The sequence below is a fragment of the Arthrobacter rhizophilus genome (assembly GCF_026241105.1).
Classification (GTDB): Bacteria; Actinomycetota; Actinomycetes; order Actinomycetales; family Micrococcaceae; genus Arthrobacter.
The window spans coordinates 55,746-111,807 of sequence record NZ_JAPFFT010000010.1; the positions used below are offsets into that span (position 1 = coordinate 55,746).

Annotated in this window: 54 protein-coding genes and 1 riboswitch (2 of these 55 only partly in view); of the genes, 28 read left to right on the forward strand and 26 right to left on the reverse strand. The window is 64.0% G+C overall.

Going from position 1 to position 56,062, the window contains the following annotated elements:
- Positions 1-700, reverse strand: the 5' portion of a protein-coding gene (locus tag OOZ51_RS10545; RefSeq protein WP_265979451.1) for an MFS transporter. 629 nt of this gene lie to the left of the window's left edge; only the first 700 of its 1,329 coding nucleotides appear in the window; it begins with the start codon at positions 698-700; its stop codon lies beyond the left edge, outside the window.
- Between the two features lie 1,207 nt (positions 701-1,907).
- Between OOZ51_RS10545 and OOZ51_RS10550 the strand changes: the two genes are divergently transcribed.
- The 10 genes from OOZ51_RS10550 to OOZ51_RS10595 all read left to right on the forward strand — a co-directional run bounded on the left by OOZ51_RS10550 (position 1,908) and on the right by OOZ51_RS10595 (position 13,930).
- Positions 1,908-4,082, forward strand: coding sequence for a glycoside hydrolase family 36 protein (locus OOZ51_RS10550; RefSeq protein ID WP_265979452.1), 2,175 nt, complete (start codon positions 1,908-1,910; stop codon positions 4,080-4,082).
- A 57-nt stretch (positions 4,083-4,139) separates the two neighbouring features.
- Positions 4,140-5,456 (forward strand): ABC transporter substrate-binding protein, encoded by a 1,317-nt coding sequence (locus OOZ51_RS10555; protein ID WP_265979453.1) that lies wholly within the window; start codon positions 4,140-4,142, stop codon positions 5,454-5,456.
- A gap of 88 nt (positions 5,457-5,544) precedes the next feature.
- Positions 5,545-6,486 (forward strand): carbohydrate ABC transporter permease, encoded by a 942-nt coding sequence (locus OOZ51_RS10560; protein WP_265979455.1) that lies wholly within the window; start codon positions 5,545-5,547, stop codon positions 6,484-6,486.
- On the forward strand, positions 6,483-7,373 hold the full coding sequence (locus tag OOZ51_RS10565; protein WP_265979456.1) for a carbohydrate ABC transporter permease: 891 nt from the start codon (positions 6,483-6,485) through the stop codon (positions 7,371-7,373). Before OOZ51_RS10560 ends, OOZ51_RS10565 begins: the two co-directional genes overlap by 4 nt.
- A gap of 32 nt (positions 7,374-7,405) precedes the next feature.
- Positions 7,406-8,431 carry a LacI family DNA-binding transcriptional regulator gene (locus OOZ51_RS10570; RefSeq protein WP_265979457.1) on the forward strand — a complete coding sequence of 342 codons (1,026 nt, stop codon included), beginning with the start codon at positions 7,406-7,408 and terminating at the stop codon, positions 8,429-8,431.
- 156 nt (positions 8,432-8,587) lie between these two features.
- Positions 8,588-8,806, forward strand: coding sequence for a hypothetical protein (locus tag OOZ51_RS10575; protein ID WP_265979458.1), 219 nt, complete (start codon positions 8,588-8,590; stop codon positions 8,804-8,806).
- A 324-nt stretch (positions 8,807-9,130) separates the two neighbouring features.
- A complete protein-coding gene (locus OOZ51_RS10580; protein ID WP_265979459.1) occupies positions 9,131-9,688 on the forward strand; it encodes a carbohydrate-binding protein in 558 nt (185 codons plus the stop codon).
- 260 nt (positions 9,689-9,948) lie between these two features.
- On the forward strand, positions 9,949-10,425 hold the full coding sequence (gene rraA / locus OOZ51_RS10585) for a ribonuclease E activity regulator RraA (protein ID WP_265979460.1): 477 nt from the start codon (positions 9,949-9,951) through the stop codon (positions 10,423-10,425).
- Between the two features lie 109 nt (positions 10,426-10,534).
- Positions 10,535-12,187 carry an MDR family MFS transporter gene (locus OOZ51_RS10590; RefSeq protein WP_265979461.1) on the forward strand — a complete coding sequence of 551 codons (1,653 nt, stop codon included), beginning with the start codon at positions 10,535-10,537 and terminating at the stop codon, positions 12,185-12,187.
- 300 nt (positions 12,188-12,487) lie between these two features.
- On the forward strand, positions 12,488-13,930 hold the full coding sequence (locus OOZ51_RS10595) for a sugar porter family MFS transporter (RefSeq protein ID WP_265979462.1): 1,443 nt from the start codon (positions 12,488-12,490) through the stop codon (positions 13,928-13,930).
- A gap of 16 nt (positions 13,931-13,946) precedes the next feature.
- Here OOZ51_RS10595 and OOZ51_RS10600 read toward each other — a convergent pair whose 3' ends face one another.
- The 3 genes from OOZ51_RS10600 to OOZ51_RS10610 all read right to left on the reverse strand — a co-directional run bounded on the left by OOZ51_RS10600 (position 13,947) and on the right by OOZ51_RS10610 (position 16,232).
- Positions 13,947-15,173 carry an MFS transporter gene (locus tag OOZ51_RS10600; RefSeq protein WP_265979463.1) on the reverse strand — a complete coding sequence of 409 codons (1,227 nt, stop codon included), beginning with the start codon at positions 15,171-15,173 and terminating at the stop codon, positions 13,947-13,949.
- A gap of 27 nt (positions 15,174-15,200) precedes the next feature.
- Positions 15,201-15,647 (reverse strand): MarR family winged helix-turn-helix transcriptional regulator, encoded by a 447-nt coding sequence (locus OOZ51_RS10605; protein WP_265979464.1) that lies wholly within the window; start codon positions 15,645-15,647, stop codon positions 15,201-15,203.
- Between the two features lie 81 nt (positions 15,648-15,728).
- On the reverse strand, positions 15,729-16,232 hold the full coding sequence (locus tag OOZ51_RS10610) for a GNAT family N-acetyltransferase (RefSeq protein WP_265979465.1): 504 nt from the start codon (positions 16,230-16,232) through the stop codon (positions 15,729-15,731).
- Between the two features lie 176 nt (positions 16,233-16,408).
- On the opposite strand from OOZ51_RS10610, the gene OOZ51_RS10615 reads away from it, so the two are divergent.
- Positions 16,409-16,843 carry a MarR family winged helix-turn-helix transcriptional regulator gene (locus OOZ51_RS10615; RefSeq protein WP_265979466.1) on the forward strand — a complete coding sequence of 145 codons (435 nt, stop codon included), beginning with the start codon at positions 16,409-16,411 and terminating at the stop codon, positions 16,841-16,843.
- Positions 16,844-17,041: 198 nt separating this feature from the next.
- Here OOZ51_RS10615 and OOZ51_RS10620 read toward each other — a convergent pair whose 3' ends face one another.
- From OOZ51_RS10620 to OOZ51_RS10630, 3 genes are all read right to left on the reverse strand, one after another.
- Positions 17,042-18,190, reverse strand: coding sequence for a mannitol-1-phosphate 5-dehydrogenase (locus OOZ51_RS10620; RefSeq protein ID WP_265979467.1), 1,149 nt, complete (start codon positions 18,188-18,190; stop codon positions 17,042-17,044).
- Positions 18,190-20,148 carry a PTS mannitol transporter subunit IICBA gene (locus OOZ51_RS10625; protein ID WP_265979468.1) on the reverse strand — a complete coding sequence of 653 codons (1,959 nt, stop codon included), beginning with the start codon at positions 20,146-20,148 and terminating at the stop codon, positions 18,190-18,192. Before OOZ51_RS10625 ends, OOZ51_RS10620 begins: the two co-directional genes overlap by 1 nt.
- A 69-nt stretch (positions 20,149-20,217) precedes the next feature.
- Positions 20,218-20,940, reverse strand: a complete 723-nt coding sequence (locus OOZ51_RS10630; protein WP_265979469.1) for a TetR/AcrR family transcriptional regulator — start codon at positions 20,938-20,940, stop codon at positions 20,218-20,220.
- Positions 20,941-21,057: 117 nt separating this feature from the next.
- Between OOZ51_RS10630 and ptsP the strand changes: the two genes are divergently transcribed.
- Positions 21,058-22,746 carry a phosphoenolpyruvate--protein phosphotransferase gene (gene ptsP / locus OOZ51_RS10635; RefSeq protein WP_265979470.1) on the forward strand — a complete coding sequence of 563 codons (1,689 nt, stop codon included), beginning with the start codon at positions 21,058-21,060 and terminating at the stop codon, positions 22,744-22,746.
- 560 nt (positions 22,747-23,306) lie between these two features.
- Positions 23,307-24,071 carry a class I SAM-dependent methyltransferase gene (locus OOZ51_RS10640; protein ID WP_265979471.1) on the forward strand — a complete coding sequence of 255 codons (765 nt, stop codon included), beginning with the start codon at positions 23,307-23,309 and terminating at the stop codon, positions 24,069-24,071.
- 175 nt (positions 24,072-24,246) lie between these two features.
- On the opposite strand, the gene OOZ51_RS10645 is transcribed toward OOZ51_RS10640, so the two are convergent.
- A complete protein-coding gene (locus OOZ51_RS10645; RefSeq protein ID WP_416346370.1) occupies positions 24,247-25,527 on the reverse strand; it encodes an acyl-CoA dehydrogenase family protein in 1,281 nt (426 codons plus the stop codon).
- A 205-nt stretch (positions 25,528-25,732) separates the two neighbouring features.
- Positions 25,733-26,482: a TetR/AcrR family transcriptional regulator gene (locus OOZ51_RS10650; protein WP_265979473.1), complete on the reverse strand. Its 750-nt coding sequence runs from the start codon at positions 26,480-26,482 to the stop codon at positions 25,733-25,735.
- A 55-nt stretch (positions 26,483-26,537) separates the two neighbouring features.
- Here OOZ51_RS10650 and OOZ51_RS10655 point away from each other — a divergent pair, with 55 nt between their 5' ends.
- Entirely contained in the window at positions 26,538-26,930 is a 393-nt protein-coding gene (locus OOZ51_RS10655) for a helix-turn-helix domain-containing protein (protein WP_265979474.1), read from the forward strand.
- A 7-nt stretch (positions 26,931-26,937) separates the two neighbouring features.
- Here OOZ51_RS10655 and OOZ51_RS10660 read toward each other — a convergent pair whose 3' ends face one another.
- On the reverse strand, positions 26,938-27,531 hold the full coding sequence (locus OOZ51_RS10660) for a TetR/AcrR family transcriptional regulator (protein ID WP_265979475.1): 594 nt from the start codon (positions 27,529-27,531) through the stop codon (positions 26,938-26,940).
- 98 nt (positions 27,532-27,629) lie between these two features.
- Here OOZ51_RS10660 and OOZ51_RS10665 point away from each other — a divergent pair, with 98 nt between their 5' ends.
- Both OOZ51_RS10665 and OOZ51_RS10670 read left to right on the forward strand, forming a co-directional pair.
- Positions 27,630-28,706 (forward strand): flavin-containing monooxygenase, encoded by a 1,077-nt coding sequence (locus OOZ51_RS10665; RefSeq protein WP_265979476.1) that lies wholly within the window; start codon positions 27,630-27,632, stop codon positions 28,704-28,706.
- 143 nt (positions 28,707-28,849) lie between these two features.
- A riboswitch (cyclic di-AMP (ydaO/yuaA leader) is annotated at positions 28,850-28,999 on the forward strand.
- A 2-nt stretch (positions 29,000-29,001) separates the two neighbouring features.
- A complete protein-coding gene (locus tag OOZ51_RS10670; RefSeq protein WP_265979477.1) occupies positions 29,002-30,099 on the forward strand; it encodes a RodZ family helix-turn-helix domain-containing protein in 1,098 nt (365 codons plus the stop codon).
- A 161-nt stretch (positions 30,100-30,260) separates the two neighbouring features.
- Here OOZ51_RS10670 and OOZ51_RS10675 read toward each other — a convergent pair whose 3' ends face one another.
- Positions 30,261-31,475 (reverse strand): PucR family transcriptional regulator, encoded by a 1,215-nt coding sequence (locus tag OOZ51_RS10675; protein ID WP_265979479.1) that lies wholly within the window; start codon positions 31,473-31,475, stop codon positions 30,261-30,263.
- A 220-nt stretch (positions 31,476-31,695) separates the two neighbouring features.
- Here OOZ51_RS10675 and ald point away from each other — a divergent pair, with 220 nt between their 5' ends.
- Positions 31,696-32,814 (forward strand): alanine dehydrogenase, encoded by a 1,119-nt coding sequence (ald, locus tag OOZ51_RS10680; RefSeq protein WP_265979480.1) that lies wholly within the window; start codon positions 31,696-31,698, stop codon positions 32,812-32,814.
- Positions 32,815-32,915: 101 nt separating this feature from the next.
- On the opposite strand, the gene OOZ51_RS10685 is transcribed toward ald, so the two are convergent.
- The 5 genes from OOZ51_RS10685 to OOZ51_RS10705 form a co-directional block, all read right to left on the reverse strand.
- The gene (locus tag OOZ51_RS10685) at positions 32,916-33,611 is read right to left on the reverse strand and encodes a superantigen-like protein SSL4 (protein WP_265979481.1); all 696 of its coding nucleotides are present in this window, start codon (positions 33,609-33,611) and stop codon (positions 32,916-32,918) included.
- Entirely contained in the window at positions 33,608-34,159 is a 552-nt protein-coding gene (locus tag OOZ51_RS10690) for an RNA polymerase sigma factor (protein WP_265979482.1), read from the reverse strand. Before OOZ51_RS10690 ends, OOZ51_RS10685 begins: the two co-directional genes overlap by 4 nt.
- A 133-nt stretch (positions 34,160-34,292) precedes the next feature.
- On the reverse strand, positions 34,293-34,949 hold the full coding sequence (locus OOZ51_RS10695) for a hypothetical protein (protein WP_265979483.1): 657 nt from the start codon (positions 34,947-34,949) through the stop codon (positions 34,293-34,295).
- Positions 34,950-35,084: 135 nt separating this feature from the next.
- Complete coding sequence (locus tag OOZ51_RS10700; RefSeq protein WP_265979485.1) at positions 35,085-36,131, reverse strand: Gfo/Idh/MocA family protein; 1,047 nt, start codon at positions 36,129-36,131, stop codon at positions 35,085-35,087.
- A gap of 42 nt (positions 36,132-36,173) precedes the next feature.
- Complete coding sequence (locus tag OOZ51_RS10705; protein WP_265979486.1) at positions 36,174-36,785, reverse strand: TetR/AcrR family transcriptional regulator; 612 nt, start codon at positions 36,783-36,785, stop codon at positions 36,174-36,176.
- A gap of 124 nt (positions 36,786-36,909) precedes the next feature.
- Between OOZ51_RS10705 and OOZ51_RS10710 the strand changes: the two genes are divergently transcribed.
- From OOZ51_RS10710 to OOZ51_RS10720, 3 genes are all read left to right on the forward strand, one after another.
- Positions 36,910-37,473: an NAD(P)H-dependent oxidoreductase gene (locus tag OOZ51_RS10710; protein ID WP_265979487.1), complete on the forward strand. Its 564-nt coding sequence runs from the start codon at positions 36,910-36,912 to the stop codon at positions 37,471-37,473.
- Between the two features lie 71 nt (positions 37,474-37,544).
- Positions 37,545-37,943, forward strand: coding sequence for a DUF1801 domain-containing protein (locus tag OOZ51_RS10715; RefSeq protein ID WP_265979489.1), 399 nt, complete (start codon positions 37,545-37,547; stop codon positions 37,941-37,943).
- Between the two features lie 103 nt (positions 37,944-38,046).
- The gene (locus tag OOZ51_RS10720; protein WP_265979490.1) at positions 38,047-38,874 is read left to right on the forward strand and encodes a GerMN domain-containing protein; all 828 of its coding nucleotides are present in this window, start codon (positions 38,047-38,049) and stop codon (positions 38,872-38,874) included.
- Positions 38,875-38,882: 8 nt separating this feature from the next.
- On the opposite strand, the gene OOZ51_RS10725 is transcribed toward OOZ51_RS10720, so the two are convergent.
- A complete protein-coding gene (locus OOZ51_RS10725; protein ID WP_265979491.1) occupies positions 38,883-39,716 on the reverse strand; it encodes an isocitrate lyase/PEP mutase family protein in 834 nt (277 codons plus the stop codon).
- Positions 39,717-39,830: 114 nt separating this feature from the next.
- On the opposite strand from OOZ51_RS10725, the gene OOZ51_RS10730 reads away from it, so the two are divergent.
- The 3 genes from OOZ51_RS10730 to OOZ51_RS10740 all read left to right on the forward strand — a co-directional run bounded on the left by OOZ51_RS10730 (position 39,831) and on the right by OOZ51_RS10740 (position 42,049).
- Positions 39,831-41,138 (forward strand): aminotransferase-like domain-containing protein, encoded by a 1,308-nt coding sequence (locus tag OOZ51_RS10730; protein ID WP_265979493.1) that lies wholly within the window; start codon positions 39,831-39,833, stop codon positions 41,136-41,138.
- Positions 41,135-41,563, forward strand: a complete 429-nt coding sequence (locus tag OOZ51_RS10735; RefSeq protein WP_265979494.1) for a universal stress protein — start codon at positions 41,135-41,137, stop codon at positions 41,561-41,563. Before OOZ51_RS10730 ends, OOZ51_RS10735 begins: the two co-directional genes overlap by 4 nt.
- A gap of 147 nt (positions 41,564-41,710) precedes the next feature.
- A complete protein-coding gene (locus OOZ51_RS10740) occupies positions 41,711-42,049 on the forward strand; it encodes a hypothetical protein (RefSeq protein WP_265979495.1) in 339 nt (112 codons plus the stop codon).
- Here the strand turns inward: OOZ51_RS10740 and OOZ51_RS10745 are convergent.
- The 5 genes from OOZ51_RS10745 to OOZ51_RS10765 all read right to left on the reverse strand — a co-directional run bounded on the left by OOZ51_RS10745 (position 42,046) and on the right by OOZ51_RS10765 (position 47,813).
- Positions 42,046-42,612, reverse strand: coding sequence for a phosphatase PAP2 family protein (locus tag OOZ51_RS10745; protein WP_265979557.1), 567 nt, complete (start codon positions 42,610-42,612; stop codon positions 42,046-42,048). The two genes, OOZ51_RS10740 and OOZ51_RS10745, sit on opposite strands and share 4 nt — an antisense overlap.
- A gap of 124 nt (positions 42,613-42,736) precedes the next feature.
- Positions 42,737-44,299 (reverse strand): dihydrolipoamide acetyltransferase family protein, encoded by a 1,563-nt coding sequence (locus OOZ51_RS10750; protein WP_265979496.1) that lies wholly within the window; start codon positions 44,297-44,299, stop codon positions 42,737-42,739.
- Positions 44,300-44,357: 58 nt separating this feature from the next.
- The gene (locus OOZ51_RS10755; protein WP_265979497.1) at positions 44,358-45,338 is read right to left on the reverse strand and encodes an alpha-ketoacid dehydrogenase subunit beta; all 981 of its coding nucleotides are present in this window, start codon (positions 45,336-45,338) and stop codon (positions 44,358-44,360) included.
- Between the two features lie 3 nt (positions 45,339-45,341).
- Positions 45,342-46,547 (reverse strand): pyruvate dehydrogenase (acetyl-transferring) E1 component subunit alpha, encoded by a 1,206-nt coding sequence (pdhA, locus tag OOZ51_RS10760; RefSeq protein WP_265979498.1) that lies wholly within the window; start codon positions 46,545-46,547, stop codon positions 45,342-45,344.
- Positions 46,548-46,694: 147 nt separating this feature from the next.
- Entirely contained in the window at positions 46,695-47,813 is a 1,119-nt protein-coding gene (locus OOZ51_RS10765) for a histidinol-phosphate transaminase (protein ID WP_265979499.1), read from the reverse strand.
- 74 nt (positions 47,814-47,887) lie between these two features.
- On the opposite strand from OOZ51_RS10765, the gene OOZ51_RS10770 reads away from it, so the two are divergent.
- Positions 47,888-48,316, forward strand: a complete 429-nt coding sequence (locus tag OOZ51_RS10770; protein WP_265979500.1) for a phage holin family protein — start codon at positions 47,888-47,890, stop codon at positions 48,314-48,316.
- A gap of 33 nt (positions 48,317-48,349) precedes the next feature.
- Here the strand turns inward: OOZ51_RS10770 and OOZ51_RS10775 are convergent, their stop codons facing one another.
- Positions 48,350-49,813, reverse strand: a complete 1,464-nt coding sequence (locus OOZ51_RS10775) for an alpha/beta hydrolase family protein (RefSeq protein WP_265979502.1) — start codon at positions 49,811-49,813, stop codon at positions 48,350-48,352.
- Positions 49,813-50,121, reverse strand: coding sequence for a hypothetical protein (locus tag OOZ51_RS10780; RefSeq protein WP_265979503.1), 309 nt, complete (start codon positions 50,119-50,121; stop codon positions 49,813-49,815). The genes OOZ51_RS10775 and OOZ51_RS10780 overlap by 1 nt, the downstream gene beginning before the upstream one ends.
- A 195-nt stretch (positions 50,122-50,316) precedes the next feature.
- Between OOZ51_RS10780 and purB the strand changes: the two genes are divergently transcribed.
- The 3 genes from purB (at position 50,317) to OOZ51_RS10795 (ending at position 53,317) form a co-directional block, all read left to right on the forward strand.
- On the forward strand, positions 50,317-51,759 hold the full coding sequence (gene purB / locus OOZ51_RS10785) for an adenylosuccinate lyase (RefSeq protein ID WP_265979505.1): 1,443 nt from the start codon (positions 50,317-50,319) through the stop codon (positions 51,757-51,759).
- A 271-nt stretch (positions 51,760-52,030) separates the two neighbouring features.
- The gene (locus tag OOZ51_RS10790) at positions 52,031-52,690 is read left to right on the forward strand and encodes a histidine phosphatase family protein (RefSeq protein WP_265979507.1); all 660 of its coding nucleotides are present in this window, start codon (positions 52,031-52,033) and stop codon (positions 52,688-52,690) included.
- 123 nt (positions 52,691-52,813) lie between these two features.
- Positions 52,814-53,317 carry a GNAT family N-acetyltransferase gene (locus tag OOZ51_RS10795; protein WP_265979508.1) on the forward strand — a complete coding sequence of 168 codons (504 nt, stop codon included), beginning with the start codon at positions 52,814-52,816 and terminating at the stop codon, positions 53,315-53,317.
- Positions 53,318-53,330: 13 nt separating this feature from the next.
- On the opposite strand, the gene OOZ51_RS10800 is transcribed toward OOZ51_RS10795, so the two are convergent.
- Positions 53,331-54,224: a cytochrome c oxidase assembly protein gene (locus tag OOZ51_RS10800; RefSeq protein ID WP_265979510.1), complete on the reverse strand. Its 894-nt coding sequence runs from the start codon at positions 54,222-54,224 to the stop codon at positions 53,331-53,333.
- Between the two features lie 226 nt (positions 54,225-54,450).
- Here OOZ51_RS10800 and OOZ51_RS10805 point away from each other — a divergent pair, with 226 nt between their 5' ends.
- Positions 54,451-54,885 carry an acyl-CoA thioesterase gene (locus tag OOZ51_RS10805; RefSeq protein ID WP_265979511.1) on the forward strand — a complete coding sequence of 145 codons (435 nt, stop codon included), beginning with the start codon at positions 54,451-54,453 and terminating at the stop codon, positions 54,883-54,885.
- A 907-nt stretch (positions 54,886-55,792) separates the two neighbouring features.
- On the opposite strand, the gene OOZ51_RS10810 is transcribed toward OOZ51_RS10805, so the two are convergent.
- A protein-coding gene (locus OOZ51_RS10810) for an HpcH/HpaI aldolase family protein (protein WP_265979512.1) crosses the window boundary here: on the reverse strand, positions 55,793-56,062 show its 3' end. It continues 567 nt past the right edge of the window; 270 of the gene's 837 nt are visible here — the last part of the coding sequence; its start codon lies beyond the right edge, outside the window — the gene reads right to left on this strand; the stop codon is at positions 55,793-55,795.

Here is a 56,062-nt window from a genome sequence, read left to right on the forward strand (position 1 = left end):
AGCGGTCCCCCGCCGGGAGCCGGACGTCGTCGTTCTTGAAAAGATAGAGCACGACGCCGGCCAGCAGCGCAGCGGCACACACGATGTAACCGAGGGCAAAGTTCCCCGAAACCACCGAGGCGATCACCGCGCCCGCCAGGATCCCCACGGTCTGGCCCATGGCAGCAAGGCCTCCGACCCCGCCTCGCTGTTGCACCGGCACCCGGTCCGGAATAGCCGCCGTGATGGCCGCATAGGCTCCATTGCAGCCAGCCTGGACGAGGCACCACAGAATAGTCATGACTGCCACGTTCGGAGCACCTGCGAGGGCCACCAGGGCTGCCGCGCCGAGGATGGCACCGAAGAGCACCCACGGTACGCGCCGTCCGAAGCGTGACGTGGTGCGGTCGCTGAAGGCACCGAACAGGGGGTTCGCCACCAGGGACACCGCGGCGCCGCATCCCGTAACAAGCGCAAGGATTGCTTGCTTCTGGTCTTCGTCAAAATGGATGGCCTGCTGCCCAAGCAGCACCTGGATGGGGCCGAAGAAGGCAGCGTTGATGCCCACATTGACCAGCACCACTCCCGTGACCCACAAGGAGCGGACGCGCTCAACAGGCTCGGCGAGCGCCGTCGTCGAACCTTGTGTTTGGGCAGGATCGTGGGCAGGATCCGTCACGGGTCTTTCGGGCAATGAACCGGGCAGATCGGACAGGCTCATGGCGGTGCTCCCCTAGCGGCTTGATGTGTGGATTTCAGCGTAGCGCTGTGGGGGTCCGTCAGACGGCCCTGGCCCGGGCAAGTGTCGAGGAGCGGGCGATTCTCTTCGCTGAAGGGCCGGAGGGTCCGGAACCGCTGTGGCTGTGGCTCAACGAGTCCGGCCTGCCTTTTAGGCCGGCGTCCTGGGAGGGCGTGTTCCGGACGGCCACGGAACGGTGCGCGATAGCGCTGTCGGGAGAAATGGGTGATGCTCCGTTCTGCACCCCGCATGTGTGCTGGCATTCTTTCTCGCTCTATATGCTGGTCGCCCTCCACCACGCGATGGATGTCCGGTTTGGCCTGACATCGAAGGAGCGCCGGGACTTCCGCCTCCTCTATGGGGATCCCTGGCGGATGGTCCAGGACCTTCTCGGCCACGCGGACGTCGAAACCACCCGCAGGATCTATCTGGCCCCGGTCTCCGACCTCCAGCTCCATTCGCTGATTTCCTCGCCTGCACCTGGCTCGGGTGACCCGGAGGACGGGGCAGCCGATGATGTCTCCTGGATTCTGACCCGGCTCGCAGCCCTCGCAAAAGGTACGGGCACGCGGCGGGATACCCGACAGCGAAAGACGGCTCCGGAAGGAAACAACCAGACTCAAACGGTTGCGGGAAAACGACGGAAAAGTCATCCAGCAACTGAAAGCGGACAACGAAGCCCTTATCGGAGCCCTCCACCTCGCACAGCTCCAAAACGAGGAGCTCCGACAGCGAGTGGCAGAGTCCGGAAGCAAAGTCCATACCATCGGCAGATCGTGACACACCCGGGTGGCGTCGAGGGAATAACCTCCGCCACCCAGGTGCATCACGAGCTCGTTGATCAGCGGTCCAAATGCCAAAATTCCAGAACGAACTGGGCCATGAAGGACGGCGGCAACGGGTTTGCCTGTTGAGGCCTGGTTGACCACGGCACCTGACTGTAGTTCGGGCTGACAAGCAACTGCAACTCAGTCGAAGACAACGACCCTGAACCTCGGAAGGACACCCGGACGCTACGGTCAATGGACCCGGTGCGGACCGCATACTTCTCCATTCACAAGAAAACACTTGCCAAAAGGGTTTCCAGGTACAAGAATGATAGCGGTTTCAAAAGTGCCGCAGATCACACTCTCTCCGGCGAAACCATCCGCCCACCCCTGGAACACGCGACACATGAAGGACGCCGACCTTGCTTGAAAGCGCTATCATCCTCCCTGACTCCCTCACGTCGCTCTGCCAGGCGCCGACGGGGGCCCCTGCTGTGGAGCGCATCAGCTGGTCCACCGTCGGCCTCAGCCTGAGCTTCGGCCACTCCTCCGACTCCCCACTGCACCTGCTCGCCCTGGAATCGGGATCTCTCTCGGTCGACTTCACCTCGCCGCTGGCCCTGGTGGAGGTTCTCACTGCGGGCCGGGGACATGTCCTCGCGAACAGCCGTCTGGTCCAGACTTCGATCGGCGCGGACCTGCGCTACGTTGCCTACGAGGTGGAACCGGACGGTTCTTCGATCCGCTTCTTCCTGGCTACGCCCGACGGTATCCGCGTTGAGCTGTCCATTGCCGGGAAGGACGGTGCATTCCGCGCCGACGTCAGAGTGGAGAACGCCAGCGAGCAAGATGTGCTCCTCACAGCAGTGACGAGCTGGGTCTCGGCGCTTGGCGCGACTGCAGGAGGGCCGGCTGCAGACCCGGCAGGTGATTGGCGCCTCGTGGAGGGCTCCAGCGACTGGCTCGGCGAGGGCCGGTGGACGGAGGCGGTGCTGCGTGCCGGAGGCTTCCTGCCTGGACTGGGGCAGGGCCTGACCGGGCACACTCCCCGTTCGGCGGTTGTCCGAACGGCGAACGGAACGTGGTCCACTGGAGGGCACCTTCCGGTTGCCGGGACCGTTTCGGAAAAGCAAGGTCTGGCGTGGCTGTGGGAGGTCGCCCATAACGGCCCGTGGCGCTGGGAGGTCGGCGAGCATAAAGGTGACTGCTATTTCGCGGTTTCCGGGCCGACGGACCGGGACCACCAGTGGTCGCAGCCCCTTGCGCCCGGGGAATCGTTCACCGCGGTCCCCGCAGTTGTCGCCGTCGGCAGGGACCTGAGCGGGGCAGCAGCCGCACTCACTTTCGCCCGCCGGCGGGCGCGCCGGGCCCACCCGGACAACCTCAAGCCAACCATGGTGTTCAACGACTATATGAACACGCTCAACGGTGACCCCTCGACGGCGAAGTTGCTGCCCCTCGTGGACGCGGCCGCATCGGTCGGCGTGGAGACCTTCTGCATCGATGCGGGCTGGTACTCGAACTCCGCCGACTGGTGGGACAGCGTGGGCGAATGGAAACCCTCCAGCACCCGTTTCCCCAAGGGGCTGGGCGAGGTCATCACGGCGATCCGCTCCCGTGGCATGGTCCCTGGGCTCTGGCTTGAGCCGGAGGTGGTCGGCGTCAACAGCCCGATGGCACAGTCCCTGCCCAAGGAGGCATTCCTGCTCCGCGGGGGCTTCCGGGTCGAGGAGCAGGGGCGCTACCACCTGGACCTGAGGCACCCCGCGGCACGGACACACCTGGACGGTGTCATCGACCGGCTCGTCGCCGAGTTCGGCATCGGATACTTCAAGTTCGACTACAACATCGACGGCGGCCCCGGCACCGACCATCAGTCCCCCAGCGTCGGCGCCGGGCTGCTGGGCCACAACCGGGCACATCTGGCGTGGATCGACGGCGTCCTCGACCGGCATCCCACCCTGGTGCTGGAAAACTGCTCCTCGGGCGGCATGCGCACGGACGCGGCATTGCTGTCGCGGATGCAGGTGCAGTCCACCTCCGACCAGCAGGACCCGATGCTGTATCCGCCGATCGCGGCCTCGGCCACGCTGTCGATGCTCCCCGAAACGGCCGCGAGCTGGGCCTACCCGCAGCCGGATATGACCCCGGAGGAGAGCGCGTTCACCCTCGTCACCGGCCTCTCGGGCCGCTTCTACCTTTCCGGCAACCTCCACCGAATGGATGCTGCCCAGCTCACTTTGGTCCGGGAGGCCGTCCACGCGGCACGCTCCCTGAGACCGAACCTCGTGCGGACGACCCCGGCGTGGCCGCTGGGCCTGCCCGGCTGGAACGACCGGTGGATCGCTTCCGCCCTTCACACGCCCGAGCGGGTGGTCCTCTCGATCTGGGACCGCGGCGAAGGCGCCGACGAGGCTGTCCTGCACCTGCCCACCCTCGCGGGCCGCGACGTCGACGTCGCCACAGTTTTCCCCCGGTCGCTCCCGGCCTGGGAGACCCGGTGGAATGCCGTTACCGGCACCCTTACCGTCCGGTCCACTGTCAAGACACCGACAGCCCGGGTATTCATACTTACACCGTCAGCCCCGACGGCGTAGGCACCAGCACCAACCTCCGTATCCCCACCATCCCCCTTCCGAAGGAAAATAGGAATCATGAAGCATGCATGGAAAGGCGCCATCGCCGCCGCCGTCGTGACCGGCGCGCTGCTCACCGGCTGCAGCAGCCCGGCCGCACCCGGCGCAGCCTCCGGGCCGGCGGCGTGGCCGGCGCAGTCGACAAAGCTCGACGGCGTCACCCTCACCATCTGGGCCGCCCAGAACTCGAACAAGACCCCGCAGTCCGTCATCGACGGATTCCAGAAAGCCACCGGCGCCAAGGTCAATGTCGTCACCATCCCGGACCCGTACGAACAAGGTGTCCAGACAAAAGTCGCCACGGGCGACAAGCCCGATCTGGCGTTCTGGCAACCGACAGCTTCGGAACTGACATCCCTCAACGCGACCCAGAACCTGCAATCACTTGACGGTGCTCCATGGGTGTCCAAGTACGACGCGAACCTCGGTGACATCACCGGACAGCTGAACGGAACCCGGTACGCCGCGCTCATCAGCAGCCCCGCCGTCGAGGGCGTCTACTACAACAAGGAAGTCTTCGCCAAGGCCGGCATCACCAGTACCCCGAAGAACTGGGACGAGTTCCTCGCCGACGCCCGGCTCATCAAGGGCAAGGGCACCACCCCGTTCTATGACTTCGGCGGCGGGGTCCCGTGGGCCACGCAGTGGTGGGTCCAGGTCCAGCTTGCCGACGCCGCCAAGGGCGGGCTCTGGGACCGGGTCAACAGCGCCAAGGAGAAGTTCACCGATACCACCATCCAGAAGGCCGTCGACAACTACAACGGCCTGATCAAGGAAGGCCTGTTCAACAGCAACCTCAAGACCGCAACCTTCGAAGACCAGGGCAAGGCCCTCCTCGCCGGCGACGCTGCCATGACGGTCCAGGTGAACTCCTTCTTCGGCCAGCTCCAGGCCATGTCCGACACGAGCACGCTCAACCAGAAGATCGGCTTCTTCCCGATCTCCCCGAGCGGCAACGTCGGCACATTCATCCCCGACCAAAGCAACGCCCTGGTGGCCTTCAAGACCGGCGATGCCACGCGCGAAGCGGCCGCCCGCCAGTTCCTCTCCTACTGGCTCGGCGACGGCTATGCCGGCTTCGTCAAGGCCCAGTCGACCGTCTCGATCGTGAAGGGCGTCGACACCCCGTCCATCGTCCCGGACGCCCTCAAGGCTGCCGCGGCCTCGATTCCCACCTCGGTCGGATCGATGCAGGCACTCGCCACCGCCAACGCTGACCTGTACCTGAACCTGGGCGATATGATCCAGGGAACCAAGACCCCGCAACAGGTGACGGAAGCGACCCAGCAGCAGTTCGCCAGCCTGGCCAAGGCCCAAGGCGCCAAGGGCTTCTGACAAGCCGGTGCCGGGCCGGACAACCGGCCCGGCACCAGCCGGCAAGCTCATTCAGCGCCAAGCCGACGTAACCACCCAGGAAAGTCTCATGACCGCACAACTCTCCCGACCGCGCCCGGGCACCGCCGCCCGGTCCAGCGCCCCCCGGCCCAAAACCGGCCGCCGCCGGCAGGACCACCCCGCGTGGTTCCTGATCCCGGCCGTGGCGGTCCTGATCGTGTTCTTCTTCATCCCGACCCTGTTCAACTTCTTCTACGCCTTCACCGACTGGTCAAGCTTCAAGACGAAAATCAACTTCGCCGGCCTGGACAACGTCGCTTCCCTCCTCCAGAACGGCAGCCTGCTCGCAGACCTGCGCACCACGCTCGTCTACGCCGTCCTGGTGGCCGTCTTCCAGAACCTGTTCGGCCTCATCCTCGCCCTGGTCCTCGAAGCCGACACCCGTATCAACCGCGCCGCCCGCGTGGCCTTCTTCGTCCCGGTCGTCATGTCCGCCCTGGCCGTCGGCTACATCTTCCGGGCCGTGCTCAAGCCCGACGGTGTCTTCAACGCGATCCTCGGGACCATCACCGGCCAGCACGTCGACATCGCCTGGCTCGGCAGCACCACATGGACCATCGTCGTCGTCTCCCTCATCCACGCCTGGAAATGGATGGGCCTGTCCATGCTCATCTACCTCGCCGGACTCAAAACCATCTCCACGGACGTCCTCGAAGCCGCCCGCATCGACGGAGCGTCCTGGTGGAGGACACTCAGGGCCATCCGCTTCCCCCTCCTTGCCCCAGCCATCACCTTCAACGTGGCCACGGCCCTGCTGGGATCCATGAACGGCTTCGACATCGTGCAGGCCACCACCGGCGGCGGCCCGGGCGGAAGCACCGAACTGCTGAACATCTTCATATTCCGCACCTTCGGCCAGGGACTCTTCGCCCAGGCGACCACCATGAGCCTGGCACTGTTCCTTATGGTCACGATCCTGGCCTTCCCCGTCATCACCTTCCTCAGGAAACGAGAGGACGTTCTCTCATGACCGTCACCGGCGTACCGTTGCCCACCACCAAAAACAGCCCGGGCCGATCCGCCCAGCGTGGAAACACCTCGAAGCGCCGCAGGCTCCTCCAACCTGCCCTGGCAATCGCCCTGGTAGCACTGCTCCTGGGGATCCCGTTCTGGCTCGTGATCGCCACCGCCGGGAAAAACCAGGCAGAAGCCCTCAACCCCAACCTCGCACCACCCAGCCAATGGCAGCTGCTCGAGAACTTCGCCACCGTCTTCCAGCAAGGCCGGATGATACCGGCCTTCTTCGGCAGCCTCCTGATCATGGTCGCCTCCGTCGCCGCAGTCCTCGCCCTCGGTTCGATGGCCGCCTGGATCCTCGCACGCCGGCGCGGCAAGGGCATTGCCATTGTCTACGCCCTGGCCATCAGCGGCATCGTCCTGCCACCGGCCGTCGTCACCATCGTCATGCTGCTGCGCCAGCTGGGACTCGCCGGCACCGCGGCCGGGATCATCGGGGTCTACGTGGGCATGTACATGTCGACGGTCATCTTCTTCGTCACCGGTTTCGTCCGGACGATCCCCGCCGAGCTCGAGGAAGCCGCCCGGGTCGACGGCGCGAAGCCGATCCACATCTTCGTCCGCATCATCCTGCCGCTTCTTGGCCCGACGATCGCCACCGCAACCATCCTGATCTGCCTTTACGTCTGGAACGACGTCTTCTATGCGCTGTTCGTGATTGGCGGCCGGCTCGACACGCTTCCCCTGAACCTGTACCAAGTGGCAAGCAGCGGCCTGTACCTGCAGAACTGGCACCTGATCTTCGCGTACATCATCCTGATGAGCCTTCCGCTGCTCCTGACGTTCGTCTTCATGCAGCGCAAGATCATTTCCGGTATCACGAGCGGCGCCGTCAAATGAGCCAGACCACATCTTCCCCCTATGATGAGCCCATGCCCCACTCCGCGCCCCTCGACCGGACCGCCACCATCTCCGACGTCGCGCGGCTGGCCGGAGTGTCGGTGCCGACCGTCTCCAGGGTCCTCACCGGCGCGGCACGGGTCAGCGAGGACAGAAGGCGGCGCGTTGACAAGGCAATCGCCGCCCTGGGATACCGGCCCAGCGCCGCCGCCCAGGTCCTCGCCTCCGGGCGTTCCACCACCATCGCGATCCTCGCCGCCAACACCTCCCGCTACGGCTACGCGGAAGCGATCCGCGGCGTCGAGGAATCCGCCCGCGCCGCCGGGTTCGCGGTCATCATCGTCGTCGTCGAAAGCGAACGGGACGACGAGGTGCGCGCCGCCGCCGACGCGGTCCTTCGCCAATCGGTCGCCGGCGTCGTCGTACTCAAATTCGACCCGCCAGGAGTCGCGGCCCTCAAAGCCCTGCAGTCCGCCATTCCCGCGGTGGCGCTCTCCGGCGTCCCCGAGGCGGGCGTCCCCCAGGCAGTCCTCGACGAATCCGAAGCCGCCGCCGCACTCACCGAGCACCTGCTCAGCCTCGGCCACTCCACCGTGCACCACGTCCGGATCCCGCCCTCGGGCAAGGAAGACGGCCGCACCACCGGATGGCGCCTTGCCCTCCAACGCCACGGCATCCCGACGCCCCCGATCGAAGACGTCTCCTGGGACGTCTCCACCGCCCACGAAATCGGAGTCCGCCTCGCCAGCGACCCCGCCGTGACCGCGATCTTCTGCGGAAACGACGAAACCGCCATGGGCGTCATCCGCGGCATCCACGACACCGGCCTGAACGTGCCCGACGACATCAGCGTGGTCGGCTTCGATGACCACCCGCTGGCCCCGATGTTCATCCCCGCACTCACCACGGCACGCCAGGACTTCGCCGAGCTCGGCCGCCACGGCACGGCCCAACTCCTCGCCCTGCTCAAAGGCGAATCTCCGCTTGCGCTTGAGACCGTGGAACCTCCTCTGGTCTTCCGGGAAAGCACCGCGCTCCCGTCCTCGCGCCGGCGTTGAGGCACATCCGCCCGTCCGGCGCTCTCTAACCGAGTCAATTGCCCCCTCCGAGCTGCCCCCACAAGGCTCCTGAAAGCGCTTTCAGTGGCCTTGTGGGAGCCGCCCTTCCGCGCGTTCCGCATCCAGATACTCACGCATAATACAAAGGAGTACATCTTGCACACCGACCCAAGAAACCGCCGGCGGATCGCCACCCGCAGTGCGGCCGCGGCAGCGGCGACGCTTGCCCTGGGCGTGGGCTGCCTCATCGGCAGCCCCGCGGAAGCGGCCACGACGGACACACTCAATGTCGACCTATCCCAGACCACCGGGACATTCCGCGGAGGCGCCAGCGGAGCACTGTACGGACTCAGCGACGACGGCGTGCCCACGTAGGCAGTACTCGACGGCGCCCGCGTCACGAACATCTCGCAGAAACCGCCGGGAGGGGCACAACACCCCAACGGCGACGCGCTCGACGTCGAGAAGGAATTCTTCGCCTCCGGCCAGAAGGACATCTACGTCTACGTCCAGGACGAGTACCCCGACTGGGCCTACAACAAGGGCGTACGCCCGGGCTCCACCAACGGCGTCTGGGACTATCTGCCCATCCTCCAGGCCGCCGTCGACAAGATCGCAACCACGTCCGCGCACCCGGAAAACTACATCTTCATCCCGTTCAACGAGCCCGACGCCGGCAACTGGACCGCCACCGCCCGCGTGTACCTGCCCCAAGGCCTCAACGAGCTAAACGTCACCGCACCCAACGGTGCCACCGTCAACGGCATCACCACACTCCGCGGCGCCTCCCAGAAGGCATCGGACACCGACGCCGCCAACGTATACCGCTCAGAGGCCGAAGCCCTCCCCTTGGCCGGCACCGCACGAGTGCAGACCGTCGCCTCCGGGACCGTCCGCGATGTCGGATACATCGGGAACGGCGCGGGCAACACCCTGAGCATCCCGCGCCCGAGCGGGTTCGGCGCCGGCGACTACCAGCTCGTTCTCGGAGCCGCCAACGCAGACAAGTCCACGTCAATCAACTACAACCCCCAACTGATCAGCCGCTTCCTCAACATCACCGAGACCGGGGCCGCAACCACCCGAACCGTATTCCGCCACAACTACGCCTGGAACAGCTACTGGGACAAAACCGTCCCCCTCAGCCTCACCACCGCCGGCGGAACCCTCGTGCTCGGAAACCCCACCGCCTACGGACCCGACATCGACACCGTGACCCTCGCGAAACTCGTCGCCGGAACACCCACGATCCAATAGGTCCATCAACCACGAAGAAGCCCGCCCGGGACCAAATTCCCAGGCGGGCTTCGACGTTTTGCGAATCCACTTACAGTCAGAAAACGCTCAATGACGGGCGAACGTTGGAGATCGTAAAGGCGCTACAGGGCGCCGAAGCGCCCAGGTAACCGTGAAGCTTGAAGACACCTATGTGGACAAGTGCACCGACCCGGACGCGCTAGGGTGAGCCCGCACCCGTTAGGGTAACTCCAACGGACCGAGGAGGATCAACGATAAACATGCCAGCAAACTCCATCAACACCGCCGATCTTTACGACGAGCGCGCGGAAGATCTTGAGTCGATATCACTGCAGTTCCAGGACCTCGGCGGCGTCTCCCACTTCAGCGGCCCCGCGCGCACCATCAAGTGCTTTGAGGACAACGCACTCGTAAAGACTGTTCTGGCAACCCCTGGCGATGGCGCGGTGCTGGTCGTGGACGGCTACGGCTCGCTGCGCACAGCCCTGATGGGGGACATGATCGCCGAGAGCGCGGTCGCGAACGGCTGGGCCGGCGTCGTGATCAATGGGGCCATTCGGGATCGCATGGCGATCGCGAAGCTGCCTTTGGGCGTCAAGGCCCTCGGAAGCAACCCCAAGAAGAGCTCCAAAGTGGGCCGTGGAGAAGTGGACATCGCCTTGGTGATTGATGGAGTTCACATCGAACCCGGCAACCTGATCTACTGCGATCCTGACGGGATTCTCGTAGAGCGGTGACAATTTTCTCCCCATTCGGGTAAGACAGGGAATACGGGATCGATTAGGATAGTTACTGAAAGCAACTATCCTGCTTAATCCCCCTTTTCTTCGACCCCTTGGAGAAGCAATGTCCAAAGCCACGCCCGTTAGGGCCGCCGGCGAGGTCCTGACGCACCGTCAGACGCTCACCGTCATGGTGGGCCTCATGCTCGGCATGTTCCTGTCCTCCCTGGATCAGACCATCGTGTCCACTTCCATTTACACGATCGCCAACGACCTCGATGGCCTGTCCTTGCAGGCATGGGCTACCACGGCGTACCTCATCACGTCCACGGTGAGCACTCCGCTATACGGCAAGCTCAGCGACATCTTCGGCCGCCGCCCGCTCTACCTGGCCGCGATCCTGATCTTCCTGGCCGGCTCGCTGTACGCCGGTTCGGTGCACTCCATGACCGAGCTCGCCATTGCTCGCGGCATCCAAGGCATGGGCGCCGGCGGTCTGCTGGCACTCGCCCTGACCATCATCGGCGACATCGTTGCCCTCAAGGACCGCGCAAAGTACCAGGGCTATTTCATGTCCGTCTTTGGCGTTTCCTCGGTCCTCGGTCCCGTGGTCGGCGGCGCTTTCGCTGGCTCGTCCAACATCCTCGGCTTCGACGGCTGGCGCTGGGTCTTCTTCATCAACCTGCCCATAGGCCTGGCCGCCTTGGCCGTGGTGTTCCTTTACCTGCACCTGCCCGCGAAGCACGTCAAGCAGAAGATCGACTACTGGGGCGCGGCGGCCATCACCTTGGCGATCGTTCCGCTGCTGCTGGTGGCCGAACAGGGACGCAGCTGGGGCTGGACCTCCGTCAACTCTTGGATCTGCTACGGGCTGGGCTTCGTTGGCATCGTCGCGTTCTTGCTGGTTGAGAAGCGCGCAGGCGACTACGCACTGATTCCCCTGCGGCTCTTCAAGAACATCACCTTCGGCCTGTCCTCCCTGCTGAACTTCATCATCGGCATCGGCATGTTCGGGGCCATCGCAATGCTCCCCATGTACCTGCAACTGGTCAAGGGCCTCACCCCCACCGAGGCCGGCCTCATGATGATCACCTTCACGGTGGGTATCCTCTTCGGTTCCATTACAGCGGGGCGGACCATCTCGGCGTCGGGCGTTTTCCGGATCTTCCCGATTCTCGGCACGGCCATCCTGACGGCGGCTGCCGTTGTCATGGGCCTGTCCCTTGGCGTGGACACCGGTTTGTGGGTTCCCGGCCTGATCGCCGTGTTCTTCGGCATGGGCCTGGGCTTCTGCATGCAGCCGCTCACCCTCGCCATGCAGGTGTCCGTACCGCCGAAGGATATGGGCGTGGGCACCTCCACCGCGGCGTTCTTCCGTTCCATGGGCGGCGCCGTGGGTACCGCAGTGTTCATCTCGATGCTCTTCAGCCTGGCGGCGGACAAGATCGCCTCGGGCATGAAGGACGCAATCGGGAACGCGGACTACCTCAAGGTGCTCAAGGATCCTGCGGTTGCCGCCGATCCCGCCAACGCCAAGCTGTACGACTTCTTCAAGAACGGCGCCAGCAACGATTCGCTGAACGACACCAGCTGGCTGCACCACGCCAACCCGGTGCTCACCAGGCCTATAACCGAGGGTTTCGCACAGTCGATCGACGCCGTCATGCTGACCGCAGCGGCGCTGACTGGCCTCGCGTTCCTGATCAGCTTCGCCCTGCCGAACAAGAAGCTGACGGACCCGAAGGCAGCCGCGAAGGAATCCGTTTCCGCGCACTAGGTTCCGCTAGGCACCAAATCGCGTCACGGCAGGCAGTCTTTTGGACTGCCTGCCGTTGTCGTTTCCAGCGTTTGCGCGGTGGAGTGCCCGACGGCGGCGCGAAAGTCTGCGTGGCGTGACACGGCCGACGTCGCTGGCCGCGTTGAGGTGCCTGCCCGACGGCGGCGCGCGTCACTGACTGGAAGTTCACGCTGACGGCGTGCCACACTGTGTAGCGCGAGTGCACCGGCGTCCCCGTCGGATTCAGCAGCCGACGACGACCGCGCCGCACAATCCCCCACACTTCCCCAAGGGAGAGCCATGCCCATTTCCAGCCCTGACAGCCATTCCGGCGTCCCACGCAGGGTAATTGGCCTTGCCGTTGCCGGAGCTGTGGGCGGGTTCCTCTTCGGCTTCGACTCCTCGGTGGTCAACGGCGCAGTGGATGCGATGAAGGACGAATTCGCGCTGAGCGAGGCCGTCACGGGCTTCGCGGTGGCGGTCGCCCTGCTCGGCTGTGCCGCGGGAGCTTATCTTGCGGGCAAGGTGGCCGACCGCTACGGCCGCATTCCCGCCATGAAACTTGGTGCCGCACTCTTCCTGGTCAGTTCCATCGGGACGGGCATGGCTTTCAGCATCTGGGACTTGGTTTTCTGGCGGCTGGTGGGCGGTCTGGGCATCGGCCTTGCGTCCGTGATTGCACCGGCCTATATTTCGGAAATCTCGCCGCGCCAGGTCCGCGGGCGGCTCGCGTCGCTGCAGCAACTGGCGATCACCACCGGCATTTTCGCGGCCCTGCTGTCCGATGCCGTCCTGGCGACGTCCGCGGGAAGCGCCCACCACGCTTTGTGGCTCGGTATTGACATCGCCTGCGCCGTACCAGCAGCGGTCTACGGCCTGATCGCCTTCCGACTGCCGGAATCCCCGCACTTCCTGGTCCTTAACGGCAAGGAGGACACCGCACGCAAGATCTTTGACACCCTGATGCCCGGCGACGACACCGAACGCCACATCCGCGAGATCCGCGACTCCATCCAGCAGGACAAGCTCTCCACCACAAAGGGCTCGCTGCGTGGCAAGGCGTTTGGCCTTCAACCCGTGGTGTGGATCGGCATCATCTTGTCGGTGCTGCAGCAATTCGTCGGCATCAACGTGATCTTCTACTACTCCACCACCCTGTGGAAGGCAGTTGGCTTCCACGAGCAAGATTCCCTGGCCATCTCCGTGGCAACGTCCATCACCAACATCTTGGTCACCCTCGTGGCAATCGCGCTCGTGGACCGCATCGGCCGACGTCCCATCCTGCTGACGGGATCCATCGGCATGGCCGTGTCCCTGGGTGCTATGGCGATCGCCTTTTCTTCCGCCACCGGGACGGGTTCGTCGGTGTCCTTGACAGGCGCCTGGGGTCCCGTAGCCTCGGTGGCCGCCAACGTGTTCGTGGTCAGCTTCGGCGCATCGTGGGGACCGTTGATATGGGTGCTTCTAGGAGAGATCTTCCCCTCACGCATCCGCGCCCGCGCGCTCGGCCTGGCCGCTGCAGCCCAGTGGATCGCCAACTTCGCCATCACCTTGAGCTTCCCCATCATGGCGGCCGGTTCGCTGCCGCTGACTTACGGCATGTACGCACTGTTCGCCGCGGCGTCGTTCTTCTTCGTCATGTTCAAGGTGCCCGAGACAAACGGCATGTCCCTCGAGCAAGCTGACACCCTGTTCATCCCGAAGGGCTCCAAGCCGGCGGAGCTTGCGATTACGCCCAAGTAGCCCGCCCTCACCCCCCCTACACGAGGTGCGGTTCGTGCGACCTTAGGAACCGGCGACCGCCCACGGCCACCATGATCGCGAACGCCAGGGCACCCGCCGCGGCAAAGAACGGAACCTGCGGGCCGAAGTGCTCGCCCAGCTGGGCTGCGGCAAACGGAGCCAGCGCCCCGCCCATCCAGCGCACAAAGTTGTAACCGGCGGAGGCCACGGGGCGCGGCGAATCGGAGACTTCCATGGCCAGTTCGGTGTAGAGCGTGTTGTTGATGCCCAGCAGGGCCCCGGCCACAATGACCAGTACGACGACGGCGGTCACCGAGTGCCCCGCGGCCAGTCCCAGACCGGCGAGGTCCAGAAGGAGGGCTCCGAGGGTGCCGACCAGGACGTTGGTTGTACCGAAGCGACGCTGCAGCGCGGGTGCCACGAAGACTGAGAACACGGCCACGGCCACGCCCCAGCCGAAGAACACTGCGCCGATACCGTAGGCATCCATCCCCAGGATGAACGGGGTGAAGGCCAGGATGGTGAAAAAGCCGTAGTTGTAGAACAGGGCACTAGCTGCCGTGGTGCGGAGGCCTTTGTGGCCCAAGGCGAGGAGCGGGTCACGGAGGCGTGCCTTCGCTGCCGGGGCCGGAGTATTGGGCAGAAGGACCATCAAGGCAATGAAGGAAACAGCCATAAGGACAGCCGTGCCGAAGAACGGTGCGCGCCATTGCCAGCCACCAAGGAGTGCTCCGAGCAACGGGCCGAGCGAAATGCCCAGACCGAGGGCGGCCTCGTACAGAATGATGGCAGTTCCCGTTCCGCCACTCGCGACGCCGACAATCACGGCAAGCGCGGTGGCCACGAAGAGTGCGTTGCCAAGTCCCCATCCGGCGCGGAATCCGACCAGCTCACCCACGCTGCCGGAAAGACCGGACAGTGAGGCGAACACTACAATCAGGGCAAGGCCGATCATGAGGGTCTTCTTGCCACCGATCCGCGACGAGACGAACCCCGTCACGAGCATCGCGACGGCAGTGACAAGGAAGTAACTCGTGAAGAGCAAGGACACCTGGCTGGGGCTGGCCTGGAGGTTCTTGGCGATGGCCGGCAGGATCGGATCAACCAGGCCGATGCCCATGAAGGCGAAGACGGCGGCAATCGCTGTGGCCCACACAGCCTTGGGCTGCTTGAGGAACGAGGCCTTCTCGGCCTCGAGGGTTTCTTCCGCTGGCTGCAGTTGGTCTGCGAGCTGGCCTTTCATGGACTGCTCTCCTAGTTTTGGCTGGTCTTAGTTCTGGACTGAATTGTTGATTTTGTCGAACACCGGAAGGGCGGCCTGGACGGCGTCGCGCTCCGCTTGGCTCAGGGTCCCGAGAATCCCGGCGATGAATTCGTTGCGCCGGCGGTCTGCATTCTCGACGGCGGCACGCCCGGCCGGTGTCGCAGCGACGCGGACGGCGCGGGAGTCGTCCGGATCTGCTTCGCGCTTGACCAGACCGGCGCGCTCAAGCTTGATGATCTGCTCCGTGGCGCTAGGGACCTTGACCCCAAGGTTCCGGGCGATCCCTCCGACGCGTGCACCGCCGTCGAGCGCCATCTTGAGAACGCCAAGCTGAGCTGAACTGAGTTGCTCCTCGGAATCGAGGCGGCGCATCACGTAGACGCTCTGCCGCAAGGCTTCCCGGAATGATTGGGCGAGGGCGAGGAGCGCATCGTCGGCTTGATTGGTTGTCATATTTAGGTATCCTAACAGTTAGGATACCTAAATATCAAGGATTGCGCATCTCTTTTAGTAAGGGCCTCTTCGGATTCCTGGCTACAGCGCCAGCTTCAATCCCTCGTGGCTGGCCACGAAGCCCAGCCGTTCATAGAAGCGATGGGCATCCTTGCGGGATTTGTCGCTAGTCAGCTGGACCATGGTGCAACCACGGCTCCTGGCCTCCTCGATGGCCCACTGCATCATTGCAGCACCAACGCCATGGTCCCGCAGCTCGGCAGCGACACGCACGGCCTCGATCTGGCAGCGGAGCGAGCCCTTCCGCGCCAAGCCTGGAATGAAGCTCAGCTGGAAGGTTGCTACGCAGGCGCCGTTCAAGTGGCCCACCACCAACAATTGGGCGGGATCCTCGTTGATCTGTTGGAATGCTTGCAAATAGGGACCAACATCCTCGGCGTTTTCGCGGGAGCTGCCCAATTGATCAGCTGCGAGCAGTCTCAGAATGGCGGGGAGGTCCTCCCAGTGGGCCCGGCGGAGCGTGAAGACTCCTTCGTCCAGAACCATGCTCAACAGCGGCTTCACTCCTGGATTTGCGTGACTCATACCACTAGCCTGACACAGCCCGAGACTTGTTGCACGAATTTTGAGTGAAACGTTCAATCACAGTTTCTTGGATGGTTCACTGCTATTTTCACAACCCTCCTGCACTTTTGGGGGACCAAACCGAAACCCTCCTGCAGATCATCATGAGAACGAGGGTTTGGTGCTTCCCGCCAAAGGTGACTGACCTCAAGGCCGAGCTTCGCGGCGTACGCGTGCAACTATCTGTGCTCAATCACCAGGTCGGCACTCAAGCCGAGCTGAAGGACGTTGACCTTGATTGTCTTGACCTGATCTCGCACCGGGGGCCGCTCAGCCCGAGCATGCTGGCCAAACACACAGGCCTGCACCCAGCCACGATGACCGGCATCCTCGACCGACTTGAACGCGGAGGCTGGATAGTCCGGGACCGCGATCCGTCCGACCGGCGCGCCGTGGTAATCCGGGTTCTTCCCGACAGAAACGCCGAGATGTTCCGGCCCTACTCAGGAATGAACGGCCTCATGGACACCATCTGTGCGGACTACGACGACGCTGAAATCGCCGTCATTACCGACTTCCTGCGACGCGTCCAGGCGGCCGGACTAACGGCGTCGGAAGAACTCGGCAGCTAATCCACGCTCGCTCACCTTTGGGGCCCAAAACGCTCACCCTCCCGCACATCAAAAGTGAAGGACTGTGAGCGTTTTGGCCGTCAGATCTGCAGGAGGATCGCTCGAAAACGGCCCAAAGGTGAGCGAGCGTTCGGGAAAAAGTCCGTATATCTGCAGGAGGCTCGCCGGGGAGCCGGGCCCGGCGAGTGGGGCCGGAGTTTAGCCCTCGGCCTTGCGGTCTTCGATCAGTTTCTGCACCTGCGGGAACAGCGGGTGCGTCGGCGGCAGATCCGTGATGCGTTCAACCGCCTCGGCAGCGTCCATCTCGGAAAGCATCCGGGTGAGCTCCACGGCTTCGTCGTCTGCTCCGTCGTCGAAACGCAAGGCAGCGGACATCGCGTCGAGCAGGGCAACGGGAGTGACTCCCCGCTCGGCGAGCTCCGCGGCCGGGCCGATGAACCGCTCGTGCCGGCCCAGTTTGCGCAGCGGAGCGCGGCCCACACGATTCACTGTGTCCGGAAGGTACGGGTTGGTGAAGCGGGACAGGATCTTCTGCACGTACGCCTCCTGCTCGGCCTCGACGAAGCCGTGCTTGGCCACGAGAAGGTGCTTGGTTTCCTCCAACACGGCCCGTACTCGCGCAGCCACCGAGGCATCGGCCATGGCTTCGGAGATCTTCTCCAAGCCGGCACCATAGCCGAAGTAAGCTGCCGAGGCGTGGCCAGTGTTGACGGTGAACAGCTTGCGCTCGATGTACGGACCAAGCTCGTCCACGAAGGTCGCTCCCGGAATCACCGGAGGCGTGCCCGCGAACGGGGTGCGGTCGATGACCCACTCGTAGAAAGTCTCCACGGTGACGTCCAGGCCTTGGCCGGGCGCCTGGTTGGGGACGATCCTGTCCACGGCAGTATTGGCAAACACCGCCACAGAGGAAAGATCACCCGCGGCACCGTCCCAAGCGGCCTCAACTTCGGAACGCAGGAGGTCCGTGGCGTTGATCGCGTTCTCGCAGGCCATGACCTGAAGCGGAGCCAACGACGGCGACCGGCCGGCCAGGCCGCGTGCGATCACTGGCGCCACGAACTTGAGGATGTGCGGCCCCACAGCCGTGGTGACAAGGTCCGCCGTCGCGATTTCCGCGACGACGGCAGCCTCCTCAGAGCCCGAATTCAGGGCCCGGAAACCGGACACGGTCTTGACCGCCGCATTTTCGCCAACCTCGTGGACCTCGTAGGAGGAGGCGGAGGCGAGCTGGCTGATCAAGGCGTCCGCGACATCGGCGAAGACCACCTCATATCCAGCCTCGTGCAACAGCAACCCGACGAATCCCCGTCCGATGTTCCCGGCCCCAAAATGGACTGCCTTCACTATGCGTTGACCTTTCCGAACAGATCCAGCACTTCCTGTACCGACTCGGCTTGCTCAAGCTGGGCCACTTGCGCCTTGTCCGTGAAGATCTTGGCGATGGAGGACAGGATGTGGAGGTGCTCGTTGTTGATGCCGGCGACGCCGACGACGAACTTGACCTGCTTGCCACCCCAGTCGATGCCTTCGGGGTAGCGGACAATCGAGACACCGGAGTGCAGGATGTGGTTCTTTGCCGCGTTGGTGCCGTGCGGGATAGCAAGGAAGCTGCCCATGTACGTGGACACGGATTCCTCGCGCTCATGCATGGCGTGAATGTAGCCCATGTCCACGGAGCCGCGGTCCAGCAGGAGCCTGCCTGCTTCGTCGATGGCCGAGTCACGGTCTGTCGCGGTGCCGTTGAGGATCACGCTTTCAGCCAGCAGGACATCCTTGCCCCCGACGGCGGTGGCCGGTTGGGCGGCAGGGACACCGGCGGCCGGTTCGGCGACCGCCGTCGAGCCCTCAGCGCCGAATCCGGCGTTGCTGCTCTTGACCAGTTCCACAATCTCCTCGTACCGGGGACTGTTCATGAAGTTGTCCACGGAGACGTGTACGGCACTGGAGGTGACCGGCCGGGCGCGTTCCGTCAGATCCTGGTGCGTGACCACGACGTCGTAGGTGTCGCTGAGGTTGGCAATGGCCGAATTGGTGACCTTGACGTCCGGGAAACCGGCTGCCTTGATCTTGTTGCGCAGCACCGAGGCACCCATCGCGCTGGAGCCCATGCCGGCGTCGCACGCGAACACGATGTTCTGGATAGGACGGGTCAGGACAGCGGTACCGCCACCGGCGCCCAGGAGAGCGGAGGAAACGGAACTCTTCTTGCCCTTGAGCTCTTCCATCCTGGACGTTGCCTGGCCCAGCGCGTCCACGTCGGTGGTCTTGCTGGTCCGCAGGATCACGGAGGCAATCAGGAAGGACACCGTGGCTGCAAGGAGCACAGACAGTGCCACACCGAAATAGCTGTCTTTCGCTGTCGCGGCAAAGACGGCGATGATGCTGCCAGGGGCTGCCGGCGAACGCAAGCCCGCGCCGGTGACTACCAAGGTGAAGATGCCAGTCATGCCGCCCGCAATCGTGGCGAGGATGAGGATCGGCTTCATGAGAATGTACGGGAAGTAGATCTCGTGGATGCCGCCGACAAACTGGATGAGCGCGGCGCCGGGAGCGGATGCCCGTGCCAGGCCTTTACCGAAGAACATGTAGGCGAGCAGGACGCCGACGCCCGGACCGGGGTTGGCCTCCAGCAGGAACAGGATGGACTTGCCGTTTTGCAGCGCTTGTTCCGTACCGAGCGGAGTGAGGATGCCGTGGTTGACAGCGTTGTTGAGGAACAGTACCTTGGCGGGTTCGATAAAGATGCTGGTCAGCGGCAGAAGTCCGTTGTGGACCAGGAATTCGACGACGTTGCTCGCCCCGTCACTGAAGGCCTTCACTACCGGGCCGATCACCAGCATGCCGAAGATGGCCAGGGCGGCACCGACGATGCCTGCGGAGAAGTTGTCGATCAGCATCTCGAAGCCCGGCTTGACCCGGCCTTCCCAAACCTTGTCGAGCTTCTTCATGATCCAGGCCGTGAGCGGACCCATGAGCATGGCACCGATGAACATCGGGATATCCGTACCAACAATCACACCCATGGTGGCGGCGGCTCCAACCACGCCGCCGCGGATGCCGTGGACCGCCCGGCCACCGGTGTAGCCGATCAGGAGTGGCAACAGGTACGTGATCATGGGGCCCACCAGTTTGGCTAGGTCCGCATTGGGAAAGAACCCGGCCGGGATGAACAGGGCGGTAATGATGCCCCATGCAATAAAGGCCCCGATGTTCGGCATGATCATGCCGGAGAGGAACGTTCCGAACTTTTGGACACCAACGCGCACGCTGGTGCGCTGTTTCGCAACTGACACTGTTGCCATTGTGTGAATTCCTAACGTGAGCCCCGCATCAGTGCGGGATCAGTCGATATCTATCGAAGGAGGACAGCTCTAGGAGCTGCTGGAGATTCGGTGAAGCCATTCAAGGAAAAGCTTCAGTTCCGAACTGGATAGCTGGTCTGAATGCGAGGCTTGGAGTGCCGCATTCAGCGCGATTGCCGCAACAACAACGGACGACTTGCCGGAGTCGTCGGCTGCGGCGCCACGGGCTGTTTCCGTGGACACGGCGAAAATCATGGAATCCCGGGTCATGGTGGAGAGCTCGAGGTTCCGGTCTTCCAATGGCTCTGCAATGAGCATGAGCGTGACACCAACGTTGGCTGCCAGAATGCTCCTTGCTGCCTCGCGCGGGGGTACGTTGACCTGTCCGGCAATGGCCGCCTTGCTCAGCATTTCCTCCAGAAGCGACTCGGCATCAGCCACGATGGCCGGCCTGCTTTCGGGACGGATATTGCCGAACATCACCAGGTAAAGGTGCGGTTGGGTAAGTCCGAACTGGACGTGGTTGTCCCACATCCGCCGGACGTCTTCCAGGGGTTCCCCAGAAGGTGCGAAGTCCCGCTCTCCCGCCACGTACTCCTCGAAGCCGGCTGCAACGACGGCGTCGAACAGCCCCTCCTTGTCGCCGAAATGGTGGTAAAGCGTGGGCGCCGTGACGCCGGCAAGTTTGGTGATTTGGCGCGTAGAGACCGGCGACCCGTCCGAATTCGCCAGCAACTCGGCAGCTGCACGGAGCAGCCGAGTTTTAGGCGGAAGCTGGTCATCGAAACTCATAGCCGCTACCCTAGCACCTATAGCAACGCTATATGAAGTGAGTCACAGGAGATTTTTTCGGACCCCGAGGCGCCGCAGCCGGTGGGTCCGATCCGAGAGCAGGAACAGAGGATTTCAGTGCAGAATTTCCAAGGAGTAGGCGTCAGCCCGGGCCGCGTCATTGGCACTATCCGTCAGATGCCCAAGCCAGTCAGCGAACCGCCGTCGGGCGAGCAGCTAGCCGTTTCCACCACGGCGGAAGAAGCCGTCGCCGGACTGAAAGCGGCCGCCCAATCGGTCCACGACGAGCTCAAGGCACGCGCGGACAAGGCCAGTGGGGACGGTAAGGCCGTGCTGGAAGCCACCGCGCTGATGGCCAAGGACACCATGCTCCTGAAATCGGCCACCAAGCTCATCAACAACAACGGCAGCTCCGCGGAACGCGCTATCTGGGAAGCCGGCGCCTCGGTATCGGAAATGCTCCACAACCTGGGCGGGTACATGGCCGAGCGTGCCACTGACGTCTTGGACGTCCGCGCCCGGATCGTCGCCGAACTTCGCGGTGTCCCCGCCCCGGGGATCCCGGCGTCGGACACTCCGTTCATCCTGGTGGCCGAAGACCTGGCCCCGGCAGACACCGCAACGCTGGACCCCGCCATCGTGACAGCACTGGTCACTTCGGGCGGCGGACCGCAGTCCCACACGGCGATCATCGCGCGCTCGCTCGGCCTGCCCGCCGTCGTCGCTGCCCGCGGGGTGGACGAAATCCCGGACGGCACCGAGGTCTTTGTGGATGGCGCGGCCGGCTCCCTTTCCCTCGAACCCTCCGAGGAGCAGCGCGCCGCCGCCCTCGCATGGGTTGAAAATGCCGCCACGCTGGCGGTTTTTGATGGAAACGGCACGACGGCGGACGGCCACTTGGTGCCGCTTCTCGCCAACGTGGGCGGGGCCAAGGACGCCGCCGCGGCCGCAGCGTTGGGCGCCCAGGGCGTGGGCCTTTTCCGCACCGAGTTCTGTTTCCTGGAACGCGATACCGAGCCGACCGTACTGGAACAAGCCGCGGCGTACAGGGGCGTGTTCGACGCCTTCCCGGGAAAGAAGGTGGTGCTCCGGACCCTCGACGCCGGCGCCGACAAGCCCCTTCCCTTCCTCACCGACGCCACCGAACCCAATCCGGCCCTCGGTGTGCGCGGCTACCGCACCGACTTCACCACGCCGGGCGTTTTGGAACGCCAACTCGAGGCCATCGCCATAGCCGCCGAGGAATCAGAAGCCGACGTGTGGGTCATGGCGCCCATGATCTCGACGCCGGCCGAAGCCGCCCGTTTCGCCTCGCTGTGTGACGCCGCCGGGATCAAGACTCCGGGCGTCATGGTGGAAGTTCCGTCTGCGGCACTGACCTCGGCCTCGGTCCTGCGCCACGTAGGCTTCGCGTCACTGGGTACCAACGACCTCACGCAGTACGCCATGGCCGCCGACCGGCAACTCGGCCCGCTTGCCGAACTCAACACCCCATGGCAGCCTGCCGTCCTGCGCTTGGTCCAGTTGACCGTCGCGGGCTCTGCGGAAGAGGGCAACAGCAAACCAGTTGGCGTCTGTGGTGAGGCAGCCGCAGACCCGGCCCTCGCCGTCGTACTTGTTGGCCTGGGCGTGTCCACGCTATCCATGACCGCCCGGTCCCTGGCCGCCGTCGGAACCGTGCTCAAAACAGTGACCCTGGAACAGGCACAGGAGCTGGCCCGCTTGGCGCTCAGCGCTTCCGACGCCCTCGACGCCAAAGCCTGGGTCCGTGCCAAGCTGCCGATCCTCGAGGAACTCGGGCTCTGAGCCCCGCCGTACCGCTCTATCTGAACACAAGGAGAAACCATGCTGCTTTGGATTCCCTGGTAACCCTGTTGGAAACAGACCTCGACGCCGTTTAGTGCCGGGGCCCGGTGGGGGGGCCCACGCCGGCGAGGGCCCCGGCCTGAGCTTGCGAAGGCTGGGAGCCGGTGGGGACTGTGGCCGGCCGCAAGGACCGGCCACAGCTTCCGGGGGTCTCTACCGGAATACGCGCCATCAAGTACGGGGGGACCGCGATGGCGCGCTGTCTGTTTGTGGGACCAGGTGCCGAATCGTGACGCGGAAATTGGATTCTTCTTTAACCGCCCTCATCAATTGCTCCAACCGAACGCTCGCTCACATCTGAAGGCCCCTTTCCCGACCCTCCTGCAGATATGACGGCCCCCAACGCTCCTGCAGATATGAGCTGTGACTCGCGGCGTTAATTAGCGTCTCTTCTGCGGCGCAGCGGGTGACAAGCGTTACTCGGGGCCCCAAACTGCTCATAGGCGATTGCCCGGACCGCACAGTCGCCCATGAGCACCACCAGCCGAAAGGGACCGGGAATGCGCAAGCCTAGTGCCGCCGTCGCCTTCTATGCGCTCAGTACTGTGCTGCTCTTCGCGCACCGCGTCACAGGCTTCGTCCCGAAGACCTTCCGGTACCCATTCGAGGGCGAGATACCTCCACAAGCCGAGGCGTCGGCCAGGGTCACGTTCTTCGACGGGGCCGTGGACCGCTTCCTTCCCGGGATCGATCAGTTGGTCATCCTCGGAGCAGGCTTCGACACGCGCCCATACCGGCTCCCGCAGGACACGCCGGTCACTTCCTTCGAGGTCGATGCCCCGAAGACACAGGCGGTCAAGCGCGACATACTGATCAAGGCACGAATCGACGCACCCAGGGTCACGTTCGTGCCAGCGGACTTCGAGAAGGACGACTGGCTCGCCAAACTCGTGGATGCCGGGTTCGACCCCCGGCGCCCAGCTCTGTTCCTCTGGGAGGGCGTGACGATGTACCTCGACCGGGGAGCGATCGAGGACACACTGAGCAAAGTTGCGAGTTGCGCCAAGGGCAGCCTGCTCGCGTTCGACTACTTCACGACCGAGCCGCTCGAGTCGAGCATGCCTTATTGGCGATTCGGGAGGGCGGCGGCCAAAGCAGTAGGAGAACCGTTGAAGTTCGGCGTGGACAGTGCACCGCCGTCGCGGGAGCGTCTATCCGAACTTCTCCGATCCCGTGGGTTGGCGCTACTCGAACAGCATGTGCTCGGTCGTGAGACCAAGAAGAAGCGCGCGTGGGGTGGCTTCGCGATTGCCGTGGTGGAGTGACGCCATGGCTCCAGCGACCACACCAAGCTGAGGGAATTAGGGCCTGCAGATCTGCAGGAGCGATCCGTCGAATGGGTTCACATCTGAGCGAGCGTCGCGGCAAAAGGCCGTAAAGGTGAGCGAGCGTCACACGGTGAGCGAGCGTCACGAGGGGCAGGGGGCAAGAGCAAGCCGCTCAGGCGAAGGCGGAGATACCCGTAATGGAGCGTCCTATGATCAGGGCCTGGACGGTCTCCGTGCCCTCATATGTATGGATGCCTTCGATATCGGCGAAGTGCCGTGCCACGCGGTTGGCCAACAATATTCCGTTGCCACCCAGCAGGTCCCGCGCGTTCGAGGCGATGCCGCGGGCGGTGCGGGTACACGTGAACTTCGCGAGCGCCGCCTGCGCGGGGGTCAGCACGCCCTCCTCGTCCAGCTTGGTCATCTGCATGACCAAGAGCTGCATCGTGGCGAGCTCGGAGTGCATGCGGGCAAGACGCTCCTGCACAATCTGCGAAGCCGCCAGCGGGCGGCCGAACTGCCGGCGCTGGGCGGCGTACTGCACTGCAGTCTCGTAGCAGGCAGTGGCATGCCCGACGGCGGACCAGGCCACTCCGAGCCGGGTCGCCAAAAGGACGCGGGCGGTGTCCTTGAAACTCCGTGCGCCCGGGAGGACGTTTTCCGCCGGTACGAAGACGTTTTCCAAGCGGATGTGTGCCTGAAAGATGGCCCGCAGGGAGAGCTTGCCCTCGATGGTCGTGGCGGAGTAGCCAGGGGAATCCTGCGGGACAAGGTAGCCATGGACCTGTCCGTCGTCGCCACGAGCCCAGACCACCGTCAGGCCGCCGATCGAGCCGTTGCCGATCCACTTCTTTTCGCCATTGAGGACATACCCGCCCTCGACGGCTGTTGCAGTGGTTTCGAGCCCTACCGAGTCGGAGCCGTGCGCCGGTTCGGTCAAGGCGAACGCGCCGTATTCATCGGCCCGGGAAAGTGCTGGAAGCCAGCGGGTCCGCTGTTCGGGAGAACCGCATTCGGCCACGGAACGCAATGCCAAACCACCTTGGACTGCCACCACCGTGCCGATGGAGCCATCACCGCGGCTCAGCTCCATGGTGACCAGCCCGGCAGCGGTCTTGCTCATGGCCGGGAACCCGTCGACGTCGATCCCGTCGCGCAGCAGGTCGAGTTCGCCCAGACGCTTCACGAGGTGCAGCGGGTACTCCGCCCGCTCCCAGTAGCCCGCGATGACTGGAAGGACTTCATCTTGGACAAAGGCCCGGGCACGCTCCCGGTAGGCACGGTCCTGGTTGCTGATGTCCTTGAAAACGGAGGCCGGGTCCGGGTCCAAGGCTTCGTTCAGCACATATTCGGGTTCCATGGTGCCGTCCGGAAATACAGTGCCGTGCGGAAATACAGTGCCGTCCGGAAAAATGGCATTCAGTTCTGCGGAAGTGTCGTCGGACGTCGTCATCATGGAGGAATCCTCGCTCTGGGGTTGCGATCTGCGACTCCCAGCATGCGCTGACACTCAGTTTCATGTCAAGGAACTCAGTTCCAGTGAGAGTTTCTGCTGGATCACTCCGCCCCGCCCAAAGACGGAGCCGCGAAACCACGGGGTTTTTTTGATTGGACACCCGAATGATCCAGCAGAATCCGACGCCCGCGACGAAAACGAACTATGTCAGGGCGTCACGGACCGCCTGGAGAATCCGCTCCGTCCCGGCTGCCGGGTCCAGGACTGCAACCACGACGGCGGGACGGCCACTGTCCGCGGACTGCCTACCAGCCGCCTGGCTCGCTGGAACCCGGGCGGGAACCCCGGCGAAAGTGTCGGCCAGAGCTCCCAAATCCCGCGCGAGCCGGGCGGCCAGCTCTTGGGCCTCAGCTTCCCGCGCCTCGCCCTCGATGTGCTCGCGGTCAACGGCCGACCGCAGCCATTGGCGCAGGACGCTGTTGTGCACCGCGACTACCGCCGCAGCAAAGGCCACGGCAGTAAGTTCCCGGTTCTCGTCCTCGGGAAGTGCAGCCTGGAGATGATCTCGAAAAGCCCGCTGATAGCGGTGCGTCATGACCAGTTCACGATCACGAAGGGCTGGGACGCGGCGAAGGAGCTCGTAGCGCGCCAGGGAGGTTTCCCGGTTGCCTATGTGGTGGTCGAACACCAAGAGCGCCGCATCCACAACGGAACGCAACGGGTCCGCCGTCGTAAGCGAAAGCAGCTCCTGAACCCGAGCCAGAATCCGGTCGTGATCAGCGAAAACGATGTCCTCTTTGGAACCGAACTTGCGGAAGAACGTGCTGCGGCTGATTCCGGCGGCATCGGCGAGGTCATCCACGGAGGTGGCGTCGTAGCCTTGCCGCACCAGCAGCTCGATTGCCACGGCCACGGCGGGGCCCGGATCCGGGTTGGCGGGGTAGTTGACCATAAGCGTGAATCTAGCGCAGTTCCGCCCAACAAATCGATGCGGCTAGGCTTCTGCCATGGCATTGATAGCTCCCCGCGTGACTCCCGGTCTTCCGGCAGAGGACGCCCGGAACCTGGCGCGCGCACTCCAGGACAGCAACGACATCACCGTTTTCGTGGACGGCACCGTCCACCGGCTGCCCGATGAGGCGAGGGACGCCGTCGTCGATCTCCTCGGCCGGCTGGGCCGTGGCGAAGCGGTGACGGTCAGCAGCGTGGAGGAAATGCTCACGACGTCGCGGGCGGCTGAACTCGCCGGAATCTCGCATACCTACCTGCGCAACATGACCGACCGTGGCGAAATCCCGGTCGAATACCGTGGCACGCACCGCCGCATCCGCCTCGCGGACATCATGGCGTGGCTGGAGACCCAGAAGAAGACGGCCACGGCAGAAGAGGAAAGCACGTAGCGAAAAGCTAGGCGAGGGCCGCCTTCAGCGCTGCGTGGACCCAATCCCGGTACCGCTCCGGTTCCCAGCCGAAATCCAGTACCAGTGATCGATAGGTGTCAGGGTGGCCCACCGACCAGATCACGGCCGCTGCTTGCTCATCGCTCATGCCGGAGGTCAGCGCCCCACGTTGCCGGAGCGCGTCAGCCGCTTCGGCGTAGTTCCGTAGCCGGAGCTCTGCCCGGTCCCTCAGCACTTTGGCCGCTTCAGCGTCGACGGCGGATGCCTGCCTCATGACGCTGAACAATTCGCTGCTCCGTGGGTGCACCTCGGAGAACCAGTCAGCCAACAATTCAACGACCGCGCCGGCGTCGACGGCTGCGGCTGTCCGCTCGCGCATGGTTTCCGGAACGGAACGGGGCGCCTCCGGACCGGCAGCGGTAGCGTCGACCACGGCCGAGAGCAGCGCCGCCTTGTTGCCCACGGAATTGTAAATGGTCTGGATAGCCACGCCAGCTTGCTCGGCAACTGCCCCGATAGTGGTGGCCACGTATCCCCTGCTCAGAAACAGTTCCCTGGCGGCCTCAACCACCGCAGCTTTCGTGGCGACAGCTTGAGCCACCCGCCTGTTGTTATGCCGAATCTCCACGAAAAAAGAATATCATTCCAGTGACTGGAATGATATTCTAATGAAGCCGGCACACCTCAGGAGGCTTCGCGATGGACATGAACGTTGAGCAAGTAGACACCGCGGTTATCGGCGCCGGACAGGCTGGGCTTGCCACCGGATTCCATTTGAAGAAAGAAGGGCAAGGCTTCCTCATCCTGGACTCGCATGCCCGCACAGGCGATGTGTGGCGGAACCGCTGGGATTCCTTGCGGCTATTCACCCCTGCGCAGCACGACTCCCTGCCCGGCCTGCCCTTCCCCGCCAATCGGGGCACCTTTCCCAGCAAAGACGCCATGGCCGAATACCTCGAGGCGTATGCAAGCAACTGGAACTTCCCGGTGCGTCATGGCGTCCAGGTCACCGGAATCGAGCGCGACGACGGGCGATACCGAGTCCAGTCAAGCTCCGGACCGATCCTGGCCAAGAACGTGGTTGTGGCAACGGGCCCGAATGCGCGCCCAAGGATTCCAGCCTTCGCAGAGGCCTTGGACCCGGGCATTCACCAACTGCACGGAGCGGAGTACGCCAACCCGGACTCAGTTCCGCCCGGAGATGTCCTGGTGGTCGGCTCCGGGACATCCGGCGTCGAAATTGCCTTGGAGCTCGTATCCAGCCACCGCACCTACATTGCCGGAACTCCCCCGTTCCATGTTCCGGGTCCAGTGACGCGATACGCCGGGGGGCTTTGGTGGCTCTTCATCCACAACGTGATGAACCGATCCACGCCTATCGGCCGCAAAGTTGCGGTCGGCTTCACCAAGCACGGCGCGCCTCTGATCCGAGCCTCCACGAAAGAGCTCGACGTCGCGGGAGTCACCCGCCTGCCACGCCTGACGGGCACCCATGGGGGCCAACCGCTCCTGGACGATGGCCAAACACTCCCAGTCTCCACCGTGATCTGGGCCACCGGGTACCAACCGGACTTTGCTTGGATCCAAGGACTTCCGGCGGACGAGGACGGCTGGCCGCTTACCTGCCGGGGGGCCGTGGAACAACTGCCGGGTCTGTTCTTCGTGGGTATGCCTTTCCAATACGGACTGACCTCGGGCCTCGTGGGCGGTGTCGGCCGGGACGCCGAACACGTCGCCGGACTCATCGCCGGGCAAGCTGGAGCGTCGCAGGACTAGATCGCTTGGCGTAAATCCCCCGCGGAATACCGACCGCCCGGCCCGTTATCTAAATGTGACTTTTCTAGTCGGCTGTTGTACCGTCGAGGGGCGACCCAATCCCCAGCTGGGCCGCTTCCGGGCTGACGCCGAGCTCTGCCGCAACCCGGATTCCGCTAGAACTGCGGCAGAGACGGGGGACCCAGAGTCTCCGGGCCTACTTCTCCACAGGCCCTTGGGGTGAAGCCGCATGCGCGGCCGGACGGCCTCGTCCGAACCCGACAGCTAACCTCGAAGGCGTTGAGAGGCAATCACCATGTCCCCAACCATGGATCAGCCTCGCCGTGCCCAAGTGGCGCGCGAGCGCACCAAACCGACCGGACGCCGTCGGGCCCAAGACAGCGGACCGTTCATCCCTGAACCGGCTTCCGAAGGTTCGACGGCGGCACCCACCACCCCGACGAACCCGACGACGGCGGCGCCCACCACGCGAGCGGCCGCCCGCGCGGCCGAGCGGAAGCGGGCAGCCCAAGCCAGCGAGACCGCGAACCTTCCGGCCGCGGTACCCGCAACAGCGGAACCCGCCACCGCCCCGGAACCCCCCACCGCGACTATTCCGATAGTGGCAACAACGGCCGCGGCACCCGCAGAACCTGAACCCGCCACCGCGGCCATCCCGACAGTTGCGCCCCCCGCCGAAACCCAGAAGGCACCCACGACCGCCCTTCCAACGGTTACTCCTGCCAGCTTCGCTCCGGCGTCCTTTGCGGGTTCGTCGTTCAGCCGTGAGCCCCACGCCGTCCTCAAGAAGGCTGCCACCATCCGGACGATGAGCAACCGAATGGCAGTAGCGGCCGGAGCCCTAGGCATCCTGTTGACCGCCGGTTCCCTGGGCCATGCCCTTGAGTTGCCCTTCTTCGGCCAGGAAACTCGCGCCCAGGATGCTGCCAGCGCGGATAACCAGAGCTCCACACAATCCGGCGCTCCTTCCACGACCGCAAGCGCTTCCCCCAACGCAGTAGCATCACCTTCCGCCGCTACCCCGAGCGCCAACGCCGGCCAGACCGCCGCGGACCCGGGGCAACATTCCGCCGCCGTCGAACCGTTGAGCGCCTCGGCACCATCAATCTCCGTTCAGGTTCCTGCCGCAATCCCGTCAGCACTGCCCCCAAGCCTCGTCCCGGCGCCCGGTCCTTCCGTTCCGGTTCCGGCTCAGCCCGCGCCAGCTCCCAGCCCGGCTCCGAGCGGGCCAGCGACTCCCACGCCGGCTCCACCCCAGACCAACACGCCCTCCCCCGCGCCCACAGGTTCTTGGAGGCCACGGACCCCGGCCAGTCCCACTCCCACGCCGCAGCCCACCCAACCGGGCGTGGATCTCGGGTCGATTTTGGACGCTGCAAGCGGGGTCCTGTAGTGGGGATGGGACAGCATCGAACCTCTTCCGTCGAGTGGCACGGGCGGTGCTGCCGGAGGGCCCGGACCGTATCAATCCAGCGTCGCCCGGACCGCTGGCGCTGCAGCCTTCAGCTGAGGCCGTTCAAGGGGTAACCGGCGCGGCCTCAAATGCAGGCAACCTCAAATCCGCGGCCGCCCCGCCCAGCGGCGCGCTTTGAGCGTCGCGTGCAGTTCGAGCCGGATAGCGCCATTCAACGGATCCGCGCCGATGAGTTGGCGGACCCTGGCCAGCCGGTTGTAGATGCTGCTGCGGTGCAAGTGGAGCTTCGTGGCCACGTCCTGGACCGAACCGTCGCTGTCGTAAAGCAGTTCGAGCACGGGCAGGAGCTCGCCGTTGCGGTCTGCGTCCTCGATCGCCTGGAAATGTGAAGAGCCCGAATCGTCCCAGCCGCCAGGCGCCTGTAGCCGTTCGAACAACTGGTAGATGCCCGCCGAGCGGCTGTCCACGAGCTCGCCGAGTGGTGGATCGACGGCGGCAGCCTGGGCCGCGAGCTTCGATTGCCGGTAGGCCCGCCCCAATTGACGGACCACCGAAAACGGCTCGCTGATGCCGAGGATGACCCGGTCCACCTTCCGGCCGGCACGCTTGGCGAGCTCGAGCTGATAGTGGACCAGGACTTGCGCGTGTTCAGCCCGGCCGCCGGTTTCGCGGAACAGCAGGACCGAATGCGTCTCGGTGCCGGCGCTGAAAAGTACGGAATCGACGCCGATGGTAGCCTGCAGCGCCGAGGAACGGTGCGTCAGGGTGGCAGCGATGGGATCGGCGACGCCGCGGCTGTCCTCTGCGTCGAGCACGGTAACCAACTGCCACGGGCCCCGGCCTTGGATTTCCTTCCATCCGGCTACGGCCGCCACAGCGTTGGATTCTCCTTGGCACGCAGTCAGGAATTCCTGCTCGCGGCGGCGCCGGAACTCCGACTCCGCCGTATTGGAATCGAGCAGCAGTCCCGCCAGGAGGTCCAGCTCGTCCCGAACGCCCGGCAACTCGGCGAGGATCGCCGTCGCGGTCTGCTCGTCAAGGTCCTGCTGGACCCAGAGGTATCCCACGCGGAAACCGCGCACCAGCAGCGGGACGCAGACGCGCCCCACCATGCCGAGCTCTTCATTGGCGGGTACGACGACGGGACGCACCGCAGTAGCGATGCCGTGCGAAAGCTGCCACGCACTGACGTCCACCGGAACCCGTTTACTCAGGAGGAAGTTCACGCGCACACGGTCCGCATGGGACTGGTTGGAACTGTAGGAGAGCAGGACGCCGTCGAGGTCTTCCAAGGAGAGGCCACGGCCTAGCTTGAGTGCGACGTCCTCGACGATTTTCTCCACGTCTTGCTGCATGGAGAAAACACTACTTTGCCCAACGAACATCAGGCGACACCTGACGTTCCCAGGCTCGACAAATGTCGAGCCTGGGAAGACAAAAACCCCGGAAATCCAGGGTAGTTCACCACGGCGGCCGTCGCCGTTCATGTCGCTTGGCTCACAGCGGATTTATTCTGGAATCACAGTCCCCCGCAGAGAATAAGGCCGTTGAAGCCTTTCGAACATGGAGCCCAAAATGATTATCGGTGTCCCCAAAGAGATCAAGAACAACGAATTCCGCGTTGCCATCACCGCCGCGGGGGTTCACGAGTTCCGCACCCATGGACACACCGTCCTGGTGGAGCGCGGCGCGGGCCTGGGCTCCGGCATCACGGACGAGGAATACGCGGTTGCCGGTGCTGAGATCGTGGCCGAAGCCGACGACGTCTGGGCACGCGCCGACATGGTCATGAAGGTCAAGGAACCCATCAAGGCCGAGTACCACCGCTTCCGCAAGGACCTCATCCTCTTCACCTACCTACACCTGGCCGCCGAGCCTGAGCTGACCCAGGAGCTCATCAATTCCGGTGTCACGGCAATCGCCTACGAAACCGTGCAGGATGGCCGCACCCTGCCCCTGCTTGCGCCGATGTCCGAGGTCGCTGGGCGACTGTCGGTCGTCGTGGGAGCCTCCTCCCTCATGGCACCGGCCGGCGGCAAGGGTGTGCTGCTGGGCGGCGTTCCGGGTGTCCGCCCGGCGAAGGTTGTTGTCCTCGGCGCCGGTGTTGCCGGAACCAACGCTGCTGCAATGGCTCTGGGCCTCGGTGCCGACGTCACCATCATGGACATCAACATCAACCGCCTGCGCGAACTGGACGCCCTTTACCAGGGCCGCCTGAAGACCGTCGCCTCCAACGCGTACGAGATCGAGAAGTCAGTCATCGACGCAGATCTCGTCATTGGCTCCGTGCTCATCCCGGGCGCCAAGGCTCCCAAGCTGGTCACCAACGAGCTGGTCTCCCGCATGAAGCCCGGCTCTGTCCTAGTGGACATCGCCGTGGACCAGGGAGGCTGCTTCGAGGACACCCACCCCACCACCCACCAGGAACCTACGTACAAGGTCCACAACTCGATCTTCTACTGCGTCGCCAACATGCCCGGCGCCGTTCCGAACACCTCCACCTACGCACTGACCAACGTCACCCTGCGTTATGGAGTGGCACTTGCCAACCTGGGCGTCAAGGCCGCCTTCGACCGCGACCCCGCCTTGGCTGCCGGCCTCAACATCGCCGGAGGCCACGTGGCTCACCACTCGGTTTCCGAGGCGCACAACCTGCCCCTCGTCGCCGACTGGCACAACCTGGTCTCGGCCTAGCTTTCCCCATCGGCTGCTCCGTAACTGTCGTTTTGAGCCTTCAGAACGACAGTTATGGAGCAATCGATCACCCTTAACGAGCCCGCAGGGGTTTAAGACCGTTACGGCTTGACCGGGTTGCCCGGGAGAATCTCCGAGGGGACAGGCTCAGGCAACGGCAGCGTCGGACCGGTGATAGCCGGCGTCGGGATCGTGACAGGATCCGGACCGCCCTTGGCAATGTCTCGAAGTCCCTCACGCGGATCCGACGGGGACCCGGCGGAGGGAGTGGCGCGTGGGGTTGGATGCGCGGTGCTGCTTGGAGCGTCGGGGCTGGTAGGCGTCGGCGTGGATGTCGCCGGAACACTTGTCTCGCGAGTGGGCATCGGCTCTGAACGCGTCCCCTGCTGTTGCGGAGCGTTGCCGCCCGATCCGGTCGCGAGTTGGGAGACGACCGATCCCACCACGGCACCCAAGTGTTCAATCGTGCCCGGAATGCCGCCGTCGGAGGCAGCCGCGGCGGTAGCGCCGGCGGCGAGGGAAGCCGCCACAGCAACAGCGGCGAAGGCCATGCGGCTCTTCTTGCGGCGACGAGCGGCCAATTCGTCAATGGGTGCGGCCGCGCCACCGGCAGATGCAGCGATGCCGCGCGCAGGCGCCATCAAGGCCTGGACTTCGGCTGACGGCTGCGGCCGGTTGTTTGCAAGGGCACGCAGTTCCAGCAGCTCGGCCCGGATCTCGTACGCTTCGTCGAGCCCGGCTTCAGCAAGCAGACGGTCGATGCCCTGCTCGCCGCAGGATGCGGATTTTTCGCTCATGATGTGCCATTCCTTAGTAGTGCACGTTCTCTCAGTGCACTCAATGCCCTGCGCTGCAACTGCTTCACGGCTCCTTGGGACTTGCCCATGATGTCCGCTGTTTCTTCCAACGACAGGTCCGCCACGACCCGTAAAGCCAAGACCTCGCGGTAGTCAGAGTTGAGGTCTGCCAGTAGCTCCGTCACGCCCAGCCCTTCCCCGTGCCCGAAGGCCTGATCCTCGGCCGACGGTGTACGCCGCGCGTCTAGATCGGGTTCATAGGGCGCAGCATCAGGAGTGCGCTCCCGCTTGCGGTAGTGATCCACCATTCGGGCGTGCGCGATGGAGAAAAGCAGGGTCTTGGCTCCCTGGAGGCCGCCGCGGAGGGAAGCCAGCTTTGGGTAGAGGGCCAGGAATACGTCCTGTGTGACTGCTTCCGGATCGTCTACGCCGCGGGCGCGCAGGTACCCAAAGACCGGTCCTGAAAAGTTGTTGTAGGCAGCCGTGAAGAGCAGTGCGGGATCGTCCTCGTCCGCCTGCAAATATTCATCAGCCAAAGGGTCAAGCACCCGCGACCCCTCCATCCCACGCAGCACGGTCACCGTCCCAGGCCTGGGAAATGACCGCTGCCGCCGTCTGTTGCTTCGCGGGGCTCCTTGTCATTCTGCCAAGGAGCCCCGCCGTTCAAGCGTAGCTGTCGCGTTACGGGCGGACAGAATCGGCCGGTACGTCCACGTGGGACGGCACCGCGGGAACAGCCGGTACAGCAGGAACGGCCGGTGCGGACGGCACTGCGGGAGCAGCGGGCGTCGCAGGCAGCGTAGCGGTACCTTCGGCGTCAGCCTTCGCGGACGCAGAACCGTCGGCGTTCAGTCCGGCAGCCTTGCCTTCGGTCACTACTGTTGCGCAGTGTGCCTTGACGTTGGCTTCGCCGCCGGCGGCGACTACCAAGGAGGAGTAACCGGGTACCTTGGCGTCACCCTTCAGGCCACCGTTGAGCAGCGCCGTGCAAAGGCCGAATGCCTCAGGCGCGGTGGCTTTGGCGGAATCGGCTGCTGCTGCGGCCTTGGACTTTGCGTTGTCCACGGAGTCAGTAGCCTTGGACTTCGCGGAGTCGACGGCGTCGGCTGCCTTGGACTTCGCGGTCTCGGACGCGTCAGCCGCCTTGGACTTAGCGGACTCGGCTGCATTGGAGGCGATGGGAGCCGGTGCTCCGACCAGCTCGTGGGCGCTCTGCTGGATTTCGGTGGGAAGCGCTCCGCTGAAGGCTGCGACGCCGGTTCCGCCAACCGCGACAGCTCCGGCTGCCAGAGCGCTAGCGGCGATTTTGCTGGTGGCAAGGACAGTGAACAAGGACATGGAACCCTCCGACAAACGTTTTTGGACTGCTCCGGCAGCGGCTTTGTCGCTGCCGGATGATCAGTGCGGACGTTGCCCACACTCCCCTTACATCGCTGGGGGCCCCGGAGAAGTTACGCCCGATCCAAAAAACTTTCAGGCGAGCGCCCTGGCCTGCTCAATCAGCTTGAGTACCTCGACTGGGCCGGCCGGATCCACCGGGAGCGGCAAAGCGGAGGCGGCGCCGCCGTCGTCGATCTTCTCGGCCAGGATCCCATAGAACTCCTGGTAGGCGCCGCGTTCCGTGGGAACCGTGATCCGCACGCCATCGATTTCCAGCGTGCCGTAGTACTGCGGATCGTCGACGCCGTAGCCGCCATCCGTGGGTAGCCCGCCCGCCAGGATGAACGGCTCCTGGGGATCGACTCCGTACTTCACGAAGCCGCCCTTGCTGCCCAAAATGCGGAAGCGTGGAGCGTGGAGTTGGCTGTTGACGTTCATGGCAACGTGGCTGATCACACCGGAAGCATGCTTCAGGACCAGGAAGACGTCGTCATCCGCCTTTTCTTGCGGCCGGCGCGCCAGGATTTCGGCGTGGGTGACCTCCGCAGGACCGAACATCTGCAGAGCGAGGTCCAGCAAATGGGTGCCAAGATCGAAAAGCAGCCCGCCGCCGTCGTCGGCTGTTGCACTTGCCTTCCACGCCTTGCTGATTTCGGGCGCCCAACGCTCCATTGACGCCTCGCAGCGCATGACCTCACCCAGCGTCCCGGCGTCGAGCAGCTTCTTCACGGTCAGCGCGTCGCCGTCCCAGCGGCGGTTTTGGTAGACCGTGAGCACGCGGCCCAGCCTCGCCGCCAGTTCGATCAGTTCCTGCCCTTGTGCGCTGGTCACTGCGAATGGTTTGTCCACGACGACGTCGAGCCCGGCTTCCAGGGCAGCCTTCGCGAGCGGGTGGTGCGTAGCCGGGGGCGTGCCGAGGATTACCAGGTCCAACTCTCCGGCAAACGAGAGGACGTCATCCGGACCGTCCACGATCCTCGTGCCGGGATACCGTTCTTCAGCTTTGGCCTTGCGGCCCGCATCCGAAGTAGCGATCACGTCAAGGGAATACGCGGGATTGGCTGCGATAAACGGCGCATGAAAAACGCTGCCGGAAAGGCCGTAGCCGACGACGGCGGTGCGGATCGGTGTGTGGGTCATGCCGCTACGCTACCGGGCCAAGACAGCCCGGCGAAGGTTTTGTCAGCAGTCTTTCAGCAGGCGCGTGACGAGCTCACGCCACGACTCGGCGAGGCGCTCCGGCGCGACGCCGTGGATCCGCAGGGAATGCAACATGCGCTCGGGATCCAGGGTGGCGCCGAGGGAAAGAGCCAGAAGCCAAGGATCGCGGTCCAGGCCCGCTTCCCGCAGCAGCATCTCAAGGTGCCGGTGCCACAATACGACTGGCGGGGCGTCGTGCCGGTTTTGCGGGGAATGCTCGGCCGCGGCGCGGGCCAGTTCGCCGTACTCTTCGACATACTTGATGCGCGCTTCGCCGAAGGCAATGAGGCGTTCAAGTGGAGGCGCACCAGGACCAAGAGGTGGCGGACCGAAGATGAACTGGCGTTGGAAGTCCGCCTCGGCGTCACTCAGGAGGGTCATCATGAGTCCTGCCCTGCTGCCAAAGCGGCGGAAAACCGTCCCTTTCCCGACGTCGGCCCGGCAGGCGAGCATGTCCATCGTAATGGCGTCCACTCCGTGTTCCGCCACGAGCTCCCTGGCAGCCTGTAGGAGCCGTTCGCGGTTGCGCGCGGCGTCGCTACGCTCCGAGGGTGCCCCTAGAGGCAACTCGGGCCGGATGGGGATGAGGCTCACAAAAAACATTCTAGCCTTGGGAATATAAACCGGACCGTAGTCCGTTTAGAACCTACGAAGGCAGAAAATGCCTCAGAAACCGAGCGCCTGCGGCACCGTCCGCGGCCAGACCCAAGGAGTTCCCATGTCCAAGAACACCGTTCTCGCCCTTGTTGGCAGCCTCCGCGCCGATTCCCACAACCGCAAGCTCGCCGAAGCCATCCAGCTCAACGCCCCGGAAAACGTTGACGTGCAGATCCACGGCTCCCTCGGCAACATCCCGTTCTACAACGAAGACATTGACGTCGAAGGCCAGGTCCCGGCCGAAGCCGCAGCCCTCCGCGCTGCCGCCGCCGAAGCCGACGCCATCCTGCTGGTCACCCCGGAGCACAACGGCACCATGCCGGCGTCCCTCAAGAACGCCATTGACTGGCTGTCCCGTCCGTTCGGCGCCGGTGCGCTGGCAGGCAAGCCGACCGCCGTCGTCGGTACCGCTTTTGGCCAGTTCGGTGGAGTCTGGGCACAGGACGAGGCCCGCAAGGCCGCTGGCATCGCCGGCGCCAAGGTTCTCGAAGACGTCAAGCTCGCCGTTCCGGGCTCCATGATCCGCTTCGCCGAACTGCACCCGAAGGACGACGCTGAGGTTGTTGAGCAGATCAAGGGCATCTTCGAGCCCCTGACGGCCGTCCGGGAAGAAGCCGCAGCCTAAGTCTCCCTGGTTCGCCCCCGTCCCGCCGTCGAGGCGTGGGCGGGGGCATTCTTTGTCGATACGATGGCGGCATGGCCGACTACAACCGCCACCGCGAAGTCGACGCCTACCTCGAGGTCCTCCCCGACTGGCAACACGCCATCGGCGAGCAACTGCGCGACCTCATCCACGAGGCCGAACCCGAAATCGTCGAAACGATCAAGCGCCGCACGCAGCCTTACTTCGTTCTCGATGGGAACGTCTGCGCACTGCTAGCGGCCAAGGACCACATCAATTTGTTCCTCTACGACGGCGCCATTGTTCCCGACCCGGACAACATCATCACCTCCGGGCACGAGAACAAGACCGCCCGTACGATCACCTTCCACCAGCACGATCTGATTCCGCGTGCACCTCTCACCGCCATGCTGCGGCAGATCGCGGCCAACAACCGCGCAGGCGGCTGGCGAAAGATCAAAGGCGCGGGTTAGCCGCACCGCTACCATTCCGTGACTGAGCTGAGGCCGAACCGTCATGGGCGGGGCGGCCTACACGCGGGCGGCCAGCCGTAACGTTGAGGTACAGGCACCAGAGGTGATCAGGGCAGGAGCGGGGGCTGTCATGCGGGTCAGGCGCGGCGTGGAATGCACGACGACGGCGATCGCCGCATTGTGCCTGTCGCTCGCGCTCTGCCTGGCTGGCTGCGCTTCCCCCGACGGCGGCCCTGCGGCCAGTTCGCCCTCCGTTTCGCAGGGCTACACTCCGGCGAGTCAGGCGCCCGTGGCCGGGCCGGTCCCCACGCCCCGCCCTGCGCCTCCTCCGTCCGTCAACGGGCCTCCCCTGGGTCCCCTAGCCACGTCCGGCCCAGCGAGCGGCACGTCCAAACCATCGGCGACGCAAAGCCAGACCCCAGGAACCGCAAAGACACCCAGCCCGGCCGCTTCGCCCCCGGGCGGGTCTTCTACGGCTTCAAGCAGCCCGAGTCCGCAGGCCCCGGCGCCCGTCCCGGCCGCCGTCGACTCGACCGGGAGCACCGTGTATTTCGTGGCAATCGGCGACGGCGGCAGCCGCGGCGTGCGGTTCGGCTGCGATGACAGCCTGGTGGCTTTGCAATTCAAAGGCCCCATAGGCGGCGACCCGCTCGCCGCGGCAATGGGGCAACTGCTCGCGCCTGATGACGCAGCAACCCGGGCAGGCTTGTACAACTCACTCTCGGGCTCCGCGCTGCGCTACGTTTCGGGCTACCTCGACGGATCCACCGCCGTCGTGAACCTGAGCGGCTCGCTTCGTCCCGGTGGCGTGTGCGACTACCCGCGGATCGAAACCCAGCTGACGCAGACCGCAGTGGCGGCTACGGGAGCATCCCAGGCCGCGATCTATATCGACGGGCGCCCCCTGGGGGACGTCCTGAGCTTGCGCTGAGGCCGGCTCTATCTCCCGCCGAAGAGCGCGTCCATGTCTGCGTAGCTCAGGGTTCCGGCGAGCCCTGACCAGTTCCCGTCGCCAAGAACTTCCATTGCGAGCCGGGAGACCGTCGCGTAAGCGGCCCTGGCAGTGCTGCCGCCGATGCTGATTCGCCGCACGCCGGCGTCGTGCAATTCTCCGGGCGACGGCGAACCCAAGCCGGCCAGCGCATTGAGCGGCACGCTGATCCGTCGGGAAAGTTCGTGAAGAATATGGAGGTCCGCCAACCCTGGTACGAATATTCCGTCCGCCCCGGCCTGCTGGTAGGCGTCCGCCCGCCGAAGCGTTTCCTCATATGCGGTGTCCGGAAACTTTCCAGACCAATAGGTGTCGGTGCGCGCATTGATGAACAGTCCAACGCCGGCGTCATCGGCTGCCTGCCTGATCACGGCGATGCGCCTGGACTGTTCCGCAATGTCGCTGAGCGGCTGTTCCGCTGAATCCTCGATGTTGATCCCGACGGCGCCCGCGTCCAGCACCGCTCGGACCGTGGTCCGGAGCTCTTCGTCAGTCCGTCCGTAGCCCGTCTCGATGTCGGCAGTCACCGGTAAGCGGGTGGCTTTTGCGATCCGTGACAGCGCTTCCATCGCGAGCTGCCGCGGCAGGTGGTCCCCGTCCTGGTACCCCAAGCTCCAAGAGACCGCCGAACTGGAGGTGGCCACCGCCGTCGCGCCTGCTTCCTCGACCATCAGCGCAGATGCGGCATCCCACGCGTTCACCAGAACCAAGGGCGCCTGTGGCACGGCGTGGAGCTCGTGGAAGCGGAGGGCCTTGGATTCGAGTTCGGGATGCATCATCATTGCTCTATTCCAGCCTGCCGGCAGCCGGACGTAAAGCGAATCGCACCCCGAATCGTGCAAATTGGATGAAACATCTGTTGCCTTGATGACAACTCCGGGGGGTATCCTGTCAATGTGACCCACGAAACACTGGATGCCGGGCCCGAGTTGCCCGCGGAAGCAATTGACGCAATCGAGCGAGCAGCAACTGCCGCCCACCGCCACGAGGGACTCTTCTCGGAGCGCGCCGCCAACATCAAGCAGTCCGCCGTGCGTGATGTCTTCGACATTTCAATGCGCCCGGGACTCGTCTCCCTCGCCGGCGGGAACCCTTACCTGCAGTCCCTCCCCCTCGAGAAGCTTGGCCAGACCGCCGCGCGCATCATCGCCGAAGAAGGCATGACGGCACTGCAGTACGGCGGCGGGCAGGGCACCGAGGAACTTCGCACCCAGATCTGCGAAATCATGGCTGCCGAAGGAATCACCGACGCCCGGCCGGAAAACGTCGTGATCACCGCAGGTTCCCAATCGGCCCAGGACGTTGCCACCAAGGTCTTCTGCAATCCGGGCGACGTCGTGCTCGTGGAAAACCCCACCTATGTGGGCGCCCTGAACACCTTCGAGGCCTATCAGGTCCAAGTTGAGACAGTGGACATGGACGACGACGGCCTGGTCCCGGAGCTGCTCGAAGCCAAGATCGCGGAGCTTCAGGCTGAGGGCAAGAACATCAAGTTCCTCTATACGATCCCCAACTTCAACAATCCTTCCGGCATCACCCTTGCTCCCGGACGCCGTCAGCGGATCGTAAATATATGCCGCAACGCGAATATCTTGATCCTCGAGGACAATCCGTACGGTCTTCTGCGTTTCGACGGCCACCCGTTGGCGCCGATGCGGGCAGCGAATGCGCATGACGTCATCTATATGGGGTCATTCTCCAAGATCTTCGCCCCGGGACTCCGGATCGGTTGGGCGCTTGTCCCCGAACACTTGCAGCGGCGCTTCTACCTGGCGTCGGAAGCCGTGACGTTGTGCCCTCCCACCCTGAATCAGATGATCATCTCGGCATATCTTCGGGACTACGACTGGCGCGGGCAGATTGAGACTTACCGGGCCCTCTACGAGGAACGCTGCAATGCCCTGCTCGTAGCGCTGGAAGAGCACATGCCGTCCGGCCTCAGCTGGACCAGGCCCGAGGGCGGTTTCTTCGTCTGGGTAACCTTGCCCGACGGCGTGGACACATACCCGCTACTCAAGAAGGCGATCGAGGCAGGGGTCGTGTTCATCCCCGGCGCGGCGTTCACGCACTCGGACGAACCGTCCAACAAACTGAGATTGGCCTTCAGCGCAGTGCCACCTGAGTCGATTGCCGAAGGCGTCCGCCGTTTGGCACCAGTACTGCGCGGGGCGATCGACACCATCAACAAAGGAGTTACATCATGAGCGGAATCGTAGTGGTCGGCGTAGACGGCAGTGAGACCGCGATGAGGGCAGCCGAGGCAGCCAGGGACCTCGCGGTCGCTTTGGGAGCCAGCCTTCGCGTCTTGACAGCATTCGACAGCGACCGCACCGAGGTCTTTGAAAGCGGCAGCGACCGGTGGATCGTCTCGGACGCCGACGACGCCGAGAAGGTTGCCCGCGGAGTTGCCGGCAAGCTCAACAGTGACCAGCTTGAAATCACCTACACAGCAGCACGCGGCAAGCCCGGAGAAGCCTTGATCCGCGAGGCCGAACGCGTCGGGGCGCGCTTGATCGTCGTCGGCAACCGTCGCATGCAAGGACTGGCACGCGTACTTGGCAGCGTTGCCAACACGGTGGCCCACAATGCTCCGTGCGACGTCTACATCGCCAAGACGGACGAGCCCTAAGCCGTAGCCAGGCATTAGACGGGGATCACGCGATGTGGTGGGCGGTCTCACCCCGATTTGGGCCGGACGGCTAGGATGCCGCCGGTAAAATTGGATTGGCCCCAAAGGCGCGAGCCGCCCATCACATCAACCCGTAGGGGATCCCTTTTGCTTACTCTGCAGCCGCGCCAGCGCGTCGGACACGACATTCTGCTCGCCCGCCACGGCAACCACATCAGCTCCATGCGCTTCGACCGCGCGAATGATCGCATCGTGGCACTTCTTGACGACGGCTCCGTAGACAGCGCTCCGAACATGATTTCCCCGGTGCTGCAGATGCCGGAGACGTTCCGCAGCATCATGCGTTCCGACTGGCAGTTGTTGCTTGTGGTTAGTTCCGCCATGTTGGCTGTTGGCGCCCTGGCCATGGTGCTGTCGTTTGGAATGATCGGCGGCATGAGCGACCAGCAATTGCGCGATCTCGCGGTCAGCTACACGTCTTACTAGATCAGCCAACCCCGCAGGACCCACCAAAGGCCCGCGATGACCACTCCGCCGAACAACGAACCGGCGATGACCTGGCCGCGAGTATGGTCCCCCAGCACCACCCGGGACCAGCCGACGGCGGGCACCAGAAACAGTAGCGGTAGCCACGCCGGTCCGAACATCAGCCCCGCAATGACTGCGGCAGCGGAGATTGCCGAGGCATGACCGCTCATCTTCCACACGAGGCTGACCGCGGCCAACGCCACGATCCCGCCAATCAGGGCAAGGATCATCACTGAGACGCTGGTCGGGGCGTGGATGAGGTTAAGTACGAGCAGTCCTAAGACCACTGACCCGAGCGCGAGCATCAGCACGCGAGCACGCTCCTCGCGATCGCTGACGTGGTGGTCACTCAGTTTGCCGAGCCTCACCAGGACCAACACATAGGCCAGCGGCAGTACGCACACAAAGAGTGCCCCAAGGACCCCGAACCATATTGTCCCCGGGAAACCCGGTTCCACCACTGGGCTGATGAGCAGCAAGATGGACACCACGACAGGCGGCTGGAAGACCTCGGTCAGGATCCGCGCAACGCGCTGCCACCCTCCCCCAGCGCCGCGCTGCCCTCCGTCAACGCCGCGCTGCCCTCCGTCAACGCCGCGCTGCCCTCCGTCAACGCCGCGTTGCCGTCCCCCAACGCCGCGTTGCTCAGTCAAGCAGCAGCGCCGGCTCTTCGAGGATGGATGCGACGTCGGCCATGAAGCGGGCGGAGAGGTCCCCGTCCACCACCCGGTGGTCGAACGAGCCGCCCAGCGTCGTGATCCAGCGAGGGATGACTTCGCCATCCAGCACCCAAGGCTTTTGCTTGATGGTGCCGAATGCGACGATCGCCACCTCGCCCGGGTTGATGATGGGCGTTCCGGTGTCGATGCCCAAGGCGCCGACGTTGGTGATAGTCAGAGAGCCACCCTGCATCTGCGCAGGCTGGGTCTTGCCCGCTCGCGCCGTACCGGCTAGCTCGTTGAGCGCGAGGGCCAGTTCCTTGAGGGAAAGGTCCTGGGCATCCTTGATGTTCGGCACCATAAGCCCGCGCGGAGTGGCGGCCGCAATACCGAGGTTCATGTAGTGCTTGACGTGGATCTCGGCGTTGCCCTTGCCGTCGGCGTTCTCCACCCAGGTCGCGTTGACGCTCGGGTTGCGGGCCGCGGCCCAGATGACAGCCTTGGAGAGGATCAACAGCGGCGACACCTTGATGCCCTCAAAGTCCCTGGAGGCCTTGAGGCGCTTAACGAATTCCATGGTGCGGCTGGCATCGACGTCCACGAAGATACTCACGTGCGGCGCCGTGAAGGCCGACTCCACCATGGCCTTGGCTGTTGCCTTACGGACGCCCTTCACGGGAATCCGTTCCACACGCTGATCCTGCGGTTTCTTGGACGCACCCCAGAACGTGTCGGCCTGGTCCACCTCGGCATCGCGCTGCGCCTGGTAGCTGACCAAATCCTCGCGAGTCACTTCACCGCGGGCCCCCGTGGGAACGACATCGGCCAAGTCAATGCCCAGTTCGCGGGCGATCTTGCGCACCGGAGGCTTGGCCAAGACGCGGTTGACGATGCCGCTGACGGTTGCACCAAGGCCCGTGAGGCCCGGCGCCTGGTTCGTTTCTCCCTGGGTCGCGGCCGGGGACTGCTCGACGGCGGGCGCCGGCGCTGCGGGCTCGACGGTGCGGGCCGGCGCCGACTGCTCGTCTGCGAGTATCGCAGAGGCGGTGGGCGCAGCCGAGGCGGCCGGAGCAACGGAGGCGACGACTTCCGGGCGCTTACGCGGGCGGCGTTTGACGGCGTCGGCCTTCGGACCGGAGCCCACCAGCGGACCGCCCGCCGGACCGCCGTCGGACGTTCCGGGGTCCTCGGGCAGCTTGCCGTACATCGAGGCCTCGAAGACTTGTTCGGCGGCAGGAGTGGCGGGAGCCGCAGGCGGTGCGGCGAGCGGCGCAGCGGGTGCCGATGCGGGCGCTGCCTCATCCGGGGCATTGTCCGAGATGCCGATAATCGCGGTTCCTACTTCAACCGTGATCCCCTCAGGGACGAGCAATTCCGCCACCGTGCCTGCGTATGGGGACGGCAATTCCACGAGGGACTTGGCGGTCTCGATCTCGCAAATAACGTCGTTGATAGCCACGGTGTCCCCGGGTTTGACCTTCCAGGAGACAATTTCTGCCTCGGTCAGGCCTTCGCCGACATCCGGCAGGTTGAATTTCTTAACAGTCACTTAGGGTCCTCGATTTCGGCTGGCCCGTCCGCGTGGCGGAGGGTGCAATCAGGGGCGGCTAGTAGGCCAGGGAACGGTCCAAGGCTTCAAGGATCTTGTCGATGTCCGGCAAGTAGTCCTCTTCAACCTTGGCCACGGGATACGGCATGTGGAAACCGCCCACCCGGATGACCGGGGCCTCAAGGTGCAGGAATGCACGCTCACTGATCCGCGCAGCGATCTCGCCGCCGATACCACCGAACGTCGGGGCCTCGTGCGCAACGATTAGGCGGCCGGTCTTCTTGACAGAAGCCGTGACGGTGTCGAAGTCGATGGGGGAAATCGAGCGGAGATCGATCACTTCAATGCTGTGTCCGTCCTCTTCCGCCGCTGCTGCGGCGGCCAGGGCAACGGGAACCAGCGGACCGTACGCCACGATGGTGGCGTCGGAACCTTCGCGTAGGACGTGCGCCTGGAACGGGTCCGACGCCGGTCCTGGGTTTTCGGTGTCCACCTCGCCTTTGAGCCAGTAGCGGCGCTTGGGTTCGAAGAAGATCACCGGGTCCGTGCAGTCGACGGCTTGCTGGATCATCCAGTAGGCGTCGTGTGCGTTGGATGGGGTGATGATGCGCAGACCCGCAGTGTGGGCGAACAAGGCCTCCGGCGATTCTGAGTGATGTTCGATCGAGCCAATGCCGCCGCCGTAGGGGATGCGGATGACCACGGGAACGGTCAGTTTGCCGCCGCTGCGGGAGTGCATCTTGGCCAGCTGGGTGGTGATCTGGTTGAAGCCGGGGAAGACGAAACCATCGAACTGGATTTCGCAGATGGGACGGTAGCCGCGCAAGGCAAGGCCAATCGCGGTGCCGACGATGCCGGACTCTGCCAGGGGGGTGTCAACTACCCGGTCTGCGCCGAAGTCCCTGATAAGTCCGTCAGTCACGCGATAGACGCCGCCCAGCGGCCCGATGTCTTCGCCCATGAGCAGGGACTTCGGGTTGTTGGTGAGCGAGGCACGCAGGCCTTCGTTGATGGCCTTGGCAATGGTCATGGTGGTCATCAGTTACTTGCCTCCGTCTTCGTGGTCGCCTTCGAATCCGGCGGAGTATTCCTCGAACCAGGCAAGTTCCTCGGCCACCAGCGGGTGCGGCTCGGCATAGACTCCGGTGAATGACTCGCGGAAGTTAGGGCCTTTTAAGTTTTGGGTGGTGCTGCGGACGTGGGCTGCGAGCTTGTCTCCGTCGACCCTGACTTGCTCAAAGAAAGCTTCGTCGGCCAGGCCCTCGTTGCGAAGGTACTTCTCCAGGCGATCCAGCGGATCCTTGCCGCGCCACGCCTGTTCTTCGGCGGATTCGCGGTACTTGGTGGGGTCGTCCGCCGTTGTGTGTGCGCCGACGCGATATGTATATGCCTCAATGAGCACAGGACCGCGGCCTTCGCGTGCATGCTCAAGGGCCCATTCGGTGACTGCATGGACTGCGATGACGTCGTTACCGTCCACTCGGATGCCCGGGAAGCCGTATCCCTTGGCCCGGTTGAAAAGGGGAACCTTGGTCTGAACCTCAGTGGGGACCGAGATGGCCCAGTGGTTGTTCTGGCAGAAGAACACCACCGGAGCGTTGTAGGACGCCGCGAAGACCATGGATTCATGGACGTCGCCTTCGGAGCTTGCGCCGTCGCCGAAGTAAGCCACGACAGCAGCTTTCGGGTCATTGGAACCGTTGGCTTCTGCGGATTTCTGGTCTCGCTGGATTCCCATGGCATAGCCAACTGAATGCAGCGTCTGGGCCGCCAGCACCAGGGTATAGAGATGGAAGTTGTTCTCAGTGGGATCCCAGCCGCCATTGGAAATTCCGCGGAACAGCTTCAGGAGTTCGGCCAGATCCACGTCGCGGGTCAACGCAACGCCATGCTCACGGTACGTGGGGAAGATGTAGTCCTGCCGCTGGGTGGCCCGTCCGGAGCCGATCTGGGCGGCTTCCTGACCGGTCAGGGGGACCCAAAGGGCCAGCTCGCCTTGCCGCTGGAGAGCGGTGGCCTCCTGGTCGAAGCGGCGGACCTTGGCCATGTCGGCGTAGAAACCCCGTAGCTGCTCCGGCTCAAGACGCTTGGCGTAGTCCGAGAAGACAGGATCGGTTCCTAGCTTGCCGTCCGGCCCCAGCAGCTGGATCATGTCGGCTGCTGGATCGCTGGAAGCGCCTCCCGCAGGAGACTGCAGGTCCAGTCCCGTTCCGTTGATCCCGGGGGTGGGCAATTGAGTTGCGCCCATTCCGTCTCCTTGCCTGCTTCAGCCCGACGCTGAGCAAATATTTTCGCTGATATATGCCGATTCCGGAATGCATTCCGGAATCGGCATATCTTGGCTTTCGTCCCTTACTTTATCCGCAGTAAGGGACGCAGGGGCATTTGTTAACCGCTAGGAAGCCAGCGGCGCTTTTGTATAGGACGCACAGAGCTCCAGGAACCGGGTGTTGGCCTCAACCTCTCCGATGCTGACCCGGACACCTTCGTTGCCGAAGGCACGCACGGACAACGCCCGTTCGCCAGCCAGTGCGGCGAATTCGGCGCTGTTCTCTCCCAGATTCAACCAGACGAAGTTGCCCTGGGCCTCAGGGACGAACCATCCCAACTCCCGGAGCCCGGCGGTCACCCGGTCCCGCTCATCAACCAGGCTTTGTACCCTTTCAACAACCTGGTCGAAATTCTGCAAGGAGGTAATAGCGGCGCGTTCAGCAATCTGTGACACCGCAAATGGCGTGGCCGCGACTCGCAGATGCTGGGTGAGATCCGGACCGGCAACGCTGTATCCAACGCGCAGCCCTGCAAGGCCGTGAGCCTTGGAGAACGTTCGGAGGACAACCACATTGGGGTACTTGCGGTACAGCTTGATGCCGTCCACGGCGTTCTGGTCACGAACGAACTCCTGGTAGGCCTCATCGATGACGACAACCACGCCAGCGGGCACCGACTGGATGAACCGCTCCGTTTCCTCCGCAGTGAGGATGGGGCCTGTGGGGTTGTTGGGCGTGCAAAGCAAAATCACCTTGGTGCGGACGGTGACAGCAGCTGCCATGGCCTCGAGGTCGTGGCGTCCATCGGAAAGCAAAGGGATCTGGACACTCTCAGCACCGGCCAATCCCACGCAGATGGGATAGGCCTCGAAGGAGCGCCAAGCGTAGATGACCTCATCGGCTTTGCCGTCGTGGTTCTGTCCTGCAAACGTGGAAAGAATCTGGTTCAGGGCTCCGAGGCTTCCGGCTCCCGTGACGACGTCGTCCGCGGGGATGCTTAGAAATTCAGCGAGCGCCGTGCGCAGCTTGGTGGAGAGGGGGTCCGGGTACCGGTTGATGTCAGACTGATCGGCAATGGCCCGGAGCACCGCGGGGATCGGGGGCAACGGGTTTTCGTTGGAAGACAGTTTGTAACTGGTCAGGCCTTCTATGGCTGAGGGAGGCTTGCCTGCCGCATATTTGGGGAGCCTGTCCACAACCGGGCGGGGATGCACGCCCTCCGGTGCGTTGTCAGAAGAATTCATGGCACCAGCCTACTTGTAGGCATTCGGGACGTGAGGGTGGGCTTTCCGGCCGGCGCATGTGAAAGCATGGGCGCATGGGTTCATTCATTGTGCGTGTCCTGATCAACGGGCTGGCCCTCTGGGTTGCCAGCTGGATTCTGCCTGGGATGGATATTTCCACCTCGGCAACCACCAACGCAGTCAACAACGCGGGGGTCACACAAGGCAGCGATACCTTGGGCGTGGTTCTTGCCTATCTCTTCATAGGGCTCATTTTTGGCATCGTTAATGCCTTTGTGCGGCCGTTGGTCAAGCTACTCTCCCTTCCAATCACAATCCTGACTCTCGGCTTATTCACCATTGTCATCAACGCCGCCATGCTGTCGCTGACAGCTTGGCTGAGTAGCTACACGCCGGTACACCTCACCATCGATAGCTTCTTCTGGACCGCGGTTCTCGCCGCTATCATCATCAGCCTGATCTCGGTCGTGGCTAGCTGGATTCCGGGCGCTAACAGACGCTAGGAAGACTTGAGGCAGCCTGTTCGCACAGCTTCCTCACCGTGCTCCCGATCCGGAGCGGAAATCTGACGGGACGGGCGGCTGGACCCTCGGAGCGGGCATCGATGGGGAGGGCACAGGGACCTGGGGAACCGGAACCCGTGCAGGCTGGGGAGCTTCACGAACCAATTTGAACTTGCTGACCTTGGCCATGCCGCCAGCGCCCAGTATCCCGCCAAGAGTGGCTGTGGACGCCGCTAGGGAAGGATCGGAACTAAGCTGCACCAGCTTCGCCCCTTCCCCGTAGTGCGAGAGCTTGTGTGCCGGACCCAGGCGGCCTGGGTCTTCCCCTGGGGCCAGGCTCGGCGGATTGGTCATGGTGACCGTGACCCTGTCCTTGGTATCAGCATTGGCTTTGCCGTCAGCACCTGGCACCCAATCGTCTTTGTGCTCCAAGTGCAAGCTGCCTGTACCCGCTTGCGGCGTGATTCCCCCGACAGGCGATCCTGCCGTCACGACAAACTTGAGGTCGTACTCGGCGAGGAACGCCTTGTCCTTACTCAGGTTCATTGCATGGACCCCGCCCTGGCTGTGGCCCACCGCCACCACCGACTCGCCCGCAACCGCACCTGCCTCGCGCAACGCCTGACCCATGGCCTTGCTGGTTTCCGCCGACTCGTAGCCCAGCGCTTCGGCAATACCGGCCTCATCCAATGGATTGCTACCCCCGGGCGGATTGCCCGGTTGAGTACCCGGAATCAACACCACCCATGCCCGTTCTCCGCCCTTATCTACTTGCGCTACTTCAATTTCGCCCTCCGAACCAGCTGAGACGTGGTCTAGCTCCCGGAGCAATCCTGAAGCCGACAGGTCCATGCTTTTCGTGGTGGTCTCCCCTCGGCTGACGCTAATGGGACGTGGCCTCAGGAACGCCAACCCAGGGGTCGCTACGATGGCTCTCAAAACGGCGCCGACGTCGGTGGGGCCAACCATGGCCCCCGCAAGGTTGGCCACCACCGGGGGCAACCCCATCATCAATTCCAATATCCGGGTCAAATCCCGGACGACTCCTTCCGTTGCGCCCCGCCAGCCAAGGTCAAGGGGGTCGGGACCGGTCCCGAGGACTGGCATTCCCAAGCCCATTCGAAGACGGATCGCCGCATGTGATTCCGCAAACTCATATTCGCGATGGCTTGCCCTGACATCGTTGCCAATCCGCTGAAGCTGCTCACGGACCCGCCCGATGTCCCGGCCACTTTCCCCGACGGCAATGATGGCGTTGCTTCCGCTTGTGTAGGAGGAGGCTTGATGTGGAAAGAGAGCCGCCCGCACTGCCTCGGCCTCGGTTTCGATAGCCTGCAGTTGGTGCACGAGCCCGTCCAGCGCGGTTGCGCCAGCAAGAAGCTCCTCGAATTGGAAATTGATTCCGCCGACACCGCCGCGAATACGCAGTGGGCCGTCCGGTTCGGGTGCTTTGGGGCGGGGCGACCCACCCCCGCCGACGGGAGCGATCTCGACCATCAGAAGCCTGGCCGGCCACTCAATGCCACACTCTGGGAATGCCGAAGAGTCACCGCGGCTGCCTCGCGCAAGGCATCACGCCCCCTTCGGAGGGACGCAGCCTGGAAGGCGACAGTTGTCCTATAGGCACGGCCTGCGGGCGACTCCCAGCGGTCCAGTTGCAGCTGCGCCAGCTTGGCAAGCACGGCGTCGGCCCGGTCTGCACAGACGGTCATCCGCCATCCGAGCTGCTGGACCTCCGCTCCACGCGAAACACATTGCCGGGAATCCAGATCCGGTCCCCCAGCCGCCACCTGAATGACGCTCATGACGTAGTCCTCCTGTAGGTACAAGTTGATGTCGTGGCATCGACGCTACGTTGAGCTCCGCTGAGTGCGGAACCGCCTTGGTGGGCTATGTGGACAAACTGCCGGAAACATGGCTATGGAGGGGAAGCAGAGTGGTTTTGCACATAGAGAAGTACCGCTTAATGACGCAGAGCGAGTTCGTGAAAGAATTGCCTCATGCCTGAAACCGTCGCCGCCGCTGTTACCCGTACGCCCTCTGGACGCCTGGCCCTTGCCGCGTCGCCGGAGCCGATCGCCCTTGGCCCGCTGGACGGCCGGTACCAGTCCGCCGTCGCTCCCCTGGTCGACTACCTTTCCGAGGCCGCCCTCAACCGCGACCGTGTGGCCGTCGAGGTCGAGTGGCTCATCCACCTGACTAATAACAATGTGCTCCCTGGCGCCGGCCCCCTGGCCCCCGAACAGCAGGAGAAGCTGCGCGGCATCGTCACCGATTTCGACGCCGCTTCGGTCACGGAACTCGCCGAAATCGAAGCAGTCACGGTCCACGACGTCAAGGCTGTTGAGTACTACATCGGCCGTCGCCTTCCGGCGATCGGTATCGAGAACCTGACCGCAATGGTGCACTTTGGCTGTACCTCGGAGGACATCAACAACCTCTCCTACGCCTTGGGCGTCAAGGGCGCCGTGGAGGATGTCTGGCTCCCGGCGGCCAGCGCCTTGGTGAAGCAGATCGAAGCGATGGCCGAGGAAAACCGCGCCGTCCCCATGCTTTCCCGCACGCACGGCCAGCCCGCCACACCCACCACCCTGGGCAAGGAACTGGCAGTCGTCGCGCATCGCCTGAACCGCCAGCTGGACCGCGTTTCCAAGACCCAATACCTGGGGAAGATCAACGGGGCTACCGGTACGTACGCGGCACACGTCGCTTCCGTTCCGGGCGCCGACTGGCAGGCCGTAGCCCAGTCCTTCGTTGAAGGCTTGGGCCTGACCTGGAACCCGTTGACCACCCAGATCGAGAGCCACGATTGGCAGGCTGAACTCTACGCCGACGTTGCGCGCTTCAACCGCATCCTGCACAACGTCTGCACGGACATCTGGAGCTACATCTCCATCGGATACTTCCGCCAGATCCCGGTCGCAGGCGCCACCGGGTCCTCCACCATGCCGCACAAGGTCAACCCGATCCGCTTCGAAAACGCCGAGGCCAACCTTGAGATCTCCAACGGGCTGCTGGACACTCTGGGCGCCACCCTGGTTACTTCCCGGTGGCAGCGAGACCTCACGGACTCTTCCTCGCAGCGCAACATCGGCGTCGCATTCGGGCACTCGCTGCTTGCAATCTCAAACGTCGCCAAGGGACTGAAAGCCCTGGACGTTGCCGAGGAGGTACTGGCGGCCGATCTCGACACAAACTGGGAAGTCCTGGGCGAAGCCATCCAGATGGTCATGCGGGCGGAGGCCATCGCCGGCGTTGAGGGAATGGAGAACCCGTACGAGCGTCTCAAGGATCTCACCCGCGGCCAGCGTGTCGACGCTGCCCGTATGCAGGAGTTCGTCTCCGGTCTGGGGCTCTCCCCCGAGGCCGAGGCGCGGCTGCTGGCCCTGACTCCGGGAAGGTACACGGGTATCGCCAATCAACTTGTGGACCACCTGAAGTAGGACGCAGCACTGCGGAAGAGGTGGCAACCGTTCGACGGCGGGCCAGGGCACGGAGCTCTTGCCCACCGTCAGCGCCGACTCCGGACGCTCGCGGGTCCGGACGCTCGCGGGTCCGGACGCCTGCGCCGGTCGCTCGCCCGCTGCGCTGCCGACCGAACGAGCGGCGTGTCGGCCCGGCGCCTAGGTGCCGGGCCTGATTGGCTGAAAGTCACCGGGTCGCAACGCCGCGTGGACCCGGCATTTCCGAATCGACTGTTAGGACTGTGTCAGCATGAGGCTCTTGCTTATCCGCCACGGGCAAACCCCCGGAAACGTCTTGGGCCAATTGGACACGGCGTTTCCCGGTCCGGGGCTGACTGAACTCGGCGAACGTCAAGCTGCCGCACTCCCGGCATCCCTTGCCAACGAAGACATTACGGCCATCTATGCGTCCACCTTGATCCGCACCCAACTGACCGCCGCCCCACTCGCCAAAGCCCTGGGACTCGAGACCACCGTGTTGGAGGGTCTGCAGGAGATCGAGGCGGGTGCTTTGGAGAAGCTCACCGACCACGAATCGCACCACCGGTACATGAGCACGGTTTTTGCCTGGACCGACGGCGAATTGGACGTCCGCATGCCAGGAGCGGGTGACGGTCACGAGTTCTTCGCCCGCTACGACGCAGCCATCGCCAAGGTGGCGGCGGCGGGCGACGAGACCGCCGTCGTGGTCAGCCACGGTGCGGCGATCCGTTGCTGGGCCGGGCGCCGCGCAGTCGATGTCGGCCGCGATTTCGCCGCCACCCACCAGTTGCAGAACACCGGAATCGTGGTGCTCGAAGGCGACCCGGAGAGTGGCTGGCGCCTGCAGCATTGGGACCAAAGCCCTGTGGGCGGACTTGCCTTGGCCGACCGGACAGCGGAGGATCCCACGGGCGACGCCCTCGAATAACGCCTGTCTTAAGATCGGCCCAGCGCGCGGCATTTCTCCGGACGCTTACGCGGAGGAAACACTGCGGTAACCCCCGCTTCTTAGGCTTGATTTGCATAACCCCCTTCGGCGAAAGAGGTTCCGATGCAGACCAATCCGCGGCTCAACATCAAACAGGTCACCTGGGCCAACCCCGTGGGTGCAGACCTCCGCGCCGCCCAGCAAGCGGAACTGGACTCGCGATTCGGCAACTCAGACCACGAGCCCGGACCCGCACCATCGGAAGCGGATACTGCCGTTTTCGTGGTGGCTTACGAAAAGTGCTCTGGACAGCCCCTGGGTTGCGGCGGTCTGCGGATCTTGGACGCCGAGACTGCGGAAATCAAACGCCTCTACGTTGTCCCGTACGCCAGGGGGTCGGGAGTGGCGAGCTCCATCCTGGCCGCGCTGGAAGCGCAAGCGCACTCCCACGGCTTCAGCGTGATCACAGCGGAAGCGGGATCGGCCCAATCGGATGGTCGCAGCTTCTACGAAAGCGCCGGCTTCGCCGCAGTGCCCAACTTCGGTCCGTACATCGGCGTCAGCCACTCGCAGTGCTACGCGAAGCCGATCGATTCGCATAGCGCATCGCACACCGCGATGGCCTAAGGGCCGCCCCGGATCAATCCAAGCTGCGTCCGCCCTGGCCCAGATGTGCCCGATTCAGGGCTTCAATTTCTTCATCGCTCAGGTCGTCGAAGCTCTTGGCCTCGTGTTTGTCGCTACGGGAGAACCGGACAAACATCAGGATGATGAGGGGAAGGTCCACGATCTCCGCGAGGAACCACATCAGGTCCCCGGCGAGTTGCTGGTCGCGCAGCGGTGAGGGGAACCAACCTGGTTGATTGCCCAAAACTGACGTGGCGCCGTCGAGAATTCCCGGGCTGAGCCGCATCAGGACGCCCGGCACGGCGTCGGCGAGCAGCTCGATGAATACGAAGATGAACTCGACCACAATGAGCGATCCGGTGCGTCCTGCACCGTCTTCCATGATCGGGACCGTCATGAGGAGGCCCATGACAGGCACCAGCAAAGTCAGGATGATGTCGGCGGCCGGGTTGGTCCGGAGCACATAGAACAGCGGGGTCAGGAACACCGTGAACATGGCGAGCCCCAGAAGCGCCGCCACGAGTGTGTTACTGAGCATCCGGACCAGCCTGTGCCGGAGAATCGCCTCCACCCGTTCTGCACCCCCCGGACCCAGGGTCTGCCTTGCCAGCGTCAGCGGCTTTCCCAGGCCAATCAACAATGGGACCACGAACAGATAAGACGTCACTTTGAGGGTGAAAGCCCACCGCAGGTCGTGGCTGTAGGTGCCCGGGAATCCAAAGCTGAGGGCAGCGAAACTACCGAGGCCAAGGGCAAAGAAGGCAAAGGAGTTCCACAAAGGCCACCGGATCTCCCGGCGCTTGGCGGCAACCAGGCCCTTTGAATACAGGATGACGGCGGCAACAAGAATGACCAAGGCGGGCCAGTTCATTGACCAGGCGCCCAGCACAACGTCCAACGGTGGCATAGTCAGCGGTTCCAGCCGGAAGGCCGGGCGGTGAGCCCAGCACTACGGTGGGTCTTGTCAATCTTCATGGTGTTCCTCCAGCGCGTTCCCGGTCTGCCGCATGGTGCGCGAATCGGCGTGTTGTGTTGTGCCCTGACCCGGGTGCACCCTATCCATGTTACGGAGTCCCGCGAAGCATGGCACGCCGTACAAGACGCGGGGGCCCGGCCTCGGCTAATCTCGCATTATGGAAAAGGCTGACATCACGTTCCGGACCCGCAAATGGATACGTCCGGAGGACCTCAACGCCAACGGCACTCTGTTCGGTGGAAGCCTGCTGAAATGGATCGACGAGGAAGCGGCAATCTACGCGATCCTCCAGCTTGGAAACGGCCGCGCCGTCACCAAGTACATCTCCGAAATCAACTTCGTGAGCTCAGCCGTCCAAGGCGATCTCGTGGAAATGGGCCTGACGGCAGTCCGCTTCGGCCGGACCTCACTGACCATGCGGGCGGAGGTGCGCAACATGATCACTCGCGAGAGCATCCTGACCATCGAGGAAATCGTCTTCGTCAACCTCGGGCACGACGGCCGGCCGGAACCGCACGGCTACACGGAAATCACCTACGACCGCGACCGCATCCCCACGCACCACCTGACGCAAGCGCTCCACCAGGACTGAGGGCCCGACGTCGGGCCCTCCAAAAAGCTTGCCAGGAACCAGGTCGCGCGTCGCCCTTCTCGTTGACACTCCCGGAAAACGGGTGCTGGCGGCCGCGAAATTCGTGGCCGCCAGCTTGTATTTCCGGTGACGGGAGTGGTGTCACCGGAACTTTTGGAGCGCCCGGGACCGGGCGCGGCGCCTCGGGCGAAGCCGCGGTTAGCGCCGGTCGAATCAATAAGGGGCACTTATGACGCTTGTGCTATCTGACGTTGTTTCGCCTCCTTGGCAGCCCATATAGGTTCTTCCCATGCACTTTTCTTATGGGATCACCCGGTATTGATATTTCCGCGGGCCAGCCCAGACCGCGCCGCTAGCTCGTCATCGCCTCTTTCTTTGCCGGAGGCGTCCTGCAGCTAAACAGTTCCTGCGTTCCTGTTTTCCTGGCGATGAGCACCGTCAATGCGCGGGCTGACGTTGAAATCGGTTCAAAGTGTTGGATCGATCGCGCACCAACGTTCCAGATGCGCTTCAAGCCCAGCACACGGTCGTGCTCATCCGTGGCAACCAAGGACGGACTTCCCTGCCCTGCCACGGGCCTGCGTTTCCAGCACAGACTGACTACCGTCGCGTGCTCCCAGAATTCCACGGCAGTCACGAAGAATTCGCGCCCCTCATCATCTCGGAACAGCCCGGACTGCGGGACGTAAACCGCCCGAAGATCGTACTCCGGGAGGCCTGAACGCCTTGCAGCCGGCGGTTGGGCAGGTGCTGCAGTTTGTTGAGGATTGACATCTGGTTGCGCGACCACGGCATGCTCCATTGAAATTGCGGACGGCCCCTCCTCGGCCGCCCTCCGAGCGGCCTCGGGATATCCAATGTAGCTCCGTCCAAGGACCTCCGGAAGAGTGCCGACTACCTACTTAGTTCAGTAGCTCGACGGCGTGTCACCTGTCCCGCCAAAGGGCGCTCCGCCGTCGGGCGTTGCCGGAATGAACTTGTGCGCGAGTGCTTCGGTACCGCGCGCCAGCAGCGAGACATCGGCGCCGACCAGCACAAAGGACGCGCCCGCGGCCATGTACCCCCGCGCCGTGCCTTCGTTGAAGGCGTTAACGCCTGCCGGCTTGCCCGCCGTCCTCGCCGCGGAAAGGCAGTGCTCGACGGCGGCGCGCACCTTCGGGTGTTCCTGCTGTCCCAG

What these genes read in the sequence shown, in the direction of transcription:
- OOZ51_RS10555 (WP_265979453.1), top strand. Translation starts at nt 4,140, where the DNA reads ATGAAGCATGCATGGAAAGGCGCCATCGCCGCCGCCGTCGTGACCGGC.
- OOZ51_RS10560 (WP_265979455.1), top strand. Translation starts at nt 5,545, where the DNA reads ATGACCGCACAACTCTCCCGACCGCGCCCGGGCACCGCCGCCCGGTCC.
- OOZ51_RS10565 (WP_265979456.1), top strand. Translation starts at nt 6,483, where the DNA reads ATGACCGTCACCGGCGTACCGTTGCCCACCACCAAAAACAGCCCGGGC.
- OOZ51_RS10570 (WP_265979457.1), top strand. Translation starts at nt 7,406, where the DNA reads ATGCCCCACTCCGCGCCCCTCGACCGGACCGCCACCATCTCCGACGTC.
- rraA (WP_265979460.1), top strand. Translation starts at nt 9,949, where the DNA reads ATGCCAGCAAACTCCATCAACACCGCCGATCTTTACGACGAGCGCGCG.
- OOZ51_RS10590 (WP_265979461.1), top strand. Translation starts at nt 10,535, where the DNA reads ATGTCCAAAGCCACGCCCGTTAGGGCCGCCGGCGAGGTCCTGACGCAC.
- OOZ51_RS10595 (WP_265979462.1), top strand. Translation starts at nt 12,488, where the DNA reads ATGCCCATTTCCAGCCCTGACAGCCATTCCGGCGTCCCACGCAGGGTA.
- OOZ51_RS10600 (WP_265979463.1), bottom strand. Translation starts at nt 15,173, where the DNA reads ATGAAAGGCCAGCTCGCAGACCAACTGCAGCCAGCGGAAGAAACCCTC.
- OOZ51_RS10605 (WP_265979464.1), bottom strand. Translation starts at nt 15,647, where the DNA reads ATGACAACCAATCAAGCCGACGATGCGCTCCTCGCCCTCGCCCAATCA.
- OOZ51_RS10610 (WP_265979465.1), bottom strand. Translation starts at nt 16,232, where the DNA reads ATGAGTCACGCAAATCCAGGAGTGAAGCCGCTGTTGAGCATGGTTCTG.
- OOZ51_RS10625 (WP_265979468.1), bottom strand. Translation starts at nt 20,148, where the DNA reads ATGGCAACAGTGTCAGTTGCGAAACAGCGCACCAGCGTGCGCGTTGGT.
- OOZ51_RS10630 (WP_265979469.1), bottom strand. Translation starts at nt 20,940, where the DNA reads ATGAGTTTCGATGACCAGCTTCCGCCTAAAACTCGGCTGCTCCGTGCA.
- OOZ51_RS10640 (WP_265979471.1), top strand. Translation starts at nt 23,307, where the DNA reads ATGCGCAAGCCTAGTGCCGCCGTCGCCTTCTATGCGCTCAGTACTGTG.
- OOZ51_RS10645 (WP_416346370.1), bottom strand. Translation starts at nt 25,527, where the DNA reads ATGACGACGTCCGACGACACTTCCGCAGAACTGAATGCCATTTTTCCG.
- OOZ51_RS10650 (WP_265979473.1), bottom strand. Translation starts at nt 26,482, where the DNA reads ATGGTCAACTACCCCGCCAACCCGGATCCGGGCCCCGCCGTGGCCGTG.
- OOZ51_RS10655 (WP_265979474.1), top strand. Translation starts at nt 26,538, where the DNA reads ATGGCATTGATAGCTCCCCGCGTGACTCCCGGTCTTCCGGCAGAGGAC.
- OOZ51_RS10665 (WP_265979476.1), top strand. Translation starts at nt 27,630, where the DNA reads ATGGACATGAACGTTGAGCAAGTAGACACCGCGGTTATCGGCGCCGGA.
- OOZ51_RS10670 (WP_265979477.1), top strand. Translation starts at nt 29,002, where the DNA reads ATGTCCCCAACCATGGATCAGCCTCGCCGTGCCCAAGTGGCGCGCGAG.
- OOZ51_RS10675 (WP_265979479.1), bottom strand. Translation starts at nt 31,475, where the DNA reads ATGCAGCAAGACGTGGAGAAAATCGTCGAGGACGTCGCACTCAAGCTA.
- ald (WP_265979480.1), top strand. Translation starts at nt 31,696, where the DNA reads ATGATTATCGGTGTCCCCAAAGAGATCAAGAACAACGAATTCCGCGTT.
- OOZ51_RS10685 (WP_265979481.1), bottom strand. Translation starts at nt 33,611, where the DNA reads ATGAGCGAAAAATCCGCATCCTGCGGCGAGCAGGGCATCGACCGTCTG.
- OOZ51_RS10695 (WP_265979483.1), bottom strand. Translation starts at nt 34,949, where the DNA reads ATGTCCTTGTTCACTGTCCTTGCCACCAGCAAAATCGCCGCTAGCGCT.
- OOZ51_RS10700 (WP_265979485.1), bottom strand. Translation starts at nt 36,131, where the DNA reads ATGACCCACACACCGATCCGCACCGCCGTCGTCGGCTACGGCCTTTCC.
- OOZ51_RS10710 (WP_265979487.1), top strand. Translation starts at nt 36,910, where the DNA reads ATGTCCAAGAACACCGTTCTCGCCCTTGTTGGCAGCCTCCGCGCCGAT.
- OOZ51_RS10715 (WP_265979489.1), top strand. Translation starts at nt 37,545, where the DNA reads ATGGCCGACTACAACCGCCACCGCGAAGTCGACGCCTACCTCGAGGTC.
- OOZ51_RS10725 (WP_265979491.1), bottom strand. Translation starts at nt 39,716, where the DNA reads ATGATGATGCATCCCGAACTCGAATCCAAGGCCCTCCGCTTCCACGAG.
- OOZ51_RS10735 (WP_265979494.1), top strand. Translation starts at nt 41,135, where the DNA reads ATGAGCGGAATCGTAGTGGTCGGCGTAGACGGCAGTGAGACCGCGATG.
- OOZ51_RS10755 (WP_265979497.1), bottom strand. Translation starts at nt 45,338, where the DNA reads ATGACCACCATGACCATTGCCAAGGCCATCAACGAAGGCCTGCGTGCC.
- pdhA (WP_265979498.1), bottom strand. Translation starts at nt 46,547, where the DNA reads ATGGGCGCAACTCAATTGCCCACCCCCGGGATCAACGGAACGGGACTG.
- OOZ51_RS10765 (WP_265979499.1), bottom strand. Translation starts at nt 47,813, where the DNA reads ATGAATTCTTCTGACAACGCACCGGAGGGCGTGCATCCCCGCCCGGTT.
- OOZ51_RS10770 (WP_265979500.1), top strand. Translation starts at nt 47,888, where the DNA reads ATGGGTTCATTCATTGTGCGTGTCCTGATCAACGGGCTGGCCCTCTGG.
- OOZ51_RS10775 (WP_265979502.1), bottom strand. Translation starts at nt 49,813, where the DNA reads ATGGTCGAGATCGCTCCCGTCGGCGGGGGTGGGTCGCCCCGCCCCAAA.
- OOZ51_RS10780 (WP_265979503.1), bottom strand. Translation starts at nt 50,121, where the DNA reads ATGAGCGTCATTCAGGTGGCGGCTGGGGGACCGGATCTGGATTCCCGG.
- purB (WP_265979505.1), top strand. Translation starts at nt 50,317, where the DNA reads ATGCCTGAAACCGTCGCCGCCGCTGTTACCCGTACGCCCTCTGGACGC.
- OOZ51_RS10790 (WP_265979507.1), top strand. Translation starts at nt 52,031, where the DNA reads ATGAGGCTCTTGCTTATCCGCCACGGGCAAACCCCCGGAAACGTCTTG.
- OOZ51_RS10795 (WP_265979508.1), top strand. Translation starts at nt 52,814, where the DNA reads ATGCAGACCAATCCGCGGCTCAACATCAAACAGGTCACCTGGGCCAAC.
- OOZ51_RS10800 (WP_265979510.1), bottom strand. Translation starts at nt 54,224, where the DNA reads ATGCCACCGTTGGACGTTGTGCTGGGCGCCTGGTCAATGAACTGGCCC.
- OOZ51_RS10805 (WP_265979511.1), top strand. Translation starts at nt 54,451, where the DNA reads ATGGAAAAGGCTGACATCACGTTCCGGACCCGCAAATGGATACGTCCG.